This is a genomic window from Pseudomonas sp. Z4-7 (genome assembly GCF_051131965.1).
Lineage (GTDB): Bacteria > Pseudomonadota > Gammaproteobacteria > Pseudomonadales > Pseudomonadaceae > Aquipseudomonas.
The window spans coordinates 5,490,001-5,547,671 of record NZ_CP071642.1; the positions used below are offsets into that span (position 1 = coordinate 5,490,001).

The following is a 57,671-nucleotide window of genomic DNA, read 5'->3' on the forward strand; positions in this document are numbered from 1 at the left end:
TAGCAGTCTGACTCCACAAGCACCCACACGAATTGCTTGATTCAGTTGTTAAAGAGCGGTGGGTTGAGCCTTTCGTCTCAACCGAGGCGCGCATTCTACAGCGCCCTGTGTATCTGTCAAGCGGTTATTTTAAGAAGTTTTCAAAGTTTCGCTTGGAAATCCTTAACAACTTCAACCACTTGCGCTTCCGATCTCTCGTTAGCGGGAGGCGAATTCTACAGCGTTAGTCGCTGCTGTCAACACCTCTTTTTTACCGCTTTCGACCGAGAGGATCGAACCGTCGGCAGAACCCATCAAACCGGCCTACCCACTCCTTCCGTGCTTCGACGATCTGAAGCCGCGCACTTTCGAAACCTACTTAACTCGTTGAAACTCAAGGAGTTTTCCGTTTCGACTGCGCCGGAAGTGGGGCGAATTATAGACATCCAGAATTTGCCGTCAACCGTTATTTTCAGCTTTATTCGGATTTGAGCGTAATACGTGCGAAAGCTTTCTTGCCGGCCTGACACACATGAGTGGAGCCCAGCTTATATATGAAGGTGCGATCCACGACCTCACCATCTATACGCACGCCGCCCGAACCCAAGAGGTCTCGCGCCACCGCAGCGTTCTTGACCAAGCCCGCCTTATTCAGAACCGCCGCAATCGGCATATCCTCGGCAGCAGTCAATTCGATCTCCGGCAGGTCATCCGGCAGCTCGCCATCCTTCATGCGATTACCCGCCGCGCGATGAGCGTTGGCCGCAGCCTCTTCCCCGTGGAAACGAGCAACGATCTCTTCGGCCAGCTTGATCTTGATGTCACGCGGATTTGCGCCCGCCTCCACATCGGCTCGGAAAGCATTGATCTCATCCATGGAGCGGAAGCTCAACAACTCGAAATAACGCCACATCAGCACATCAGGAATGGAAACCAACTTGCCGTACATGACGCCCGGCGCCTCCTGGATCCCGACGTAATTGCCCAGCGACTTGGACATCTTCTTCACGCCATCCAGACCTTCCAACAATGGCATGGTCAGGATGCACTGAGCTTCTTGCCCATAGCCGCGCTGCAGCTCGCGCCCCATCAGCAGGTTGAACTTCTGATCGGTACCGCCAAGCTCGACGTCCGCCCGCAATGCGACCGAGTCATAACCCTGCACAAGCGGGTAGAGGAACTCATGGATGGCGATTGGCTGATTGGTTGTATAACGCTTGTCGAAATCGTCGCGCTCGAGCATGCGAGCTACGGTGTATTGGGAAGTCAGGCGTATGAAATCCGCTGGCCCCATCTGATCCATCCAAGTGGAGTTGAAAGCCACTTCGGTCTTGGCCGGGTCAAGAATCTTGAAGACCTGAGTCTTGTAGGTCTCGGCGTTGTCGAGAACCTGCTCACGGGTCAGCGGAGGACGCGTGGCACTTTTGCCGCTCGGGTCACCGATCATGCCGGTGAAGTCGCCTATAAGGAAGATAACCTGATGCCCCAGGTCCTGGAACTGACGCAGCTTATTAATAAGCACGGTATGCCCCAGGTGCAGATCGGGCGCCGTCGGATCGAAACCGGCCTTGATACGCAGCGGCTGCCCGCGCTTGAGCTTTTCGATCAGCTCGGACTCGACCAACAGTTCTTCCGCACCACGTTTGATCAGCGCTAGCTGCTCTTCAACCGACTTCATAACAGACCCGCAAGGCTCAGATTCAAAGGGCCCCAACCATACAAGATCGCGCACCAAATACAAGGTTTGCCAGGTGCACGAACGCCAATCCCATAGACAGAGCGTCCGCGGGCTTGCTTCGCAGGGGTTTTGGTTATATTTTATACAGTTATTTCATCTTCATCATGTCATTCATCTTTTCCAATTCATCTTTTCAAAAGTCAAATTACCTATGACCACCGAACCGTCTAAAGCGCCGCCGCTTTACCCAAAGACCCACCTGCTCGCCGCAAGTGGTATCGCCGCCCTCCTTAGCCTGGCGCTCCTGGTATTTCCTTCCAGCGATGTCGAAGCCAAAAAGACGACTCTGAGTCTTGAACTGGAAAGTCCCGCTGAACAACTGACACAAGAACAAGACGCCGCCGAAGCCGTTCAAGCCACAAACGAACCGGCCGCTTCGCCTTTTGCGCAGATTGAAGAAAGCGCGAAAGACACTGCAAACACCACTGCACAGGTAGAAGCTCCTGTTGCAGAAGAGAAGAAAGGACCGGACCACCGTGAAGTGATTGTTGCCAAGGGCGACACACTCTCCACCCTCTTCGAAAAGGTGGGCCTGCCCTCAACCTCAGTCCATGAAATCCTGGCCAGCGACAAGCAAGCCAAACAGTTCACTCAACTGCAACGCGGCCAGAAACTCGAATTCGAACTTAATCCAGACGGGCAGCTGACCAACCTGCACACCAAGCTGAGCGATCTGGAAAGCATCACCCTGACCAAAAACGAAAAGGGTTATGTATTCAACCGCGTCACCACCAAACCTACCGTGCGCTCCGCCTATGTTCACGGCGTCATCAATAGTTCGCTATCCCAGTCGGCCGCCCGCGCCGGCCTTTCCCACAGCCTGACCATGGACATGGCCAGCGTGTTTGGTTATGACATCGACTTCGCGCAGGATATTCGCCAGGGCGACGAGTTCGACGTCATCTACGAACAGAAAGTGGTCAATGGGAAAAGCGTCGGCAACGGACCGATCCTTTCCGCGCGCTTCACCAACCGCGGCAAGACCTATACGGCGGTGCGCTACACCAACAAGCAGGGCAACAGCAGCTACTACACCGCTGACGGCAACAGCATGCGCAAGGCGTTTATCCGTACTCCAGTCGACTTCGCCCGCATCAGTTCCAGGTTTTCCGCAGGCCGCAAGCATCCTATCCTGAACAAGATCCGCGCCCACAAAGGCGTCGACTACGCAGCTCCGCGCGGCACGCCCATCAAGGCTGCCGGCGATGGAAAGGTACTGCTGGCCGGCTGTCGTGGCGGTTATGGCAATACCGTGATCATCCAGCACGGCAACACCTACCGCACGCTGTACGGCCACATGCAAGGTTTCGCCAAGGGCGTGAAGACCGGTGGCTCCGTCAAGCAAGGCCAGGTTATTGGCTACATCGGCACGACTGGCCTGTCCACCGGCCCGCACTTGCACTATGAATTCCAGGTCAACGGCGTTCACGTTGATCCGCTCGGCCAGAAACTGCCGATGGCCGATCCGATTGCGAAATCCGAGCGCACCCGCTTCCTGGCTCAGAGCCAGCCTCTGATGGCTCGCATGGATCAAGAGAAAGCCACCCTGCTGGCTTCGAGCAAGCGCTAAGCCATGGCGCTCTATATCGGTGTGATGTCCGGGACCAGCCTGGATGGCCTGGATATCGCGCTGATCGAACTGGCCCCGGCGATCAAATTGATCGCCACGCATTACATACCCATGCCCACGCCCCTGCGCACCGAGTTGCTTGCACTGTGCAGCAGTGGGCCCGATGAGATCGCCCGCTCCGCCATCGCCCAGCAGAACTGGGTAAAGCTGGCCGCGCAGGGCATCCATACCTTACTCGACGAACAGAGGCTCAAGCCTGAAGACGTCACCGCGGTTGGCAGCCACGGCCAAACCATTCGCCATGAACCGGCCCGCGGATTTACCGTGCAGATCGGTAACCCGGCGCTCTTGAGCGAATTGACCGGCATCACCGTTGTCAGCGATTTCCGCAGCCGTGATGTCGCCGCCGGAGGACAGGGGGCGCCTCTGGTTCCGGCATTTCACGAAGCGCTGTTCGAAGAACGAGTCGGTCCTCGTGCAGTGCTGAATGTCGGCGGCTTCAGCAATCTCAGCCTGATAGAGCTGGCAAAACCCGTATCAGGTTTCGATTGTGGCCCAGGCAACGTATTGCTCGATGCCTGGATACACCAGGAGCGAGGCGAGCCTTTTGATCGTGACGGCCAATGGGCAACCAGCGGAAAAGTACAGCCGACTTTGCTCAAGACGTTGCTTGGAGACCCCTTCTTTGTAACCAAGGGCCCGAAAAGTACCGGACGAGAAGTATTCAACCTGTCCTGGCTGACCCGTCATCTATCGCAATTGCCAGTCTTCGCCCCTGAAGATGTGCAGGCGACACTACTTGAACTGACTGCCCTGACCATCGTCGAATCACTCCAGCATGCCCAGCCGAACACGCAGGAGTTGCTGGTCTGCGGCGGTGGCGCACACAACCAGACACTCATGAAGCGCCTGGCTGACTTGCTACCAGCTACCAGAGTCAGCAGTACGGCAGCGTACGGCGTGGACCCGGATTGGGTTGAAGCCATGGCCTTTGCCTGGCTCGCCCATTGCTGTCTTGAGGGTGTTCCAGGCAACCGTCCAAGTGTCACTGGTGCCCTTGGCCCGCGCGTACTCGGCGCTATTTATCCGGCCTGAGATCAATAATCGCGGACAAAAAAAGCCGCAGGGCCGTAAGGCTCTGCGGCGTTTTTATTGAAGCGATCAGATCGAAAACGAAGAACCGCACCCACAAGTTGTGGTGGCGTTAGGATTCTTGATCACGAAGCGCGATCCTTCCAGGCCTTCCTGATAATCCACCTCGGCACCCGCCAGGTACTGGAAGCTCATCGGATCGACCACCAGGCTGACGCCTTCGCGCTCGACGATGGTGTCATCCTCGGCCACTTCCTCATCGAAAGTGAAGCCGTACTGAAAACCTGAACAACCGCCGCCCGTCACGAACACGCGCAGCTTCAAACGATCATTGCCCTCTTCATCGACCAGGCTCTTCACCTTGTGCGCGGCACCGTGGGTGAATTGCAAAGCCGTGGGAGTGAAGGTTTCGACGCTCATGCTGAATATCTCCCGGCGCTTACGCCGCCATAATGCGTGATGGCGGGCATTATCCGCTTCTCCGACAAAATTGGTCAACTATTTGCACAGCAGCTGTAACCCGCAAGCTATAAGCCACGGGCTCATAGCTTATTAAGGCAGCATCCCCGCGTGGGACAGGCCCAGCCGCTCATCCAGCCCAAAGAGGATGTTGAGGTTCTGTACCGCCTGGCCGGAAGCGCCCTTGACCAAGTTGTCGATTACGGACAGGACCACGACCAGGTCGCCATCCTGGGGGCGATGCACAGCGATCCGGCATACGTTCGCGCCGCGGACACTGCGGGTTTCCGGATGGCTGCCAGCCGGCATCACGTCGACAAACGGCTCATCGGCATAACGCTTCTCGAACAGCGCCTGCAGATCCACGGAGCGATCGGTCACGGTGGCGTAGAGGGTGGAATGGATACCACGGATCATGGGCGTCAGATGCGGCACGAAAGTCAGGCCGACGTCCTTACCTGCCGCGCGACGCAACCCTTGGCGAATCTCCGGCAAATGACGATGCCCCTTGACCGCGTAGGCCTTCATGCTCTCCGATGTTTCGGAGTACAACGAGCCAACGCTGGCACCTCGACCGGCGCCGCTGACGCCCGACTTGCAGTCGGCGATCAAGCGCGACGCATCGGCGAGACCGGCCTCCAGCAAAGGCAGAAATCCCAACTGCGTCGCGGTCGGGTAGCAACCCGGCACCGCGATCAGCCGTGCCTGCCTGATTTTTTCACGATTGACTTCCGGCAAGCCGTAGACCGCCTCGTCCAGCAGTTCCGGTGCGCCATGGGGCTGACCGTACCACTTGGCCCATTCGTCTGCGTCCTGCAGACGGAAGTCTGCCGACAGGTCAATGACCTTGGTACCCGCGGCCAGCAGCTCACCCGCCAAAGCGTGGGCGACACCATGGGGGGTGGCGAAAAACACCACATCGCAGGCCCCGAGGGTCTTGACGTCTGGGACGCTGAACGCCAGGCCATCGTAATGGCCACGCAAGTTCGGATACATGTCGGCCACGGCCAGGCCGGCCTCGGATCGGGAGGTAATGACCACCACCTCAGCTTGCGGATGCTGCGCCAACAGACGCAGCAGTTCGACACCGGTGTAACCCGTGCCGCCGACGATACCGACCTTGACCATGAACCTGCCCTCAACGAACCACTGGAAAGCCGTCGATGATAGGGCGCCCGCAGCGCTGCGACAACCGCCAAGGTGACGTGTGGCCGCGCTAACCTCTACTATCGAGGCTACCGTGAACCTGGGAATATTCAAAAATGCTCTATCTATGGCTCAAAGCGCTTCACATTGTCAGCATGGTCTGCTGGTTTGCCGGCCTGTTCTACCTGCCTAGACTGTTCGTCTACCACGCTCAAAGCGAAGACAGCGTCAGCAAGGAACGCTTCTCCATCATGGAACGCAAGTTGTATCGCGGCATCATGGGCCCGGCGATGATCGCCACGCTGGTGTTCGGCATCGGCTTGCTCAGCCTCAATGCCAGCGCCTATTTCACCCAAGGCGGCTGGATGCACGCAAAGCTGACTCTGGTCGTCTTGCTGATCGGCTATCACCATATGTGCGGTGCCCAGGTTAAGCGCTTCGCCCGTGGCGAAAACACCCGCAGTCATGTCTTTTATCGCTGGTTCAACGAAGTGCCGGTCGTGATATTGCTGGCTATTGTAATTCTGGTCGTGGTCCGGCCGTTCTAACTCCAACCGCATCCACTGATCAGAGGGACCTCCAATGTCGCTGCCCGCTCTGCTTGAACAACGTCTGCGGCTGCCTGTCGTGGTCGCACCGATGTTCCTCATTTCCAATCCGCAGCTGGTACTGGCCTGCTGCCGCAACGGTGTCGTCGGGAGTTTCCCGGCGTTGAACCAACGTGAAAGCAGCGGCTTCAAGGCGTGGCTGGAGGAAATCGAAGCGGGCTTGGCGACCCTGGAAAAGCCGGCGCCCTACGCAGTCAATCTGATCGTCCATCACAGCAACCCGCGACTCCAGGCCGACCTGGCAATCTGTATCGAGCACAAGGTGCCGATCGTCATCACCAGCCTGGGGGCGGTGAAGGAATTGGTGGACGCGGTTCATGGCTATGGCGGCCTGGTATTTCACGACGTGACCACTCGCCGCCATGCCGAAAAAGCCGCCGAAGCGGGCGTCGACGGTTTGATTGCCGTTGCGGCCGGTGCGGGGGGGCACGCAGGAACCTGGAGCCCATTCGCACTGATTGCTGAAATCCGGCAGTTCTTCGATAAAACCCTGTTGCTTGCAGGATGCCTTAACCACGGCCATCAGATTCTGGCTGCGCAATTGCTTGGCGCGGATCTGGCCTACTTCGGAACGCGTTTTATCGGCACCACGGAAAGTCACGCGTCCGACGCTTATAAAGAGATGTTGCTCACATCCAGAGCTGCGGACATCGTGCATACTCCCGCAGTGTCCGGGGTGCCGGCCAGTTTCATGCGTCAGAGCCTGGAAAGTGCCGGCTTCGACCTGGCGGCTCTGCAAGGCAAGGGCGTGGCGGATGCGGGGGCGAAACTCAAACCGCTCAATGATGAAGCCAAGGCCTGGAAGACCGTATGGTCCGCCGGCCAGGGTGTAGGTGACATCAATGATTTGCCCGGTGTCGATCAATTGATCGCACGCCTGGATGAAGAATACCGGCAGGCGCAAGCCCTAGCGACACAACTTGGCGGCCATTGGCCGCGCTGAACCCACAATAAACCAACCAGAAAGACAAGGATGCCAGGCATGAGCGAAAACCGTTTCAACATCGTATTCGACGGGGCCCTGCTGCCAGGCGTAGATACCACTACCGCCAAGCTCAACCTCGCCGAACTGTTCAAAAGTGATGTGAGCGCCATTGAACGACTGTTCAGCGGTCGCAAGGTGTCCCTCAAGAACAACCTGTCCCAGAATGAAGCGCAACAGTACCTGGACGCGCTTCATAAAAGCGGCATCGATGCACGAATCGAAGCCGAACCGTCCATCCAGCTCAATCTCGGCGAAATCCAGGAACAGCCGGGCGGCCGCCAGCCGGACTCCGTGATCGATCCTGTTTCTCCTTATGCGCCTCCACGGGCAGCAGTGGGTGAAACGTTCGCCGAGTACGGCACGCTCAAACCCTTCAGCTTCGACGGACGTATCGGACGCCTGCGCTACCTGGCCTGGACCATGGTCCTGACCCTGGCCATGCTGCCGTTGGTAGGCCTGGGCTTCTGGGTCGCCACGAACTGGCTGCTCGCTTCCGACTCGATAGCAGGGTTGGTCGTCGGTGGTCTGATCGCTGTAGTCGTCGTGCTTGCCTTCGCGTTCGTGAGCATCCAGTTCAACGTCCAGCGTCTGCATGATCTCGGCTGGTCGGGGTGGTTGTGGCTGATCAACCTCGTGCCATTCGTGGGCAGCATCTTCCCGTTCATTCTCATCATCGCCCCAGGCAATACCGGCGCCAACCAGTACGGCCCACCACCGCCGCGCAATACCACGGCGGTCAAGCTGCTGGCGTCGCTTTGGCTGGTGATGATCGTCCTGATTTTCGTGGCCACCTTCGCCGGCATCTTCGGTGCTCTCCAGGAGGACTTCGATAGCGGTGCCTCGAGCAGCTACGAAAGCAGCGAATACAGTGACCAGACCAGCGAAGAACCGGCCGTTGATGCAGCCGAGCCCGCCTCGCCTTCTGTAGACTACGAAGAAGAAGAGGAACAATAGGCCCGCTTCATGCCAGTGACAGCCCAGTCCACTGGCGGCGGGCTGTTGCGATGGAGAACTGCATGGCCCGTTACGCCCTGATCACTGGCGCTTCCAGCGGAATCGGCCTGGCCCTGGCTGAAGCACTGGCCCGGCGCGGGCGCAACCTGATACTCGTGGCGCGACAGCGCGATCGACTGGAAAGTATTGCGATCGAACTGACCCAGCGATTTGGCGTGGAAGTATTGTTCCGGGCTTGCGACCTGAGCGAGCCCTTGCGGCTTTCAGGTTTCCTGCTGGAACTGGAAGAAGGCGAACGCCAGATCGACCTGCTGGTCAACTGCGCCGGCATCGGCACCTTCGGCCCGTTCCTGGGCCAGGACTGGATGACCGAGCAGGACCTCATCGAAGTGAATATCCTGGCCCTGACCCGCCTCTGTCACGCCGTAGGCAACAGCATGGCGCTGCATGGAGGCGGCCAGATCCTGAACGTCGCGTCGATTGCCGCGTTCCAGCCGGGCCCCTGGATGAGCACCTACCACGCCAGCAAGGCGTACGTATTGCATTTTTCCGAAGCCCTGCGAATCGAGCTGAAGAAATGTGCGATCAAAGTCTCGGTACTTTGCCCTGGCCCGACCCGCACCGGTTTTTTCGCCGAGTGGCAACGGGACGAGAAGCCCAGCGACGATAAGAAGCTGATGAGCCCTGAAGAGGTTGCGCTGTACGCTGTCCGCGCGCTGGACAGGGACCGGGCCATTATCATTCCCGGACGCCGCAATCGCTGGATCGCCGCCCTGCCCCGACTCGGGCCGCGCTGGCTGGTGCGAATTCTCAGCGGCATGTCCAATAAAGCCTACTGTCCACGCTAGATTTGCGGATGGTTAACCCGGGCTTGCCAACCGAGCCTTTAATACACTCGACCTCAAACAACCCAACGGAGCAGCAGCCGTGGACACTCTGTTTACCAAGATCATCAACCGGGAAATTCCGGCCAAGATCATTTATGAAGACGATCAGGTTCTGGCTTTTCACGACATCGCCCCCCAGGCTCCAGTGCATTTCCTGGTGATTCCGAAAAAACCGATCCGCACCCTCAATGACCTGACCGAGGAAGACAAAGGGTTGGCCGGACATATCCTGTTTACCGCCCAGCGCCTGGCGCTTGAACTGGGCTGTGAGGAAGGCTTCCGCGTGGTGATGAACTGCAATGAACTTGGCGGGCAAACCGTCTATCACATTCATATGCACGTGCTGGGGCAGCGCCAGATGAACTGGCCACCGGGTTGATACCGCTGACCCAGCGCAAATCTTCAGCGGCCGATTGGGTTAAACTGGCTGCCGTGATTTTTTCCGGAGGTAAGCATGACTACCCAACGTCACTACTCGCCCATTGACCGCCTGCTGCTGCAAGCCGATACCGCGATGCGCACGCTGCTGCCCTTCAGCGGCCAGCCGTACCGTCCGTCGCCGGCAATCGTGCAGCCGGACGTACAGATGAGTGACGAAGAGACTCGCCATGTCGCGGGCCTGATGCGCATCAACCATACCGGTGAGGTTTGCGCCCAGGCTCTGTACCAGGGCCAGGCGCTGACGGCGAGATTGCCGCAGGTACGCGAGGCGATGGAGCATGCCGCCGAAGAAGAAGTCGACCACCTGGTCTGGTGCGAGCAGCGCATTCGCCAATTGGGTAGCCATACCAGCGTCCTGAATCCGTTGTTCTATGGGATGTCATTCGGCATCGGCGCGGTGGCCGGACTGATCAGCGACAAGGTCAGCCTGGGCTTCGTCGCGGCAACCGAACATCAAGTCTGCAAGCATCTGAATGAGCACCTGGAGCAGTTGCCGGCCGAAGATGAAAAGTCCCGGGCGATTCTTGAACAGATGCGCAAGGATGAAGAACAGCATGCCGAAAGCGCTCTCGATGCGGGGGGGTTTCGTTTCCCGGCTCCGGTGAAATTCGGCATGAGCCTGTTGGCGAAGGTCATGACCAAGAGCACCTATCGGATCTGACCGCGATACGGAGCCTGTCCCACAGACATATCGGGTTTCCCAAAACTGAAAAAGGCGACTACCGCACAGGTAGTCGCCTTTTTTTTGTAGCCTTGACCTTCAGCGCGGCATGTTGCGCGCGTAGAAAATCTCCAGCATCTCGTGCTTCACACGCTCTTCCACCTGGCCACGCTGCTCAACGGACAGGTTGCTGGTGGCATCACCGAACAGGTAGTTGTCCAGCTCGAAGTCCTTGAGCAGCATCTTGGTGTGGAACAGGTTTTCCTGGTACACGTTCACGTCGGTCATCTGGTACGCGTCGCGCGTGTCTTCGGAGAGATAGTTCTGGATCGAATTGATCTCGTGATCAATGAAGTGCTTGTGGCCCTCCACATCCCGTGTGAAGCCACGCACACGGTAATCCACGGTCACGATGTCGGAATCGAATTGATGAATCAGGAAATTGAGCGCCTTGAGCGGTGAAATGACGCCACAGGTCGACACATCGATGTCCACTCGGAACGTTGCGATACCGTCCACCGGATGGATCTCCGGATAGGTATGTACCGTGATGTGGCTCTTGTCGAGGTGGGCCAGGATAATTTCAGGCAACGGGCCCGGGGACTCTTCGATCTGGCTTTCGGTCGGTGTCACCGGCTCTTCCGAGATCAGAATGGTCACGCTGGCGCCTTGGGGTTCATAGTCCTGACTGGCGATGTTCAGGATGTTGGCACCAATGATATCGACAACTTCCGTGAGGATCTGCGTGAGGCGCTTGGCGTTGTACTCTTTATTGATGTACTCGACGTAGGCCTGCTGGTCTTGCGGGGTTTCCGCATAGCAGATGTCATAGATGTTGAAGCTCAAGGTCTTTGTCAGGTTATTGAACCCATGGAGCTTGAGTTTGCTTTTCACCGTTTGAAAACTCTCTGTGTATTGCGGCCCGGCCGCGTGATCAAGCATGCCCGTCAGATGCGAACGACGCACCTGCGTAGGACGGTTAACACCTCTTCGCGATGGCGATTTTGGTTGTCTGTCCAGGCAATGGATCAGCCCGCGAGCCGATCATTGCCCTGAAAAAAGTGGCGCATTATGCAGATGTCGGCTTCTGACCGCCAGAGCTTGCACTGCATTTGTGATGGTTGGATGTCGATTCAAGCCAACTCGATGATTTCATAATCGTGAGTGATTTCAACACCGGCGGCACCGAGCATGATCGAGGCCGAGCAGTATTTCTCGGCGGACAGCTCAATGGCGCGCTTGACCTGGGCTTCCTTCAGTCCACGGCCTTTGACCACGAAGTGCATGTGGATCCTGGTAAACACTTTCGGATCCTCTGTCGCGCGCTCGGCTTCAAGAAACGCTTCGCAACTTTCGACGGCCTGGCGTGACTTCTTGAGAATGCTGACCACATCGAAGTTGCTGCAGCCGCCGACACCGAGCAAGAGCATTTCCATTGGCCGGACACCCAGGTTACGACCGCCGGCATCCGGTGGGCCGTCCATGACGACCACATGACCACTGCCTGATTCACCGAGGAACATGGCTTCGCCAGCCCATTGGATGCGTGCCTTCATCGCCAAGACTCCACTGTTCAAAAAAAGGGGGCGCCAGCTTAGCACAGCGCCCGTTGATGGCAGCGGGATGCCTGATGCCTCTTACGCCAGCGCCTGTAGGTAAATTCTCGAATCTATTACGAATGCCTCTGTTAAGCTGCGCCATCTCGCTGGCGTATGGCCAGCTTTTGGCGATAACCATTCGCCCTCACCCAAAAAACCAAACCACCACACCGCGCAGTCTTTCGGGATACAACCATGGTTGCCATTACTCCCACGTCCAAGATCAAGAACCTCGACAAACTCTTGATGCATTGCCAGCGTCGCCGCTACCCCGCCAAGCACAACATCATTTGCGCAGGCGACCGCTCCGATACGCTGTTTTTCATCATCAAGGGCTCCGTCACTATCCTGATCGAGGACGATGACGGCCGGGAAATGATCATCGCCTACCTCAACTCCGGGGATTTTTTCGGCGAACTGGGATTGTTCGAGCAGGCGGGCAAGGAGCAGGAGCGCAGCGCCTGGGTGCGAGCCAAGGTCGAATGTGAAGTGGCGGAAATCAGCTATGGCAAATTCCGAGAGCTGTCGCAGCAGGATCCAGACATTCTTTATGCCCTCAGCGGACAAATCGCGCAGCGTCTACGCAATACCACCCGCAAAGTCGGTGACCTGGCGTTCTTCGACGTGACCGGTCGCGTCGCCCGCTGCCTGCTGGAACTGTGCAAGCAGCCCGACGCCATGACCCATCCGGATGGTATGCAGATCAAAGTGACCCGTCAGGAAATCGGCCGCATCGTTGGCTGCTCCCGAGAGATGGTCGGACGCGTGCTCAAGGACTTGGAAGAGCGCAATCTGGTCAGCGTCAAAGGCAAGACCATGGTCGTGTTCGGGACGCGCTAGAAGTTGCTCAACAGTTCCTGGTAAAGCGCCCCGAGCCGTTCCAGCGCATGAGGCGCCGGGAATTTCTCATGCAGGGCAATGTGGCTCTCGGCACGCACTCGCTGCTCCAGGCCACACGCCTCGTTGAACCGATTGACCGCCGCAACCATGGACTCGCGCTCGTCATCCAGCAATAGGGCGCCATGCACCAGGCCCACCGGCCTCTGGCCGCCCTTGCTTTGCCGCCAGCGCTGGGCGGTACCGACCATTTTGCGGCCGTCCAGATTGACGTTGAAGCGCCCGTCGCAAAACGCGCCCTCCACTTCACCGAGGGAAGCCACCCCGCCCAGCTCATCGAGCAACTGGCAGATCGGATTGCATAGACGCCGATAAGCAGTCTCGATCCGGCCATGGTCACCTTCACTTCGCGGTGGCGCATAGACCAGCGCGATATTGACCGTAGCGCCCGACTGAGGCACTGGCTCGCCACCGGTTTCACGCAGCAGCACCGGCCAGCCGCCTGCAGCCGATACCTCACAGGCAAGTTCAAAACCTGGCAGGCGACTCAAGCGACGCGGCATGACCAGGGCACGATCGCTGGGTTGCCAGAACAGCAAGCCCGATTCAGCGTCACCGGCGCAAACGCTGGCCAGCAGGTCCTGTTCGGCCTGCAGGCCGCTTTGAACAGTTAAGGCAATGGCTGGAGGCATCGATTCAGTCCAGCGTCGAGCCGGTTACCGGAACGCCGCGCTCGGGGAAAAACAAGCGCTGCAGTTCTGTACCCGGGCTTTCGGCCCGCATGAAAGCCTCGCCAACCAGGAACGAATACACATCGCTGACTTCCATCAACTCGACATCGGCTCGGTTGAGGATGCCGCTCTCGGTGATGACCAGGCGATCGCGTGGAATTCGCGGCAACAGGTCAAGAGTGGTTTCCAGGCTGACTTCAAACGTATGCAGGTTGCGGTTATTCACGCCGACCAGCTTGGTATCCAGAGTTTTCAGGGCGCGCTCTAGCTCGTCGCCGTCGTGGACTTCCACCAGTACATCCAGGCCCACACCTTTAGCAACTGCGGCCAGCTCGGCCATTTTTACATCATCCAGGGCGGAAACGATCAACAGCACGCAATCGGCACCCAAGGCCCGCGCCTCGACGATCTGGTACGGATCGATCATGAAATCCTTGCGGATCACCGGCAGCTTGCACGCCGCCCGCGCCTGTTTTAGATAGTCATCGGCGCCTTGGAAAAAATCGACGTCAGTGAGCACCGAAAGGCAGGTCGCACCGCCCTTCTCGTAGCTCCTGGCGATGTCGGCGGGGACGAAGTCCTCACGGATCACACCTTTGCTGGGAGACGCCTTCTTGATTTCGGCGATGACCGCAGGCTGCTTTTTCTTCGCCTGATCGATCAGCGCCTGGGCAAAGCCGCGAGGCGCGTCTGCTGAACGTGCGAGACCTTCCAGCTCGGCGAGGCTGACCCGGGCCCGGCGCTCGGCCACTTCTTCAGCCTTGCGAGCCAGAATGTTTTCCAGAACCGTTGGCACGCTCATCCTTCATTCTCCACTTTGAATACGGCGGTAAACGCGCCCAATTCTTCCAGTTTTTCCCGGGCCAGGCCGGTGTGCAACGCATCATGCGCGAGCTCGACACCTTGCTTGAGGCTGCTGGCGTGATCGGCGGCATACAACGCGGCGCCCGCATTGAGCATGATCATTTCCGCAGCCTTCTGGCCATTCTCGGTTTTACGCCGCCCCAAGGCATCGCGGATCAACTCAAGTGACTGGGCTGGCCCATCCACCGCCAGTCCATGCAGGCTCTGGCTCTTCATGCCGAGGTCTTCAGGTTCGACCCAATATTCGGTGATCTGATCATTTTTTAGCTCGGCCACGAAAGTGGGCGCCGCCAGGCTGAATTCATCCAGGCCGTCCTTTGAATGGACGACCAGCACGTGCTTGCTACCTAAACGTTGCAGGACCTCCGCCAATGGCCGGCACAGCGCCTGGCTGAACACGCCGACCACTTGATGCTTCACACCGGCCGGATTCGTAAGCGGGCCGAGCATGTTGAACAGCGTGCGCAAGCCCAGCTCGCGACGCGGCGCCGCGGCATATTTCATGGCGCTGTGGTGGGTCTGGGCAAACATGAAGCCGATGCCGACGCTATCGATACAACGAGCCACCTGGACCGACGTCAGGTTGAGGTAGATACCGGCGGCTTCCAGCAGATCGGCGCTGCCGCTCTTGCCCGACACCGCACGATTGCCATGCTTGGCGACGGTGCAGCCGGCCGCCGCAACGACAAATGCCGACGCGGTGGAAACGTTGAAGATATTGGCTCCGTCACCACCGGTCCCGACGACATCCACCACACCATCGAGGGTCTTGAGTTCGACCTTGTCCGCCAACTCGCGCATGGTCGTGACCGCACCGACTATCTCGTCGATGCTCTCGCTCTTCATGCGCATGGCCATCATGAACGCGCCAATCTGCGCGTCCGTGCACTGGCCAGTCATGATCTCCCGCATCACGTCGCGCATCTCGTCGGTGCTCAGGTCGAGCTGGCCGACGATACGGTTCAGGGCTGTCTTGATGTCCATGGAGAGTCCTTAGCGCGTGCCGCCGGTTTGTTTGAGGAAGTTGGCGAACAGTTCGTGGCCCTGCTCGGTGAGGATAGACTCGGGATGAAATTGCACACCCTCGATGTTCAACGTCTTGTGACGCAAACCCATGATTTCGTCCACCGAGCCGTCTTCGAGCTGGGTCCAGGCAGTCAGCTCAAGGCAGTCGGGCAGGGTTTCGCGCTTGACGATCAACGAGTGGTAGCGGGTGACGGTAAGCGGGCGATTCAAGCCTTCGAACACGCCCTTGTCTTCATGAAATACCGGGCTGGTCTTGCCGTGCATTACCTGGCGGGCCCGCACGACATCGCCACCGAACGCCTGGCCGATCGACTGGTGCCCCAGGCAGACACCGAGGATCGGCAGCTTGCCGGCAAAATATTTGATGGCTTCGATGGAGATGCCCGCTTCGGTCGGCGTGCAAGGGCCGGGCGAGACGACGATGCGCTCGGGCTTGAGGGCCTCGATTTCGGCAATGGTCAGCTCATCGTTGCGCACAACCTTGACCTCGGAGCCGAGCTCGCCGAGGTATTGCACAACGTTGTAAGTAAAAGAGTCGTAGTTATCGATCATCAGCAACATGGCGTAAACAACCTATTGAATACACTGACTTGGGATACAGCCTTCGAAGAGTGACCCGCACGGCGCTGCGCTGGACAGGCGAATGATGCGCCTGCGAAGCGGTTTCCAAACGGGTGAAGAAGGCAAATCGGTACAGGTCCGGCGACGCCGGCATGGAACGTTCAGGCGCGCCAACGCCAACGGGCGTGAGCCTTGATCAATTGATTCAGAAGTTTGCTGACAATCGACACGGGGGAAGTCTCGTTCATACGTTCCGGCACAGTAACTTAGCTGGGCGGAGCACGCAATAAGACGGACCCGAAGGGCTTGCAAACAATCGCGATGTTCCCAGATGGGTGGCAGACCGTCGGAAGTTTTTGGTACTGTCGTTTCGTTTTCCCATAAAAATAAGATTGAAAAGGACCTTCTCATGATCAAACAGACCTTGTTTGTACCGATCACCGGCTGCCTGCTGGCCATGGCTTGCGCTTCGGCAAATGCCGCCCCCAACCCCTACTCCAACTTCATCGTGTTCGGTGACAGCCTCAGTGACGCCGGCCAGTTCACCGATCCGGGCGGCCCGCCCGGGTCAACCTTGCGGGCTACCAACCGAACCGGTCCGATTTATCTGGATGGCAGCGGCGAAGCCTATTCTGCCAACGCCACCCAACTGCTCGGGGGACGATTGGGCTTTTCCGACGACGAGACCGCGGCCTCCACCTCGGCTGCCCGTGCCCGCGAGGGGCTGGCGGACGGCAACAACTGGGCCGTGGGCGGTTATCGTACCGACCAGATACTCGACTCGATCACCAATATCTCCGACACGGGCGAGCGCAGTCGTGCCGGTTATCTGCCAGCCAATGGCCTACGCGCTGATCCGAACGCACTGTATTACCTGTCCGGCGGCGGTAACGACTTCCTTCAGGGCCGAGTGCTCAACATTGCCCAGGCGAACGCCGCCGCGGACCGCCTGGCCGACAGTGTCCAGGTGCTGCAGACCGCCGGCGCCCGCTACGCGATGGTTTGGCTGCTGCCTGATCTGGGCCTGACGCCGGCCCTCAATGGCACCCCGTTTCAAGAAGCGGTCTCCCTGCTCAGTAATCAGTTCAACCAGCAACTGATCACACGTTTGCAAGGCATCGATGCCGAGATCATTCCGCTGAACGTTCCGCTATTGCTGCAGGAAACCTTTGCCGATCCTGGACGATTCGGCCTTGCCACCGGCGAGAACCTCACCGCCACTTGCTTCAGCGGCAACAGCTGTACGGAAAACCCTACCTACGGCATCAACAGCGCCACGCCTGATCCGAGCAAGCTGATCTATAACGATGCGGTTCACCCCACCGAAACCGGGCAGAAGCTGATTGCCGACTACGCCTATTCCCTGCTCGCAGCGCCGTGGGAACTGACCTTGCTGCCGGAAATGGCCCACTCGACCTTGCGCGCCCACCAGGATGAATTGCGCAGCCAATGGCAATCGGACTGGGAAGATTGGCAGGCGGTAGGTCAATGGCGGGCGATTGTTGCCGGCGGCGGCCAGCATCTGGACATTGATAGCCAAGGCAGCGGTGCAAGCGCCGACGGCAGTGGCTACAACCTGAACATCGGCGGCAGTTACCGTCTCAACGAAGCCTGGCGCATCGGCGTGGCCGCCGGTCTGTACCGCCAGGACATGGACGCAGGCCGCAACGATTCGAACTACAAGCTCAACAGCTACCTCGCCACCGCGTTCGCCCAGTTCCAGCAGAACCGCTGGTGGGCCGACGCCGCGCTGACCGGCGGCAAGCTCGACTACGAGAACCTGGAGCGCAAATTCGACCTGGGCGTCAGCCAGGCGCAGGAAAAAGGCGATACCGACGGTCATCTCTGGGCATTCAGCACACGCGTAGGCTACGACATTGCCCAGCCGGGCAGCCAATGGCACCTGTCACCGTTTGTCAGCGCCGATTATGCGAAGGTCGAGGTCGATGGTTACTCGGAACAGGGCAGCCGCTCCACGGCGCTGACTTTCGACGACCAGACCCGCGATTCAAAACGCCTGGGCATCGGCTTGCAGGGCAAATACAACTTTACCCGCCAGACCCAGGTGTACGGGGAGTATGCCCACGAGCGCGAGTATGAGGACGATACGCAAAAGGTGAACATCGCCCTCAACAGCTTGCCGGCCAATGACTTCACGCTGGAGGGCTACACCCCACAAAGCCACCTCAATCGCCTGAACCTGGGGATCAGCCACAAGTTGACCAGCGATCTCGCGCTGCGGGGCGGTTATACGTTGCGCAAGGATGATGATTTTACCCAGCAAGGGGTGAGCCTGGGGGTCAGCCTGGATTTTTGACGCGGCCTCTGTGGGAGCGAGCTTGCTCGCGATGGCGGACTGTCAGTCAACCTATTGGTTGAGCCTAGGGCCTCATCGCGAGCAAGCTCGCTCCCACATGGACCCAGTTGCCCTCGCCACAGTTGTTCGGCAAACGCCTTCAGTCGTTCGAAGTCTGCTCGGCCAGGGCCACGGCACGGAACATTGCCCGACGCTTGTTCAGGGTTTCCTCCCATTCCAGCGCGGGCACCGAGTCGGCGACGATGCCGCCGCCGGCCTGCACGTGCAGCTCACCGTTCTTGATCACGGCGGTGCGGATGGCGATGGCCGTGTCCATGTTGCCGTTCCAGGCGAAGTAGCCGACGGCTCCGCCGTACACACCGCGTTTGACCGGCTCCAGCTCGTCGATGATTTCCATGGCGCGGATCTTCGGCGCGCCAGACAAAGTGCCCGCCGGCAGGATCGCTCGCAAGGCGTCCATCGCCGTCAACCCTGCCTTCAACTCCCCGGTGACGTTGGACACGATGTGCATCACGTTGGAGTAGCGCTCGATGACCATTTTCTCGGTGAGTTTCACCGAGCCCACTTCGGAAACCCGGCCAGTGTCGTTGCGTCCCAGATCGATCAGCATCAGGTGCTCGGCGATCTCCTTGGCATCTGACAACAGGTCCTCTTCCAGCGCCCGGTCCGCTTCCTCCGTGGCGCCGCGTGGCCGTGTGCCGGCGATCGGCCGCACGGTGATCAGGTTTTCCTCGACCCGCACCAGCACCTCGGGCGAACTGCCCACGACATGGAAGTCACCGAAGTTGAAGAAGTACATGTAAGGCGTCGGGTTGAAACAGCGCAGCGCCCGGTACAGATCGATCGGCGCGGCCTTGAAGTCGATCGACATCCGTTGCGACGGCACGACCTGCATGCAGTCGCCCGCCAGGATGTATTCCTTGATGGTGTCGACGGCTTTTTCGTAGTCACCCTGGGTGAAACTGGAACGGAACACCGGGTCGGCTGCCGACTGCTTGCTGAAGTCCAGGCCGGGACGCGGGGTGATCGGCTGGCGGAGTTTTTCCAGTAAAGTCTGAAGGCTTTGTTGACCTTGCTCGTAGGCGTCTTCACGGGACGGATCGGCCAGGACGATGGCGTGCATCTTGCCGGCGAGATTGTCGAAGACCACCACCGCATCGGAGACCATCAGCAGAATGTCCGGCACACCCAGCGGATCGGGGTTCGGACAGGTGCCCAGGCGTTTTTCCACATAGCGCACGCAGTCGTAGCCGAAATAACCCACCAGGCCGCCGTTGAAACGTGGCAGGCCGGGGATGGTCGGGACGTTGTAGCGGGCCTTGAAGGATTCAACGAACGCGAGCGGATCCTCGACTTCGTGGCTTTCGATTTCGACGCCATCGTAGGTCACGCTGATGCGATGGTCATGGACTCGCAGCACGGTGCGGCACGGCAGGCCGATCATGGAATAGCGACCCCATTTTTCCCCACCTTGCACCGATTCGAGCAAGTAGGAATTGGGTTGGTCGGCCAACTTGAGGTAGATCGACAGCGGCGTGTCGAAGTCGGCCAGGGTTTCGCAGGCAAGCGGGATGCGGTTGTAGCCGGCAGCGGCTAGACGCAGAAATTCTTCGCGGATCATGGGGTGCCTCGTGGCAAGAGGAGCTGACAGTCAGGTATGCAAACGCGCCGGATAACCGGCCAGGATCACGTCAGGCGCGCCAACGCCAGCGGGCCAGGGCCTTCATGACTTTCATCCAGAGTTTGCGAGTGACCACCACGATGGCGTTTCCAGAAGAGGATTGAACAGCGTCGGGCAACGTTATCTCAGCGGCCGGGTCCAGGCAACCGGGAATTAGCAGGCGCAGATCATCAATTACCAATGTCGGAAATTCCTCGGCAATCGGTCGGCCATGATTGTAGCCGTAGCTCAGGGCAACACATTTGACCCCCGCGGCTTTCGCCGCCAGCACGTCGCTGCGCGAGTCGCCGACAAACAACGATTGGGACGCCGGGATGTTGGCCATTTTCATGACGAAGAACAGCGCGGCCGGGTCGGGCTTTTTCTGTGGCAAGGTGTCGCCGCCGATGATCCAGCGGAAATAACGGCCGATCTTCATCTGATCCAGCAGCGGCGCGACAAAACGCTCCGGCTTGTTGGTGATCAGCGCCATTTCCACGCCCTGCTTGTGCAACCATTTGAGGGTGGAGCGCACGCCCGGATAAACCACGGTCAGTTCGTGGTTGCCTTCATAGGCTTCGTTGAACAGCTCCAGTGCCCGCTCGGCCTCGGCCTCATCAACGCCCTGGGCATCAATGTGATTGGCCAGGGCCCGGCGCACCAGCATCGGCGCGCCGTTGCCGACCCACTGGCGCACCGCGTCGATGCCGGCAGGCGGACGCCCGAGCTGGAGCAGCATATTGTCCACGGCGGCCGCCAGGTCCGGGACCGAATCGACGAGCGTGCCGTCGAGATCGAACATCACCAGACGCGGCAGGCTGCCGGGAAACAGCTGCTCGAAGCCGCTCATGGACGTGCCAGGGCCAGTTCGGCGCGCATCTTCTCGATCACTACCTGGTAGTCCGGTGCGTTGAAGATCGCCGAACCGGCGACAAAGGTGTCGGCACCGGCCGCGGCGATTTCGCGGATGTTGTTCACGTTCACGCCGCCGTCGATTTCCAGGCGGATATCCCGGCCCGAGGCATCGATCAGGGCGCGGGCTTCGCGCAGCTTGTCGAGCGTGCCCGGAATGAACTTCTGGCCGCCGAAACCCGGGTTGACGCTCATCAGCAGAACCATGTCGACCTTGTCCATCACGTACTTGAGTACGTCCAGGGGCGTGGCCGGGTTGAACACCAGGCCGGCCTTGCAGCCGCCTTCGCGGATCAATTGCAGGGAGCGGTCGACGTGCAGCGTGGCTTCAGGGTGGAAAGTGATGTAGGTGGCACCGGCCTCGATGAAATCACCGACGATACGATCCACCGGACTGACCATCAGGTGCGCATCGATTGGCGCAGTGATGCCATATTTGCGCAACGCCGCGCAGACCATCGGGCCGATCGTCAGGTTGGGTACGTAGTGGTTGTCCATGACATCGAAGTGGACGATGTCGGCCCCGGCGGCCAGAACGTTATCCACTTCCTCGCCCAGGCGGGCGAAGTCGGCGGAGAGAATCGACGGAGCAATAGCGAAGGGCTGCATGACGCACCTGTTTTGAGCGAAATCACGATGGCGCGCATTGTATACCTCAAGATTTGGCGCGCCCACCGTGACGCACGATCAATACGCCGCTCGGTAGATCTTCTCGATATCGCCGGCGCTCAGTTTGCGCGGGTTGTTGCGCATCAGCCGCTCTATGCCCGCCGCCTCCGCCGCCATGGACGGAATCACTTCCTCGGTGACGCCCAGACCACTCAGGCCCTTGGGGATTTCCACCGCGGCACACAACGCCGCCATGGCTTCCACGGCCTCATCCGCGGCTTCGATATCACTCAAATGAGCCGTCTTGATGCCCATGGCTTCGGCAATATCGCGCATGCGCTCGACGCAGGCCATCTTGTTCCAGTGCATGACATACGGCAGCAACAAGGCATTGGCGACGCCATGAGAGACATGGAAACGCCCGCCAAGCGGATAGGCCAGCGCATGCACGGCGCCGACCCCGGCATTGCCGAACGCCATGCCGGCCATCAGGCTGGCGGTAGCCATGTCTTCACGGGCCTGCAAGTGGGACGGGTTGGCGTAGGCCTTGGGCAACGCGCGGGTGATCAGCTTGATCGCGCCGATGGCCAGGGCATCGGTGATCGGCGAGGCGTTGAGTGACAGGTACGACTCGATGGCGTGCACCAACGCATCAACGCCGCTGGCGGCGGTCACGCTGCGCGGACACGTCAAGGTCATCTGCGGGCTGACCAGCGCCACGTCCGGCAGCAGGTAGTCACTGACGATGCCCTTTTTCAGCTGTGCGGCCTTGTCAGAGAGGATCGCCACGTTGGTGACTTCCGAACCGGTACCGGCGGTGGTGGGAATGGCAATCATGGGCGGACCTTTGCGCGGCACCTGATCGACACCGAACATATCCTGCAACTCACCGTGGTAACCGGCATAGACGCCCACGCACTTGGCAATGTCGATGGCGCTGCCGCCACCCAGGCCGATCAGGCCGTCATGCCCGCCGTCGCGGTAGGCTTGCATGCAATCTTCGACGATGGCGATTTCCGGGTCGGGCATGACCCGGTCGAAAATCTCGTAGTCGCGCCCGCCCAGATGCTGCAGCGCCAACTCCACGGTGCCCGATTTGACCAGCGCCGCGTCCGTGACGATCAACGGGTTATCGACATCCAGCCGTGTCAGCTCCGCCGCCAGTTGCTCGATGGCAGCGGCGCCGGTGATCAGTTTGTGGGCGATCTTGAATGAGGAAAGACTCATGTGCGCGGCCTCTTGTTCGAGTGGGGGCTGGCACAAGGATAGCTCGGTATTGGGGGGTGGTCTGTCATTCAGCTTATGAATGCACAAAGGAATCTGTGGGTGAACCCTTGTGGGAGCGAGCTTGCTCGCGATAGCGGTATGTCAGTCAACATCGATGCCAGATGTTCCGGCGCTATCGCGAGCAAGCTCGCTCCCACATTGGTTTGGCACTGGCCTCAGACTTGGGTCGTACGCAGCTTCTCGCTACGCCCACGCAGCCATTCCAGCGTCAGCAGCAGGATCACCGAGAAGGCGATCAACAACGTAGCCGCGGCGGCGATGGTCGGGCTCAGGTTCTCGCGAATACCGCTGAACATCTGCCGTGGCAGGGTCGCTTGCTCCGGGCCGGCCAGGAACAGGGTCACCACCACTTCATCAAACGAAGTCGCGAAGGCGAACAACGCACCAGAGATGACGCCCGGCGCGATCAACGGCAAGGTCACGCGACGGAACGCGGTCAATGGCGAAGCCCCGAGGCTGGCAGCAGCGCGAACCAGGTTGTGGTTGAACCCTTGCAAGGTCGCCGAGACGGTGATGATGACGAACGGCACACCGAGCACCGCGTGGACGATGATCAGCGAGAAGAAGCTGTTGCCCATCCCCAGTGGCGCGAAAAACAGGTAGCTCGCGACGCCAATGATCACCACCGGCACCACCATGGGCGAAATCACCAGGGCCATCACCAGCGCCTTGCCCGGGAAATCACCACGAGTCAGGCCGATCGCCGCCAGCGTACCGAAGATCATCGCCAACAGCGTTGCCGCCGGGGCCACGATGATGCTGTTCTTCAACGCCCGCATCCACTCGGCCGAAGCGAAGAAATCGTGGTACCACTGCAACGAAAAGCCCTGCAGCGGATAAACCAGGAAGCTGCCAGAGTTGAACGACAACGGAATGATCACCAGCACCGGCAGGATCAGGAACAACAGGATCAGCCCGCAGAGTATGCGCAAGCTGTAGAACCACACCCGCTCGACGGGGGACATGTAAGGACTCAGCATTTCGATCTCCCCTTAGCTCAGGCGCAGGCGACTGGCGCCCACCAGCCAGCTGTAAATCAGATAAAGCACGATGGTCGCCAGCAACAGCAATCCGCCGAGCGCCGTGGCCATGCCCCAGTTGATACTGGTGTTGGTGTAGAACGCGACGAAGTAGCTGACCATCTGGTCGTTCGGGCTGCCCAGCAGTGCCGGGGTGATGTAGTAGCCGATGGCGAGGATGAACACCAACAGGCACCCGGCTCCTACGCCGGCGTAGGTCTGCGGGAAATACACCCGCCAGAAACTGGCGAACGGGTGGCAGCCCAGGGAGATCGCCGCCCGCATGTAGGTGGGCGAGATGCCCTTCATCACGCTGTAGATCGGCAGGATCATGAACGGCAGAAGGATGTGGACCATGGAGATGTAGACGCCGGTGCGGTTGAACACCAGCTCCAGCGGTTTATCGATGACGCCCATGGCCATCAGCGCGCTGTTGATCAATCCGCCCGACTGCAGTAGCACGATCCACGCCGCCACACGCACCAGGATCGAGGTCCAGAACGGCAGCAGCACGAGGATCATCAACAGGTTGCTCTGGCGTGACGGCAGGTTCGCCAGCAGATAGGCCAGCGGATAGGCGAGCACCAGACAGATGGCGGTAATCACCAGGCCCATCCAGAAAGTACGGGTGAAAATATCCAGGTAGATCGCCTGGTCGGGGGTGGCCGGGGCCAGTTCACCGAGATCGTCGATGCGGTGATCGACAGCCGCCAGCAGGTAGTACGGAGTCACATTACTGGTGTTGCGCCGGATTACCTGCCAGTACGCGGGGTCACCCCAGCGTTCGTCGAGGCTTTCCAGTGCTTCTTTATAAGAGGCCGGCTCGGTGGCGAACGGCAGCGCGCGAGCAGTCTTGGTCAGCAGGCTGCGGTAGCCGGCCAGTTCCATGTTCAGGCGCTTGGACAAGTCGCCCAAGGTCTGATTCTTGCGGGCTTCGGCCAGATCTTCACTGGCAGCCTTGTACACCGGCTCGCTTGGCAAACCGCGTCCGTCCCATGCTGCGACGGCAGCGACAGTGCGCGGCATCGCGCCCACCACTTCCGGGTTGCTGACGCTTTTGAACAGCAGCGCCACGATCGGCACCAGGAACACCAGCAGCAAAAACAGCACCAGCGGCGCGATCAAGGCCTGGGCCTTCCAGCGGTTGAGCCGCTCGGCGCGCTTTAGCCGCTGCTTGAGGGTGGGGCTGGTGCCTGCGTTCAGTGGAACGGCGATGGCCATGGCGAACTCCGCAAATCTCTTTGATCGTTACAGGGGCGGCGAGCCGCCTCTGTTCTTTTGAAACCGCAACCTGGTGGTACGCGTGGTCGTGGCGAGGGAGCTTGCTCCCGCTGGGCCGCTAAGCGGCCCCAAAATTTTGTCGGCAATGCCAATTTTGTGAGTGCTGCGCACTGGAGCGCCAGCCCGGTCAAGCGGGAGCAAGCTCCCTCGCCACAAAAGCCTCGCCTCACAGGATGACGTGGGTTACTTCGCCGCCCAGGAGTTGAAGCGCTGCTCCAGTTGCTCGCCGTTGTCAGCCCAGAAGCTGACGTCGATCTGCACCTGGTTGGCGATGTTTTCCGGGGTGGTCGGCATGTCTTTCAGCACATCCTTGGCCAGCAACGGCACGGCCTGGGTATTCGCTGGGCCGTAGGCGATGTTTTCCGAGTAAGTCTTCTGCTGCTGCGGCGCCACCGAGAACGCGATGAATTTTTTCGCAGCTTCGGCGCGGGTCTTGTCCAGGCCACGCGGGATGGCCCAGGCGTCGAAGTCGTAAATGCCGCCGTTCCACACCACTTTCAGGTTGCTTTCTTTCTGTACTGCGGCGATCCGGCCGTTGTACGCAGAGCTCATGACCACGTCACCGGAAGCAAGGTACTGCGGTGGCTGGGCACCGGCTTCCCACCACTGGATGTTCGGCTTGAGCTCATCGAGCTTCTTGAAGGCGCGATCCTGGCCGTCTTTGCCGGCCAGCACCTTGTAGACGTCCTTCGGCGCCACGCCGTCGGCCATCAAGGCGAATTCCAGGGTGTACTTGGCGCCTTTGCGCAGGCCGCGCTTGCCCGGGAATTGCTTGGTGTCCCAGAAGTCCGCCCAACTGGTCGGCGCGGTCTTCAGTTTGTCGGCGTTGTAGGCCAGCACGGTCGACCACACGAAGAAGCCCACGCCGCAAGGCTGGATGGCGCCTTTGACGTAGTCTTCGGCCTTGCCGAACAGGGCCGGATCGAGTTGCTCGAACATGTCTTCGTCGCAGCCACGGGACAATTCCGGCGACTCGACTTCCACCAGGTCCCACGAGACGCTCTTGGTGTCGACCATGGCCTTGACCTTGGCCATTTCGCCGTTGTATTCGCCAGCCACGATCTTGCCGTTGCCAGCCGCTTCCCACGGTGCGTAGAAGGCTTTGACCTGAGCCGCCTTGTTCGCCCCGCCGAAAGACACCACGGTCAGGTCCGGGCCCGCCGCCATCGCGCTTGCCGCACCCATCATGCCCAGTGTCAGGGCTGTGAACTTCAGGGATCTCAACATTTATTGTTCTCTCCACGTGCAGGGTTGGTGTTGGTACAGCAGGGGGGCGATCAATTCGCCTCTAGAAGCGGATCGAGCGCGCGTACGTGCTCGACCTGCCAGCCAAGCGGAACCACGTCCCCGACAGCAAGCCCGGGGTCGAGCTCGGCAATCGGTTGTTTCACGAAGAAGTCGTTCTTGCCGCAGACTTCGAGGCGAACCCGGACGTGGTCGCCCAGATAGATGAATTCCGCCACCCTCCCTGAGAAGCGGTTGATACATTGTTCGCTGGCGCCGTTGAGGCTCACCCGCTCCGGGCGGATCGACAAGGTGACGGGTTCGCCGGGCTTGCCGACATTGACCGCCAGGGCCTCGACCTTTTCGCCACGTCCCAGCTCCACCACGCAACGGTCACCGGTGTGACTGTGCAGGCGGCCGTTAAGGCGGTTGTTCTCGCCGATGAAGTTGGCGACGAAAGTGTTCTTCGGCTCCTCATAGAGTGTGCGCGGCGGGGCGATCTGCTGGATCTCGCCCTGGTGGAACACCGCCACGCGGTCGGACATGGTCAGGGCTTCCCCTTGGTCGTGCGTCACGTAGACCACGGTCACGCCCAGGCGCTGGTGCAGGTGTTTGATTTCCATCTGCATGTGTTCGCGCAATTGCTTGTCCAGTGCGCCGAGAGGCTCGTCCATCAGCACCAGTTGCGGCTCGAATACCAGCGCCCGGGCCAGGGCCACGCGCTGTTGCTGGCCGCCGGACAACTGCGCCGGATAACGTTGGGCGAAGGTGTCCAATTGGACCATGCTCAAGACACGCTTGACCCGATCGCCGACGTCGCTTTTGTTGAGGCCGCGGACGGTCAGCGGGAATGCCAGGTTTTCGGCGACGGTCATGTGCGGGAACAAGGCGTAGTTCTGGAACACCATGCCGATATCGCGCTTGTGCGGCGGCACGTTGTTGATGGAGCGCCCGGCCAGCTGGATCTCGCCGGCGGTCGGGGTCTCGAAGCCTGCGAGCATCATCAGGCTGGTGGTCTTGCCGGAGCCGGAAGGCCCGAGCAGGGTCAGGAATTCGCCTTTGCGAATGTCCAGGTTGAGGTCCTTGACGATCAGGTTCTCGCCGTCGTAGCTCTTTTGCACACCACGAAAGCTGACCAGCACATCACTGGCCCCCGCGCTTGAATCCACCTGGCTCATACCCGCACCTTTTGTATTGATGACTGCTTGTGAGTCAAGCCTAGTGGAGCCCGACACCCACGCAAATCGGGCCGCAGGAGAGAATCGCCTCAGCCGGATGGAAGCGTCGGGGTAGGGATTGCCCTACAAGGATGGCGGGATTGGATAAGTGCGGCGGTGAGTTTCAAGCGGCAAGCTGCAAGCAGGGGCAAACGCGCTGTTGGGGTGTGTCGCAAATGGATATGCCAACACGAGACACTGTGGGAGCGAGCCTGCTCGCGAATACGGTGCGGCATCCAGCATCGATGCTGAATGGTCCGACGCTTTCGCGAGCAGGCTCGCTCCCACCGGGGAATGGCGGGAGGCCTAGAGCAACTTGTGCTCCATCGCGTATTTCACCAGCTCGGCCAACGAGGTGATGTTGAGTTTCTGCATCAGCCGCGCCTTATGGGTGCTGATGGTCTTGCTGCTCAGGGCGAGTTGCTGGGCGATGTCGTTGACGTTGGCGCCTTGGGCCAGGCGTTCGAAAACCGAGAATTCACGCTCCGACAGCAACGAGTGCAGCGGTCGTGTGTCGGTCAGGCCCACTTCGAAGACCATGCGGTCGGCAAGGTCCGGGTCAATGTAGCGTCCGCCCGCCGCGACCTTGCGGATCGCCATGAGCAGCAAAGCGGGATCGCTGTCTTTGGTGGCGTAGCCAGCGGCGCCGACTTTCAAGGCCCGAGCGGCCATTTGCGCCTCGTCATGCATCGACAACACCAGGATGGCCGGCGGATTGTTCAGCGCACGGATCCGTGGGATTGCCTCAAGGCCGTTGACGCCCGGCATGGAAATATCCAGCAGTACCACTTCGCAAGGCACGTGTCGCAGGGTCTCGAGCAGCTGTTCGCCATTGCTCGCCTCCCCTGCCACCACCAGATCCTTGGCCAGGCCGATCAATTGCTTGATCCCTTCGCGCACGATGGTGTGGTCTTCAGCTACCAGTACACGGATCACGGCTCTTCTCCAGATTCAGAATCTCATGTGCGGGCAAGCTCGCGCCCACATTGATTGAGGCGTACACAAACCTTGTGGGAGCGAGCCTGCTCGCGATGGCGTCAGCCCAGGCAACAGAAAACCATCAGGCCTCATCCAAAGGCACCCGCACCGACAAGGTCGTCCCCTCCCCCGGCTCACTGTCCAGGGTCAATTGCCCGCCCATGATCAGCACCCGCTCACGCATGCCGACCAGGCCAAAGGACGTTGACCGGCCCGTATCGGCAATAAATCCTACACCGTCGTCGCTGACCGTCAGACATAAATCAGCGCCTTGTTGAGCCAACGTCAACTCCACAGTATGCGCCTGGGCATGGCGCATCACATTGGTCAGTGCTTCCTGGAGAATCCGGAACAGGCCGATGGCCTTGGCGTCGCTCAATGCCGGCAGGTTGTCCGGCACCTGCACCAGACACGGAATCTGCGTGCGCGCCTCGAAACGGCGGGCCTGCCATTCGATGGCCGAGGCAATACCGGCATCGAGGATCGGCGGGCGCAACGCCGTCGCCACGTCCCGCACCAACTGAAACAATTGGGCGATCAGGCGCTTCATGCTGTTGAGCCGCTCTTGTAGCCCTGGGTCAAGTTGCGCGTAGGCCAGTTCGCACATGGACGTCTCGAGTTTCAGCACCGTGAGCATTTGCCCCAGTTCGTCGTGGACTTCCCGAGCAATGCGCGCTTTCTCTTCTTCCCGTACGCTTTCCAGGTGCGCCGACAGTTCACGCAACTGCTCCCGGGAACTCGCCAATTCCAGCTCGACACGTTTGCTTTCGGTGATATCCCAGACAATGCCGTCCCAGACATAGGCGCCATCTTCGAGCCGACGCGTGATCGCCTTGATCTCGGCCCAGCGCTCCTGGCCTTCGCGAGTGAGGATACGGCCTTGCCAAGACCAATCGCTGTCGCTGTCCAGCGCCTGGTCCTGGGTGCGGTGGTAATCGGCCTTGTCCTGCGGGTGCACCAGGCTGCGCAGCCCGGTATCGCTGCGCGCCAGTACTGCGGGGGAGTAGCCCACCAGGCTTTCGCTGCCTTCGCTGATATAGGCGAAGTCGATCTGGCCGGTCACCGGTGCTCGCTCCAGGCGAAAGACCAGGCCCGGCACATTGGCTGCAATGCCCTGCAGCCGCGCCTCGCTTTCACGCAACGCAGCCAGCGCGCGACGACGCTCGGTCACGTCATTGAGGTAGACCACCAGGTATTCCGCGTCACGAAAACGCAGGAAACTCAAGGAAACATCCGCCGGCAGGATACTGCCATCGGCCCGCACGCATTCGGTTTCGAAACTCTGCGGCCCGTCTTCGCTGGCACGGGCGCGCTTCCACAGGTTAAGCCAGCGGTCCATGTGCAGGCCTGGCTCGAAGTCGATCAGCGGCCGATCGATGATCGCGCCTGGCGCATAACCCAGCATGGTTTCGGCGGCGCGATTGGCGTAGCGCACATGGCTGTCCCAATTCACCCAGAGGATCCCGACCGTGCTTTGATCGATGGAAAACTGTGTCAGGCGCAAGGCTTCTTCACTGGCCGCGCGCTGGGCGATGTCCTCGCGCGCCGAGCGCAGGCGACGTTCCAGCCCGCGTTGCTGACGGCGTTGCCAGAACACGATGGAGACACTGCTCAGCAGCAAGGCGAGCATCAGCAGGGTCAGGTTCTGCCAGAAGCCAGGCGTCTCGGTCAGGCGTGGGTATTTGGGCTTGATCCAACGGTTGTGCAGTTGCTCCAGCTCCTTGGCGGGAATCGCCTGCAAGCCCTTGTCGACGATTTCGGCCAACTGCGGCCAGTCCCGGCGCGTGGCGACCCTGAGCAGTTGCGGCAGGCCGATGTCACCCACCACCACCAATCCGGAAAACTCCGGCTCGACCATCAGGCGCCCCAACTGCGCCTCGTCGATCACGGCGTAGCGTGCCTGCTGGCTCAATAGAAGCTGCAGGGCCTGGCGCTCCATCGGCACGCCTTGCAGATTCAGCATCGGGTAGTTGCTGCGCAAGTAATCGGCCGTGACGCTGGGCATGCGTACCACCACCCGGGCCTGGGGGTCGAGCTTCTCCAACTCCACGCCTTCGGCGCCCTTCTGCTCGCCTACGATCAACTGCGGCACACGCATGTAAGGGTCGGAAAACTGCCAGAGCCGCAGGCCCGCCGGGGTCTGCGTCAAGCCCGGCGCGACATCCACTTCTCCGTTGCGCACCGCGGCTTCCAGTTGCGCGACATCTTGGAAGTTGCGCCAGGTCAGCTCGACGTTCAATGCCTTGGCCAGCCATTGCATCAATTCGACGTGAGTGCCGGACAGACGCTGCAAGCGCCGGTCGTACTGTGCGTAGGGCGCCTGCAGCACCAGGCCGACGCGCAACTGCGGATGCTCCGCCAGCCATTGGCGCTGACCCGCGCTCAACTGCACCGTCTGCGCCTGTGGCGCGGGTGCAGCCCACGCCATCAAGGGAAGCCATAGACAGCCGATAACCCACAGGCAAACACGCATCATCGAAATCTCACGCACTGACAAATACTGACCAACCCATTAGGCTGCCGGAAATACTTCTGGTCATGGAATATCCGATGTCCTTTGTTAACCGCCTGACACTGTCTGCATTGTGCCTGTCGCTGATCCTGCCGAGTGCATTTTCTGTACAGGCCGGTGAAACGACGCCCGCCGCGGCAGATCAACCCGCCGAGGCGAAACCGGCCGAGCGCCAGCCGTTGCTCGAGCGTAGCCAGGAAGAAGCGGCGGCGCTCGCGCGAAAAGTCCCAGCCCAGGAACAGCAACAGCTGCAAACCGGTAGCGATGCTTTCCTTGCCCTCTGGAAGCCGGCCAACACCAGCGAGCCCAAGGGCGTGGTCATCATCATCCCTGGCGCCGGCGAAACGGCTGACTGGCCGCAAGTCATCAGCCCGCTGCGCAAAAAACTGCCGGATGCCGAATGGAGCAGCCTGAGTATTACGCTGCCGGACATGCAGAGCGACGTTATCGCACCCCGCGCGGCGGAAACACCGCCGGAGACCAAGCCGGCCGACATCGCTGCTGCAGCCCCCGACGCGACCACCGCAGCCCCGATCGAGCAGGTCGCCGGCGGCGAGGCCGACGCGGCTGAGCCGGCCTCCGCCGAAACCGGCGAAGAATCCGATAAGGCCGACGCCGAACGGATTTTCGCCCGTATCGACGCGGCATTGGCCTACGCCGAGCAACAGAGCGCCCGCAGTATCGTCCTGCTGGGCCACGGCACCGGTGCCTATTGGGCGGCGCGCTATCTTGGCGAAAGACAACCCACGCAAATCCAGCGCTTCGTGATGGTCGCGGCCCAGACACCCGTCACCGCCAAGCCCGGCCTCGCCGAGCTGACACCGAACCTGAAGCTGGCAACGGCGGACATCTTTTATATGGACAAACCGACGGACCGCAACGCAGCCCTGGAGCGCCTGCAAGCCAGCAAACGACTGAAAGAGTCGAGCTTCAGCCAGGTTTCCCTCAAGGCGTTGCCCAACGCAACGGCGCAGCAGGAACAGCTGTTTCGACGGGTTCGGGGGTGGTTGAGTCCGCAAAGTCCGGAGCAGTGAGACCCTGCCACCTGCTTCTGTGGCGAGGGAGCTTGCTCCCGCTCGGCTGCGCAGCAGTCGTAATCCGCTTAGCATAATTATCTGGGAAGTGCGGCGCCTGGTTTGGGTCCGCTTCGCGCACCAGCGGGAGCGAGCTCCCTCGCCACGGGTGTACTAGCGAAAATCCCTGCGCTCGCGAATCACTCGATAGGCGTTGTGCAGCTCGCGGGTCTTGTCGGTCGCTTCGCGTACCTGCAAGGCTGTCGCCCCGCTGCCAGCGATCTTGTCCGGGTGATGACGACTGATCAGGCGGCGATAAGCGCGCTTGATTTGCGACGGTTCGCTGTTGGCCGAAACCCCCAAGAGCCGCAACGCCTCCTGATACGTCAAGCCACTGCTGGGCAGCCCCGGTTTCTGCGGCTCGTAGTCCATCGCCAAGGCCTGGACCTGCTGCGGCGTCCAACCCAGCCACTTGCCCCACTGAGCGAGCAACTCACGTTCGGCTACACCGGCACGGCCGTCGGCCCAGACCATCCGCCAGCAGGCCCGAAGCACGCCTTCAGCCGCATGCGGCTGGGCACTCAGGCGACGCAGGTAACCACGCAGCCGATCGTTTCCCGATTTGCCCCGATTAAAGGCCGCGATAGCTCGACGTTGCGCCGGTTCGCTCAGATCCAGCGCGCGCATTTCCAGACGCGCCTGCTGGATGTGACCATCGACCACGCGCCCGTCGATCTTCGCCAGGCGACCGAGCAACACGAACAACAGTTCATCGTTGCGCAACGCCGAGCGCCCGCCCAGGCGTTCGCGCACCTGGGCCCAGCCGTGCAGATTCAGACGCCGATCCAGCGCCTGCCCCAACAATGCGCCGAGCATGGCCCCCGGGATGCTGGCAATGGCAAAGCCCGCCCCCGCTCCAATCAGAGTCCCTGGCCACCACATATCAACAGCTCGCTTCTATCAGTTTTTCGACTTGCGACAAACGTTCGTGAGTACCCACATCGACCCAGCGTCCTTCCAGGCGCGAACCGCTGACCTGCCCTGCGGCCATGGCGCGGCGAAACAGCGGGGCCAGCTTGAATGCGCCATCGGCGCAGCCGGCAAACAGCTGTGGATCCAGCACGGCGATGCCGCTGTATGTCAGCTTATCGGCACCAGGTTCGCCGTCATTAACCTGGCCGCCAGCCAGAATGAAATCGCCCTCGGGGTGATGCTCCGGATTGTCCACCAGCACCAGGTGCGCCAACCCCGGAATCGGCCGACACAGGGCGCTGAAATCGTAATCGGTCCAGATGTCGCCGTTGACCACCAGGAACGCCTCGTTACCCAGCAGCGGCAGCGCGCGGAAAATTCCGCCGCCGGTTTCCAGCGGCTCACCCTCCGGCGAATAGCGGATCTGCACGCCAAACCGCGAACCGTCGCCGAGGTGATCTTCGATCTGCTGGCCGAGCCAGGCATTGTTGATCACGATTTCGGTGAACCCGGCCGCGGCCAATGCCCGCAGGTGGTACTCGATCAACGGGATGCCGCCGACGCGAATCAACGGTTTGGGGGTAGTGAGGGTCAGGGGCCGCATGCGCTCGCCTTTGCCCGCAGCCAGGATCATCGCCTTCATGCGCTCGCTCCATCCGCTTGACGCAGGCTGCGGAGCAACTCGTCCAAGGGTGCCAGTTCCGGACGACGGGCAATGACCGCTTCTATATAGGCAAAGAAACGCGGCACGTCAGCCAGGTAACGTGGCTTGCCATCGCGGTGGCAAATGCGCGCGAAGATGCCGATCACCTTGAGATGGCGTTGCACGCCCATCAGGTCGCTGGCACGCAGGAAATCCTCGAAATCCGGCTGGACCGGAATGCCGAGCGTGCCGGCCTGCCGCCAATAATCTTCCAGCCAGCCGCGCACGCGCGCTTGCGGCCAACTGAGGAAGGCGTCCTTGAACAGGCACGTCACGTCGTAGGTCACCGGGCCATAGACCGCGTCCTGGAAATCCAGCACGCCTGGGTTGGGTTCGCTGAGCATCAGGTTGCGCGGCATGTAGTCGCGGTGCACCAGTACTTTCGGTTGGGCCAGGGCACTGTTGATCAGCAGGTCGGATGCCTGCTGCCACAGTTGCTGCTGGGCCGTATCGAGCTCGACTCCCAGCTCACGCTTGACGTACCACTCGGGAAACAAGTCCAACTCGCGACGCAATAACGCGAGGTCGTAGCTGGGCAGCGGCGCGACCATCGGCAGTTGCTGAAAAGCCAACAAGGCTTGCAGGGCATCGCGGAATAGATCGTCGGCATTTTCGCCGTTGATCACGTCCAGATAGGTCTGGTTGCCCAGGTCATTGAGCAAAAGAAACCCGCGTTCGAGGTCTTCGGCATAAATTTTCGGCACGTTGATCCCGGATTTCGCCAGCAAAAAAGCAATATCCACGAACGGTTTGCAGTTTTCCTGGGGCGGTGGCGCGTCCATCACGATCAGGCTGCGGCCCTCCCCCTGCCAGCGGAAGTACCGCCGGAAACTCGCGTCACTGCTGGCCGCGGTCAATGTGGCCGGGGGTACGGCGCCCCAGCCTTGCTGGGTGAAGAGGATTGGTAGCTGCTCATCGAGCCAAACTTTCAGGTGTTGCAAGCGTACATCTTTGTCAGGCATTGCAAGGGTCTCCGACGGCGCTAGCCGTCAAGCGGGTCATGCTTTATTATCCAGCATCTTTTTCAGACCATCGAGAGGCGTGCGGCCCACACCGCGGGCAGATGGCACGCAGGAAGCCCGGACTAATAAGATGGCATTGAAATCCCCCGCGTTTCGTAAAAAATTTCCGTTGCTGGTCACCGGCAGTCTGCTGGCTCTGCAACCCCTGGCCTCTTCATTCGTCGTCGCGGCGCAGCAGTATGACTGTTCCGTCTCCGCTTCGGGTGCCTGGGACTGTTCACCCAAAGCGCCGGTCGCTGCATTGCCGCCGCGCCCGGTGCATGAAGGCAGTGCGGTTGCCGACAGCGGCAGCGCTCCGGCCGACAGCGATTCGGGCGAGGTAGCCGGCGATAAGCCGATGCTCGTTACCGAATCCAAGGGCCGCGGCCTGAAGTCGCGCAGTGCAGACTACAGTCACCTGGACTGGGTTCCGCGCGAGAACCTCACGCCTGCGCAACTGGCTGAAACCGGCCCGTACTGCGCGGGCGCGTACATCGAGCCGTCTCGCCCAGGCATGAACGACAAGACCGCCAAGAGTGACGCTCCGACGTTCCTCGGCGCCAAGGCTTCACGCTACGAGCAGGAACAGCAAGTGGCGACCCTGGCCGGTGACGTGGTCATGCGTCAGGGCAGCATGCAGGTCGAGGCCGACGAGGCCAGCCTGTACCAGGCCGAGAACCGCGGCGAGCTGAGCGGCAACGTGCGAGTCCGCGACAACGGTGCGCTGATTGTCGGCGACCACGCCGATGTGCAGCTGGACACCGGTGAAGCCAAGGTCGACAACGCCGAATACGTGATGCACAAATCGCGCATCCGCGGTAACGCGCTGTACGCCAAGCGCGCCGAGAACGCGATCATCCGCCTCAAGGACGGTACGTACACCACGTGCGAGCCGGGCAGCAACGCCTGGACCCTCAAGGGCAACAACATCACCCTGAACCCGGCCACCGGCTTCGGCACCGCTACCAACGTGACGCTGCGGGTCAAGGACTTCCCGGTCCTGTATACGCCGTACATCTACTTCCCGATCGACGACCGTCGCCAGTCCGGCTTCCTGCCACCGACCATCGGCAGCGGCAGCGACACCGGCTTCCTGCTGGTCACCCCGTACTACTTCAACCTGGCGCCGAACTACGACGCCACGTTGTACCCACGCTACATGAGCAAGCGCGGCCTGTTGATGGAAGGCGAGTTCCGCTACCTGACCAAGTCCAGCGAAGGCCAGTTCGGCGCGGCGTACCTCAACGACGAAGAAGACGAGCGCGCCAAGCAGACCGACTACAGCAAGACCCGCTACATGTACAACTGGCAGCACAAGGGTGGGCTGGACTCGCGTGTGCTGACGGAAGTCGACTACACGAAGATCAGCGATCCGTATTACTTCCAGGATCTGCAGACCGATCAGATCGGTGTTGAGTCCAGGGAGTACGTGAACCAGCAAGGTGCGGTCAGCTATCGCGGTGATACCTATACCGCGCGGTTGAATGCTCAGGCATTCCAGATGGCGACGATTTCGGACATCACGCCTTATAATCGCCTGCCGCAGATCACTTTCAGCGGTGCGCTGCCACAGCATCCGTATGGTCTTGACTTCGCTTACCAGACTGAATTGGTACGGTTCGATCGCAGTTTGAGGGATGGCAATTACATCGACGAAAATGGCGGACCAGTCACGAATGGCATTGCGGGTACTCCGTTTCTGGATACCAATGTCTGGGGGCTTGCCCGGGCCAATGGTAATCGCCTGAATGTGGCGCCGGTCGTCAGTCTCCCAATGAACGCCAGCTATGGCTATATCAGGCCATCGCTCAAGTACAAATACACTCAATACGATCTGGATCTGGACGGTGAAGGTAAAGGCGATATTGCCAGGCAGTCTTCCGAGCAGGACCGTCTGCTGGGTACTTACAGCAGCAGCCAGAACCGCGGGGTTCCGATTGCCAGCATCGACAGCGGCCTGTACTTCGACCGCGATACCCAATGGTTCGGCAAGAACTATCGCCAAACCCTGGAACCGCGCATGTTCTATCTCTATGTGCCGAAAGAAGACCAAAGCGACATTCCAGTATTTGATACCAGCGAATACACTTTCAACTACGCCTCACTTTTCCGAGACAACCGCTTCTCTGGCTCCGACCGCGTCGGTGACGAGAACAAGCTGTCCCTTGGCGTGACCAGCCGCTGGATCCAGGAAGACGGTTTCGAGCGCCAGCGCATCAGCGTCGGCCAGGCGTTCTACTTCAAAGACCGCGAAGTCCAACTGCCCGGTATCGATTTCAACGTTCGCGAAGACGCGCACTCCAGTGTTTCGCCTTATGCTCTGGAATATGAATACCGCTGGAATCGCGACTGGCGTACCACCGCCGACTACAACTGGGATCCGGACACTCACAGCCCTCGCTCCGGTAGCGCGATGTTCCACTATCAGCCGGAAGACAACCCGAACAAAGTCGTTAACGTCGGTTACCGCTATCGCAACGACCAGATCAGATATGACCAGACCACGGGCCAATGGCAAGTGGGCGGTGGCGACTACGGTCGGCCCGGCGACCCGAACTACGTGAAGGACTACTACAAGATCAAACAGCACGATTTCTCGGTCATCTGGCCGATCGTGCCGCAGTGGAACGCCATCAGCCGCTGGCAGTATGACTACAACCGCAACCGTACCCTGGAAGCCTTCGGTGGTTTCGAATACGACAACTGCTGCTGGAAACTGCGCCTGATCAACCGTTACTGGGTCGACTATGAAGAATTCAGTCAAGCCGCCCCGGAAAACGAAAAAGGCGACCACGGCGTCTTCCTCCAAATTGTTCTGAAGGGACTCGGCGGCCTCACCGGCGCCAAGGTAGAGAGCTTCCTCGACAAAGGCATTCAAGGTTATCGTGAACGTGAAGACCAAGCTTTCTGATTGTCTGCGCCCGCTGATGCTGGGCGCGCTGTTCCTGGGTACCGCGGCGAACGCCGCGGTACAGTCCATCGACAAGGTCGTGGCCATCGTCGATAACGACGTGGTCATGCAGAGCCAGTTGGACCAGCGGGTCCATGAAGTTCAGCAAACCATCGCCAAGCGTGGCGGTGGCTTGCCACCACCGGGTGTGCTGGACCAACAGGTGCTCGAGCGCCTGATCGTCGAAAACCTGCAGTTGCAGATTGGCGAGCGTTCCGGCATCCGCATCACCGATGAAGAACTGAACCAGGCCGTCGGCACCATTGCCCAGCGCAATAACATGACTGTCGACCAGTTTCGCGCTGCCCTGGCGCGCGATGGCCTGTCGTTTGACGACGCCCGCGACCAGATCCGTCGCGAGATGGTCATCAGCCGTGTGCGTCAGCGCCGCGTCGCCGAACGCATCCAGGTTTCCGAGCAGGAAGTGAAGAACTTCCTCGCCTCCGACTTGGGCAAGATGCAGCTTTCGGAAGAACTGCACCTGGCAAACATCCTGATTCCTACGCCGGAAAGCGCCAATTCGGAAGCGATCCAGAGCGCTTATCGCCAGGCAATGGACATTTACCAGCAGCTCAAGCAAGGCGCTGACTTCAGCCAGATGGCGGTAGCCCGTTCGGCCAGTGAAAACGCTCTGGAAGGCGGCGACATGGGCTGGCGCAAGGCCGCCCAGCTGCCGCCTCCGTTCGATCGCGAGCTGAGCACCATGGCCGTTGGCGACATCACCCAGCCAGCCCGCACGCCTGGCGGCTTCATTATCCTGAAGCTGCTGGAAAAACGCGGTGGCGGTACCCAGGTGCGTGACGAAGTACATGTTCGTCATATCCTGATCAAGCCAAGCGAGATCCGCAGCGAAGCCGAGACCAAGCGTCTGGCCGAGAAACTGTACGAACGCATCACCTCCGGCGAAGACTTCGCCGAGCTGGCGAAGAGCTTCTCGGAAGACCCGGGCTCGGCCCTGAACGGCGGCGACTTGAACTGGGTCGACCCGAACGCGCTGGTTCCCGAGTTCCGCCAGGTCATGGCCGAAACACCGCAAGGCCAACTGTCCAAGCCGTTCAAGAGCCCTTATGGCTGGCATGTCCTGGAAGTCCTTGGCCGTCGCGCCACCGACAGCACCACCCAGGCGCGCGAACAACAGGCGTTGACGGTATTGCGTAACCGCAAGTACGACGAAGAGCTGCAAACCTGGCTGCGCCAGATTCGCGACGAAGCCTACGTCGAGATCAAACTCCCTGGTGCAGACCAGGCAGCGCAGTGAAACCCAAGCGTTTCGCGCTGACTCCCGGCGAGCCTGCCGGCATCGGTCCCGACCTGTGCCTGCTGCTCGCCTCGCAAGTCCAACCACACCCCCTGATTGCCATCACCAGCCGCGACCTGCTCCTTGAGCGGGCCGCGCAGTTGGGGGTGGCCGTCGACCTGTTGCCGGTAACGCCGGACGCTTGGCCGGATGCCCCCGCTCCCGCCGGTAGCCTGTATGTATGGGATACACCACTGGGCGCACCTGTCACCGCAGGCCAGTTGGACAAGGCCAACGCAGCATTCGTGCTGCAGACCCTTACCCGCGCCGCCCAAGGCTGCCTGGATGGGGCTTTCGCCGGCATGATCACGGCGCCGGTACACAAGGGCGTGATCAATGAATCCGGCATTCATTTTTCCGGACACACCGAATTCCTGGCCGACCTGACCCATACCCCGCAAGTGGTGATGATGCTCGCCACCCGTGGCCTGCGCGTGGCTCTGGTCACCACTCACCTGCCCCTGCGAGACATCGCCGACGCCATTACCCCGGAACGCCTCGAACGCGTTACGCGGATATTGCACGCCGACCTCCAGGAAAAATTCAGCATCGCCCGGCCCCGCATCCTGGTGTGCGGGCTGAATCCGCATGCCGGCGAAGGCGGGCATCTGGGCCATGAAGAAATCGACATCATCGAACCCACACTGGAGCGCTTGCGCAGCGAGGGCATGGACCTGCGTGGCCCGCTGCCTGCCGACACTCTGTTTACCCCCAAATATCTGGAGCACTGCGACGCGGTGCTGGCGATGTACCACGACCAGGGCCTGCCCGTGCTGAAATACAAAGGTTTCGGTGCGGCGGTCAACGTGACCCTGGGCCTGCCGATCATCCGCACATCCGTGGATCACGGCACCGCCCTGGATTTGGCCGGCAGCGGCAGGATCGACACCGGGAGCCTGCAAGTCGCGCTGGAAACCGCCTACCAGATGGCCGAGACCCATTTATGACCGAGCAATACCAACACCGCGCGCGCAAGCGCTTCGGCCAGAACTTCCTGCATGACGCCGGCGTTATCGACCGTATCCTGCGCTCCATCAATGCCAAGCCTGATGACCGTATGCTCGAGATCGGGCCGGGCCAGGGCGCACTGACCGAAGGGTTGCTTGGCAGCGGCGCGCAACTGGACGTGGTGGAGCTGGACAAGGACCTGGTACCGATTCTTAACCAGCAGTTCGCCGGCAAGAGCAATTTCAACCTGCATCAGGGCGATGCGCTGAAATTCGACTTCAACAGCCTGAATGCCGCACCGGGCAGCCTTCGAGTCGTGGGCAACCTGCCGTACAACATCTCGACGCCGCTGATTTTTCACCTGCTGAACAATGCCGGCCTGATCCGCGACATGCACTTCATGCTGCAGAAAGAAGTGGTCGAGCGTCTTGCCGCCGGGCCTGGTGGAGGTGACTGGGGTCGTTTGTCGATCATGGTCCAATATCATTGCCGGGTTGATCACCTGTTCAATGTAGGCCCCGGTGCGTTCAACCCGCCGCCGAAAGTCGACTCCGCCATCGTCCGGCTTGTGCCCCATGCGGTCCTGCCGCATCCCGCCAAGGACCATCGCCTGCTGGAGCGTCTGGTACGCGAAGCGTTCAACCAGCGCCGTAAAACCCTGCGCAACACCCTGAAACTGTTGCTCAGCAGTGCCGAAATCGAAGCCGCCGGCGTCGATGGCAGCCTGCGTCCGGAGCAACTGGACCTCGCAGCCTTCGTCCGCCTGGCCGACAAGCTCAGCGAACAGGTCGCACCAAATACCGACGCCATCTGACGTTCAATGGTCGCTATCGGGCAGTACGCCAGTCTGGTCTACTACCCGATACTTGGCCTAGACTGATTCCCTCAGTTACGCCCGCGTCCCGCTTCCAAGGCCCTTTTGCATGTCCGATCCCCGTTACCAGGTCGACGTCAGCGTCGCCACCCGCTTTCTCGCTGAACAGTCACAACCCGAGCACAACCGCTTCGCCTTTGCCTACACCATCACTGTGCGCAACAACGGCTCGTTGCCAGCCCGACTGCTGTCACGGCACTGGATCATCACCGACGGCGACGGGCACGTCGAAGAAGTCCGTGGCGAGGGTGTGGTCGGTCAGCAACCGTTGATCGACGCAGGCCAAAGCCACAGCTACAGCAGCGGCACCGTGATGACGACCAAGGTCGGCACCATGCAGGGCACCTACCAGATGCTGGCCGAGGACGGCAAACGCTTCGACGCGGTCATCAAGCCCTTTCGCCTGGCGGTGCCAGGAGCGTTGCACTGATGGCCACGTACGCGGTCGGCGACCTGCAAGGCTGCCTCGACCCGCTCAAGTGCCTGCTGGAGCGGGTCGCCTTTGACCCACGCGAAGACACCCTGTGGCTCGTGGGCGACCTGGTCAACCGGGGGCCGCAATCGCTTGAAACCTTGCGCTTCCTCTACGGCATCCGCGATTCGCTGGTTTGCGTGCTGGGTAACCATGACCTGCACCTGCTGGCGGCCTGGCAGAACATCGAGCGCTTGAAGAAGTCCGATACCCTGAAGGAAATTCTAGACGCGCCTGATTGCGTCGAGCTGCTCGAATGGCTGCGCCAGCAGAAGCTCATGCACTACGACGAGGCGCGCAATCTGGCGCTGGTCCATGCCGGCATTCCGCCCCAATGGTCCTTGCGCAAGGCGCTCAAGTGCGCAGGCGAAGTGGAGCAGGCGTTGCGCGATGACAACCTGTTCGGCCCCTACCTGGATGGCATGTACGGCAACGAACCGGTGAAGTGGGACAACGACCTCACCGGCGCCGCCCGACTCAGGGTCATTACCAATTATTTCACCCGGATGCGCTTCTGCACCCGTGATGGCAAGCTTGATCTCAAGGGCAAGGAAGGCATCGAAACCGCTCCGCCCGGCTATGCGCCCTGGTTCAAGCACAAGGAGCGCAAGACCCGCAATCTGAAGATCATCTTCGGCCATTGGGCCGCGCTTGAAGGCCAAAGCGACGAGCCAGGCGTCTTTGCCCTCGATACCGGCTGTGTCTGGGGCAGCGCGCTGACACTGATGAACGTCGACAGCGGCGAGTTGCTGCGCTGCGATTGCGACGAGAAGGGGCATGCCAAACCCCATCAACCGACCACCGCATCATTGCCGGCCGGCACTGCCATTTGATCGGCTTTGCACTCAAGGCCACAGGAGTCCCGTATGACCGAATTCAAACGCATCTCTCCCGAACAAGCCCAGGCCCTGCGTGAACAGGGTGCCGTCGTCGTCGATGTGCGCGACCCAGCCACCTTTGCAGCTTTGCATATCAGCGGCTCCAAGCATCTGGACAACCATTCGCTGGCCGACTTCATCCGTGCCGCCGACCTCGATGCCCCTACCGTTGTGGTCTGCTACCACGGCAACTCCAGCCAGAGCGCAGCGGGTTACCTGGTCAGCCAGGGCTTCAGCAATGTCTACAGCCTGGACGGCGGCTTTGAGCTGTGGCGCACGACTTATCCTGACGAAACAGCGCAAAGCACTCACGAATAATTTTTTATGACAGCCAAGCCCACGAGAACCGCGGGCTTGGGCGATGGCAGACGAACGGTCTGCCATAACTAATTACGTATTCCACCTTTACCTCTCGGATTCCGAACTATCCTTAGCCTCAGGCCATCCAAAACAGGGGAGAGCCGGTACACCGGCGCGCGGGTCATCGGGAGTCAGCTTTCAGGAGCCAGTGTTCTTGAGAGCATTCTGGGGGGTAAACGGCAACTGGGTTCCCAGCGGCTGTCCAGCATCGACTGATTGATCCGACACCGGCTCCACGTATCGAGCGAGGTGACGTCATGAGTATTTTTAGCCACTTCCAGCAACGTTTCGAGTCCACGCGGCAGGAGGAGTACTCGCTGCAGGAATACCTCGAACTCTGCAAGCAGGACCGTAGTGCCTACGCATCGGCCGCGGAGCGTCTGTTGCTGGCAATCGGAGAACCGGAACTGCTGGATACCTCGACCAACTCGAGGCTCTCGCGGATCTTTTCCAACAAGGTGATTCGCCGCTATCCGGCCTTTGCGGACTTCCACGGGATGGAAGAATGCATCGAACAGATCGTTTCCTATTTCCGCCATGCCGCCCAAGGCCTGGAGGAGAAAAAACAAATCCTCTATCTGCTCGGCCCCGTCGGTGGCGGTAAATCGTCCCTGGCCGAGAAGCTCAAGCAACTGATCGAAAAAGTGCCCTTCTATGCCATCAAGGGTTCGCCGGTGTTCGAGTCCCCACTGGGGCTGTTCAACGCTACCGAAGACGGCGCGATTCTCGAGGAAGACTTTGGTATTCCCCGGCGCTATCTCAATACCATCATGTCGCCATGGGCTACCAAGCGCCTGGCCGAGTTCGGCGGCGACATCAGCCAGTTCCGGGTGGTCAAGCTCTACCCCTCGATACTTAACCAGATCGCCGTGGCCAAGACCGAGCCCGGGGATGAGAACAACCAGGATATCTCTGCCCTGGTGGGTAAGGTCGATATTCGCAAACTGGAGGAATTCCCTCAGAACGACGCCGACGCCTATAGCTATTCGGGCGCGCTGTGCCGGGCCAACCAGGGCCTGATGGAATTCGTCGAGATGTTCAAGGCGCCCATCAAGGTGCTGCACCCACTCCTGACTGCCACCCAGGAAGGCAACTACAACAGTACCGAAGGGCTGGGGGCGATTCCGTTCAGCGGCATCCTGCTGGCCCACTCCAACGAGTCGGAATGGCATACCTTCCGCAACAACAAGAACAACGAAGCCTTCATCGACCGGATCTACATCGTCAAGGTGCCGTACTGCCTGCGGGTGACCGATGAGATCAAAATCTACGACAAGCTGTTGTTCAACAGTTCGCTGTCCAAGGCCCATTGCGCCCCCGATACGCTGAAGATGCTGGCCCAGTTCACCGTGCTGTCGCGTCTCAAGGAGCCGGAAAACTCCAACATCTATTCGAAAATGCGCGTCTACGACGGTGAAAACCTCAAGGACACCGATCCGAAGGCCAAGTCGATCCAGGAATACCGCGACAATGCGGGCGTGGACGAAGGCATGAATGGTCTTTCCACGCGGTTCGCATTCAAGATCCTGTCCAAGGTCTTCAACTTCGACCCTCACGAAATTGCCGCCAACCCGGTCCATCTGCTTTATGTACTTGAACAGCAGATCGAGCAGGAACAGTTCCAGGCTGAAACCCGTGAGCGGTACCTGCGCTTCCTCAAGGAATACCTGGCTCCACGTTATATCGAGTTCATCGGCAAGGAGATCCAGACGGCCTACCTGGAGTCCTACAGCGAGTACGGTCAGAACATCTTCGATCGTTATGTGCTGTATGCGGATTTCTGGATCCAGGACCAGGAATACCGCGACCCGGAAACCGGCGAAATCCTCAATCGCGTGGCACTGAACGAGGAACTGGAAAAAATCGAAAAACCGGCGGGCATCAGCAATCCGAAGGATTTCCGCAACGAAATCGTCAACTTCGTGCTGCGCGCCCGGGCCAACAACAACGGCAAGAACCCGACCTGGCTCAGCTACGAGAAGCTGCGGGTGGTTATCGAGAAAAAAATGTTCTCCAACACCGAAGACCTGCTGCCAGTCATCAGCTTCAATGCCAAGGCCAGCAAGGAGGACCAGCAAAAACACAACGACTTCGTTACACGCATGGTCGAACGTGGCTACACCGACAAACAGGTACGCCTGCTTTCCGAGTGGTACCTGCGGGTCCGTAAATCACAGTAGCGCAGCTACAAGCCGCAAGCGACGAGCTGCAAGACAGAATCGCCTGAACTCCGGGTCCGGGCGACCGCTTCTACTTGCAGCTCGTAGCTCACCACTTGAAGCTGCCCAGAGGGTCACCTATGAGCTATGTGATCGACCGACGCCTGAATGGCAAGAACAAGAGCACGGTGAACCGCCAGCGTTTCTTGCGGCGGTACCGTGACCACATCAAGAAAGCCGTCGAAGAGGCGGTCAGCCGTCGTTCCATTACGGACATGGAGCATGGCGAGCAGATCAGCATCCCTGGCCGCGACATCGACGAGCCGGTGCTTCACCACGGCCGTGGTGGCAAGCAGACCGTCGTGCACCCGGGGAACAAGGAATTCACCACTGGCGAGCACATCCCGCGTCCACAGGGGGGAGGCGGCGGCAAGGGGCCCGGCAAGGCCGGCAATTCCGGCGAAGGCATGGACGAGTTCGTATTCCAGATCACCCAGGAGGAATTCCTCGAATTCATGTTCGAGGACCTGGAACTGCCGAACCTGGTCAAGCGCAACCTGACCGGTACCGACACCTTCAAGACCGTGCGCGCCGGCATAAGCAACGAGGGTAATCCGTCACGCATCAATATCATTCGCACCCTGCGTTCGGCCCATGCCCGACGCATCGCGCTGTCAGGCAGCAGCCGGGCAAAACTGCGCGAAGCCAAGGAAGAGCTGGCTCGCCTGAAACGTGAAGAGCCCGACAATTTTGGCGATATCCAGGACCTGGAAGCGGAAATCGAGAAACTCAGCGCGCGTATCCATCGTGTGCCGTTCCTTGACACGTTCGACCTCAAATACAACCTCCTGGTGAAACAACCGAATCCCAGTTCGAAGGCCGTGATGTTCTGCCTGATGGACGTTTCCGGCTCCATGACCCAAGCCACCAAGGACATCGCCAAGCGTTTCTTTATCCTGCTGTACCTGTTCCTGAAGAGGAACTACGACAAGATCGATGTGGTGTTCATCCGTCACCACACCAGCGCCAGGGAAGTCGACGAGGAAGAGTTTTTCTATTCCAGGGAAACTGGCGGCACGATCGTGTCCAGCGCGCTGAAACTGATGCAGGAAATCATGGCCGAACGTTACCCCGCCAATGAATGGAACATCTATGCGGCCCAGGCGTCCGACGGCGATAACTGGAACGACGACTCGCCAATCTGTCGTGACATCCTGATCAACCAGATCATGCCGTTCGTCCAGTACTACACCTACGTGGAAATTACTCCACGCGAACACCAGGCCCTGTGGTACGAATACGAACGCATCGCCGAAGCTTTCTCCGACACATTTGCCCAACAGCAACTGGTCTCGGCCGGGGATATCTACCCGGTCTTCCGTGAACTCTTCCAGCGCAGGTTAGTGACATGACCGCCAAAAAAGAGCAGAAGCGCCAGCCCATTTCCACCGGTTCCGAATGGACATTCGAGCTGATCCAGGCCTACGACCGCGAAATCAGCCGTATCGCGGACCGTTACGCCCTGGACACGTACCCCAACCAGATCGAAGTGATCACCGCCGAGCAGATGATGGACGCGTATGCATCCGTAGGGATGCCCCTGGGCTACCACCATTGGTCCTACGGCAAGCATTTCCTCAGTACGGAGAAATCCTACAGCCGCGGCCAGATGGGGCTGGCCTATGAGATCGTGATCAACTCCGATCCCTGCATCGCCTACCTGATGGAAGAAAACACCATCTGCATGCAGGCGCTGGTGGTGGCGCATGCCTGCTATGGCCACAACAGTTTCTTCAAGGGCAACTATCTCTTCCGCACCTGGACCGACGCCAGCTCGATCATCGATTACCTGGTGTTCGCCAAGCAGTACATCATGCAGTGCGAGGAACGCCACGGCATTGATGCGGTGGAGGACCTGCTGGATTCCTGCCACGCCCTGATGAACTATGGTGTGGACCGCTACAAGCGGCCGTATCCGATTTCCGCGGAGGAAGAGCGCCGGCGCCAGAAGGACCGTGAAGAACACCTGCAAAAGCAGATCAACGATCTTTGGCGGACCATTCCCAAAGGCGCGGACAAGTACAGCGAGAAAGACAACGCGCGGTTCCCTGCCGAGCCCCAGGAGAACATCCTTTATTTCATCGAGAAACACGCGCCGCTGCTGGAACCCTGGCAGCGTGAAATCGTACGCATCGTGCGCAAGATCGCCCAGTATTTCTACCCTCAGCGCCAGACCCAGGTGATGAACGAGGGCTGGGCAACATTCTGGCACTACACGTTGATGAACGACCTGTACGACGAGGGCCTGGTCACCGATGGCTTCATGATGGAGTTCCTGACCTCCCATACCAGCGTGGTATTCCAGCCAGGGTTCGATAGTCCCTACTACAGCGGTATCAACCCATATGCCCTGGGCTTTGCCATGTACCGCGACATTCGCCGCATGTGTGAAGACCCTACCGAAGAGGATCGCCGCTGGTTTCCGGAAATCGCCGGCTCGGACTGGCTTTCCACGATCAAATTCGCCATGAGCAGCTTCAAGGACGAAAGTTTCATCCTGCAGTACCTTTCGCCCAAGGTGATCCGCGACCTCAAGCTGTTCAGCATCATGGACGATGATCAGAAGGATGACCTGCTGGTGCCCGCCATCCACGACGAGAGCGGTTACCGGGTCATCCGTGAAACCCTGGCAGCGCAATACAATCTCGGTAATCGCGAGCCCAACGTGCAGATCTACAGCATCGACCGTCGGGGTGATCGTTCCCTGACCCTGCGTCACCAGCAGCACAACCGCAAACCGCTGGGCGATTCCACCGACGAGGTCCTCAAGCACCTGCATCGGCTTTGGGGGTTCGACATCCACCTGGAAACCCTGCAGGGCGACCAGGTGATGAAAACCCACCATGTGCCGCCGCGCGGCGAACAAGGCGAAGGAGATTACGGGCGCCTGGACTTGGCCGTCATTCATCTTTGATAGCGTTTTCGCCTCCGAAGGGCCGGCTTAAAGGTTTATCCTGTCGGCCCAACGGAGGTTTTTTATGCAGATCTACAAAGTCGGCGGCGCTGTTCGTGATCGCCTGCTCGGCATCCCCGTCACCGACATCGACCGGGTGGTCGTGGGCGCCACCGCCGAGGAAATGCTGGCCAAGGGATTCCGTCCCGTGGGGGCTGATTTTCCGGTATTCCTTGACCCGAAGACTGGCGAGGAATACGCCCTCGCCCGCACCGAACGCAAGAGCGGCAGGGGTTACGGTGGCTTCGTATTCCATGCCAGCCCCGAGGTGACGCTCGAAGAAGACCTCATCCGCAGGGACCTGACAATCAACGCCATGGCCGAAGACGACCATGGCAACCTCACCGATCCCTACCACGGGCAGCGCGATCTCGAAGATCGCCTGCTGCGGCACGTTTCCCCGGCGTTTGCCGAGGATCCACTGCGGGTTCTGCGAGTTGCCCGCTTTGCCGCACGTTATGCCCCGCTGGGTTTCAAGGTGGCGGACGAAACCCTCGCGTTGATGCGCAAGCTGAGTGAATCTGGCGAGCTGGAAGCTTTGACTGCCGAACGCAGCTGGAAAGAGATCTCCCGCGCCCTGATGGAAGATCAGCCACAAGTGTTTATCCAGGTACTGCGCGACTGCGATGCCCTCAAGGTATTGATGCCCGAGGTCAATGCGCTGTTCGGGGTCCCGCAGCCTGAAGCTCATCACCCGGAAATCGACAGCGGCGTCCATACCTTGAGCGTGCTGGAACAGTCGGCGCTGCACAAACAGCCACTGACGGTCCGCTGGGCTTGCCTGTTGCATGACCTCGGCAAAGGTCTGACACCCGAGCATGAATGGCCAAGGCACATCGCCCATGAGCACAAGGGCCTGAGGCTGATCAAAGCAGTCAATGAACGCTTCAAGGCGCCCCGTGACTGCCAGGAACTGGCACTTCTGGTGGGTCAATACCACACCCATGGACATCGCGCGCTGGAGCTCAGGGCAACCACTTTGCTTGAGCTGCTGCAGAGCTTTGATGTGTACCGGCGCCCCCAGCGTTTCGAGGAGTTCATTGCCGCATGCGAGATGGATGCGCGAGGGCGCAAGGGGCTTGAGGAACGAAGTTACCCACAGGCTGATTACCTGCGGGGCGCTGCGTCAGCGGCCCGCGGCGTGGCGGTGCAACCTTTGCTGGAGAAGGGTTTCAAGGGGCCGGAACTGGGTGAAGCGATCAAGCGAGAGCGCCTCAGGGCGTTGAAGGCTTACAAGGAGGCGGCGAGCTGACAGTAATTTTTCCGGTCAGCTTACATCTTTGGCGGTTGTACCTCCGCCATCGCGAGCAAGCTCGCTCCCACATTGGTATCTCAGCAGGCACATATTTTGTGTTCAGCCCAGATCACTGTGGGAGCGAGCTCGCTCGCGATGACGGCAGGCGCGTCACAGCAGATCTGATGGCGTAAGCGACTGACCTCGCCACTCAAAAGCCACCGGCGCCAGCACCTGATCAATCTGTGCTTCTTTCCACAACGTGGAAAAGCTCTTGCCCACGCCTGGATGAATCCGGTCCGGCGCCATCAACGATAAAGGCCACAAGACAAAAGCATTCTTGAGAATTTCCGCGCGCGGCAGGATCAACCCATCGAAGTTGCCGACCTGCTCGCCATACAGCAGCACGTCGATATCCAGTGGCAAACCCTTGCGGTCCGGCGCGTAGCGGCCATTATCGGCCTCGATGAACTTGAGGCGGCGGTCCAGTTCCATCAGTGGAAGATCGGTGAACGCCGACACGACGAAATTGAAGAACGGCCCGCTCTTTATACCCACCGGCTGACTTTCGAACACGGCCGAACAGCGCATATCCACCAGGAAACCGGCCAGAGCCTCAAGCCCCGCGCACAAATGGATTTCGCGCTCGATATTGCTGCCGAGCCCGAGAAAAACCTGAGTCAGCGACATCCGCGCTCGATCTCCACGCCAACGCCGGTAGCGGCCGGCACGGCCCCGGGCTTGGTCACTTTCAGGCGCAGCCAGGTGATCCTGAACTCATCCATGAGCTCTTGGGCCAGTCGCTCGGCAAAGGTTTCGACCAATTGGAACTGCGCCTGCTCGGCAAATGCCTGGATTCGGGCCGATACGCTGGCGTAGTCGAGAGCCAGGCTCAGGTCGTCGCCCGCAGCCGCCGGACGATTATCCCAGGCAAAACTCAGATCAAGCCGCAGGCACTGTCGGATGCCTCGCTCCCAGTCGTAGGCACCAATCACCGTGTCGACTTCCAGGCCTTCGATAAACACTCTGTCCAAGCTCTCTTCTCCGCAGCACGACAAGGGCGCGTTGCGCCGTTAGAATCAGGGGCTTCCTCGCCCGGAATAGCTAGCATGTTTTGGTCATTGGCGATCCTCGCCTACCTGCTCGGCTCACTGTCCTTTGCCATTTTGCTCAGCCGCCTGACCGGTCGCCCGGATCCGCGAATGAGTGGCTCAGGCAATGCCGGCGCCACCAACATGCTGCGCCTGGCCGGACGCAAGCTTGCCGTCCTGACCCTGCTTGGCGACCTCTGCAAAGGCCTCGTGCCGGTTCTGCTCGCCAGCCTCGCAGGGCTTTCGTTGCAGCAACAGGCCTGGGTCGGCGTCTGCGCGGTCATCGGCCATCTGTTCCCGCTGTACTTCCGCTTTCGCGGCGGCAAGGGTGTCGCCACCGCCGCCGGCATGCTGCTGGGCCTGTATCCGCCTGCCGCCCTGCTTGCCGTGTGCGCCTGGCTGCTGACCTTCTACCTGACCCGCACCAGCTCCCTGGCCGCATTGATCGCCACGCCACTGACCCTGCCTTTGCTGGCCTGGCAGGAACCGGCGGCGTTGCTGCCGATGACGACACTCGTTGCGCTGATCGTCTGGCGCCACCGGGGCAATCTACGCGACCTGTTCGCCGGGCGCGAACGGCATTTCTGATAACGCCTCACAGCGGTGAAAGTTGCTCCATGGGCCAGCGCGCCTGCACGCTGATCGCCAGGCTTTCCTGCTGCCCCGCTTGCAGGCGCTGGCAACCGGCAAAAGCAATCATCGCGCCGTTATCTGTACAGAACTCCGGCCGAGCGTAGTAAACATCGCCCTTCATATCGCCGAGCATTTTCTCCAGGGATACCCGCAAGGCCTTGTTCGCGCTCACCCCGCCGGCAATCACCAGGCGCTTGAGCCCAGCCTGTTTCAGCGCGCGCTTGCATTTGATCGTCAAAGTCTCCACCACGGCCTGCTGGAACGCCAGGGAGATGTCGCAACGGGCTTGCTCACTGTCGTCCCCGGCATTGACGCATTGTTGCCAGGTATTCAGCGCGAAGGTTTTCAGGCCACTGAAGCTGAAATCCAGTCCAGGCCGGTCGCACATCGGACGCGGAAATAGGAAACGCCCTTCAATGCCTTGAGCGGCAAGTCGTGCGATTTCCGGTCCGCCAGGATAATTGAGCCCCATCATCTTGGCGGTTTTATCAAAAGCCTCGCCCGCGGCGTCGTCGAGCGACTCGCCCATGAGTTGGTATTGGCCGATTCCATCGACCCGCACGAGCTGCGTATGGCCTCCGGATACCAACAAAGCGACGAACGGAAACTCCGGCGGCTGCGGCTCCAGCATCGGCGCCAGCAGGTGGCCTTCCATGTGGTGCACGCCCAAGGCCGGAATGCCCCAGGCAAAGGCCAGCGCCTGGGCACAGGAGGCACCGACCAACAGTGCGCCCACCAGACCCGGCCCGGCCGTGTAGGCGATTGCGTCGATCTCGGTCGGCACGCAGCCGCCTTCGGCCAGGACCTGGCGGATCAAGGGCAGCATGCGCTTGACGTGATCGCGTGACGCAAGCTCCGGCACCACGCCGCCGTACGCGCGGTGCAGGTCGATCTGGCTGAACAGCGCGTCGGCCAGCAGGCCACGTTCACTGTCGTAGAGGGCGACGCCGGTTTCGTCGCAGGACGTTTCTAATCCCAGTACTAGCATGGGTTGCGCCTTGTAGAGGCTGAATTCGAAGGCGCGCATAATAGTCGTCGCGTTGTGCCCCGACCAGCGGTTTTCGATCAGAGGCTTTGCATTCCGAGCGTTGAGGGGTTAACATCCGCAACCCTTAAAAACCGACGTCTTCAAGTGCTCTTTTGCCGCGAGGATGTTGACCCCGGTAATGAATGAAGGTAGCTCTGGATGCCAGCCGTCAAAGTAAAAGAGAACGAACCCTTCGACGTAGCTCTGCGTCGTTTCAAGCGCTCCTGCGAAAAAGCCGGTGTTCTGGCTGAAGTTCGTAGCCGCGAATTCTACGAGAAGCCGACTTCCGAGCGTAAGCGCAAAGCAGCAGCCGCTGTTAAGCGTCACGCCAAGAAAGTTCAGCGCGAACAGCGCCGCGCCGTACGTCTGTACTAATACACAGACGCCCGTCGCAAGCTTCTTGCCAAGCCCGGCCTCCAAGCCGGGCTTATGGCATTTGCGGAACAATGCTTGATGCTTCACCGTCAAAGTCGCAGACGCGACCAAGACGATCTGCTTTATCGCGTCAGACCTGGCTCTTTTGCCAGCGGTGCACGTCTCTTCTGACGAGCCTTCCAAGGCTACTGACGAGCACACCCTGATTCCTCTAACGACGATCAGCCCAAGGCACCGCTGCGTGCCCGCTTCATGAGCTATCCGAGGCCTGACCGGCCGTTACCGGACTCAGCGCAACACATTTCGTACAGTCGAATACTGATAGCCATTAACGTCAGTGGATAATCGGCAGATACACTTCCCGACAGCAATGATGCAGACGACCCGGTCGAGCCACCATTTTCCGTGCCTCAGGACCAGGAACCGACTCCGCAGCTGATTTTGGGCTCCTATTTCGCGCAGTGATGATGAGAACGCCATGGCCGGGCTAATTCCCCAGAGCTTTATTGACGACCTCCTGAACCGCACCGACATCGTCGACGTGGTCAGCTCTCGCCTGCAAATGAAGAAAGCGGGCAAGAACTACACAGCCTGCTGCCCGTTTCACAAAGAAAAAACCCCCTCCTTCAGCGTCAGCCCCGACAAGCAGTTCTACTATTGCTTCGGCTGCGGCGCTGGCGGCAATGCCCTCGGCTTCATCATGGACCACGACAACCTGGATTTCCCCCAGGCCGTCGAGGAACTGGCCAAAGCCGCCGGCATGGAAATTCCTCGCGAGGAGAGCGGACGACAACACAAGCCTCGCCAACCCACCGATTCGCCGCTGTACCCGCTACTCACGGCAGCAGCCGACTTTTATCGCCAGGCACTTAAAAGCCATCCGGCCCGCAAGGCGGCGGTGGATTATCTCAAGGGCCGCGGCCTGACCGGTGAGATTGCTCGCGACTTCGGCCTCGGCTTCGCCCCGCCGGGCTGGGACAACCTGTACAAACATCTGAGCAGCGATACGCTGCAACAACGCGCCATGATCGACGCCGGCCTGCTGATCGAGAACGCCGAGACGGGCAAGCGCTACGACCGCTTCCGTGACCGGGTGATGTTCCCGATCCGCGATACCCGCGGGCGGATCATCGCCTTTGGCGGCCGGGTGCTGGGGGACGACAAGCCCAAGTACCTGAACTCCCCGGAGACCCCGGTTTTCCATAAGGGCCAGGAACTCTACGGCCTGTACGAGGCGCGCAAGAACAATCGCAACCTCGATGAAATCATCGTTGTCGAAGGCTACATGGACGTCATCGCCCTGGCCCAGCAAGGCTTGCGCAACGCTGTTGCGACCCTGGGCACGGCCACCAGCGAAGAACACATGAAGCGCCTGTTTCGCGTCGTGCCGAGCGTGCTGTTCTGCTTCGACGGCGACCAGGCCGGACGCAACGCCGCCTGGCGCGCGCTTGAAGCGACGCTGCCCTGCCTGCAGGACGGGCGGCGCGCACGTTTTCTGTTCCTGCCCGAGGGCGAGGACCCGGACACCCTGGTGCGCTCCGAGGGCACCGATGCGTTCCGTGCGCGGATCAACCAGCACGCACAGCCGCTGGCCGACTACTTTTTCCAGCAATTGACCGAAGAAGCCGATCCACGCTCCCTCGAAGGCAAGGCCCATATGGCCACGCTCGCGGCACCGCTGATCGACAAGGTGCCCGGCGCCAACCTGCGGACCTTGATGCGTCAACGCCTGACGGAAATTACCGGGCTGAACAGCGAAGCGGTCAGCCAGCTGGCCCACAGTGCCCCCCAGGAGGCACCGCCGGCTTATGACCCGGGCATCGACTACGACGCGATACCGGACTTCGCCGACTATCATCAAACCCAGCAGGACTACGCGCCGCAGCAGGAATGGACACCGAAGAAACCCGGTGCCGGCGGCAAGAAATGGGACAAGAAACCCTGGGACAAGAACGGCAAGCGCGGCGATCGCGACCAACCACGTGCCCCGCGCGTGCCGGCCGCCGTCGAACCACCAACACTGGCTGCCCTGCGCACCCTGCTGCACCACCCGCAATTGGCTGAAAAGGTAGAGGATGCCGGGCACTTCGCCGCCGAGGACCACAGCAATACACAATTGCTGGTCGCGCTCCTTGAAGCTGTGCAGAAGAACCCCAAGCTAAACTCATTCCAGTTGATCGCGCGGTGGCACGGCACCGAGCAGGGGCGCCTTTTGAAGGCATTGGCCGAGAAGGAATGGCTGATAGAGGGAGATAACCTTGAACAACAGTTTTTCGACACCATTACTAGCTTGTCCGCCCGCCAACGCGAGCGAAACCTGGAACAACTTCTGCGCAAAGCTCGCCAGAGCGAGTTGACCAGCGAAGAGAAAAATCAATTGCGTGACTTACTCAGCCGCAATGTTTGCGCATCAAACCCGACCTCAACTGGCGCGTGAGGTCACAGCTCAGGTATAATCCTCGGCTTGTTTTTTGCCCGCCAAGACCTTCAGTGGATAGGGTGTTATGTCCGGAAAAGCGCAACAGCAGTCTCGTATCAAAGAGTTGATCCTATTGGGTCGTGAGCAGGGCTACCTGACTTACGCGGAGGTCAACGACCACCTGCCGGAGGATATTTCAGATCCGGAACAGGTGGAAGACATCATCCGCATGATCAACGACATGGGGATCAACGTATTCGAGGTTGCTCCAGATAAGGATGCCCTTATGCTGGCCGACGCCGATACCGACGAGGCGGCCGCTGAAGAAGCGGCCGCAGCGTTGGCAGCGGTCGAGACCGACATTGGTCGCACCACCGACCCCGTGCGCATGTACATGCGTGAGATGGGTACGGTAGAGCTCCTCACGCGTGAAGGCGAAATTGAAATCGCCAAGCGTATTGAAGAAGGCATCCGTGAAGTGATGGGCGCAATTGCGCACTTCCCTGGCACGGTCGACCATATTCTCTCCGAATACACCCGCGTCACCACCGAAGGTGGGCGCCTGTCTGACGTCCTGAGCGGTTACATCGACCCGGACGACGGCATCGCGCCGCCTGCCGCCGAGGTGCCGCCGCTGGTCGACCCGAAAGCCGTCAAGGCCGACGATGAGACCGACGATGACGACGCCGAAGCCAGCGACGACGAAGAAGAAGCCGAAAGCGGTCCGGACCCGGTCATCGCCGCCCAGCGTTTTGGCGCCGTGGCCGACCAGATGGAGATCACCCGCAAGGCGCTGAAAAAGCATGGTCGCAACAACAAGCAGGCAATTGCCGAACTGTTGGCGCTGGCTGAGCTGTTCATGCCGATCAAGCTGGTGCCCAAGCAGTTCGAAGGCCTGGTCGAGCGTGTTCGCAGTGCCCTGGATCGTCTGCGTCAGCAAGAGCGCGCGATCATGCAACTGTGTGTGCGTGACGCCCGCATGCCGCGCGCAGATTTCCTGCGCCAGTTCCCTGGCCATGAAGTCGACGAAAGCTGGACCGATGCACTGGCCAAAGGCAAGAGCAAATACGCCGAAGCGATTGCCCGCCTGCAACCGGACATCATTCGTTGCCAGCAGAAGCTGAGCGCGCTGGAGGCCGAGACTGGCCTGAGCATCGCTGAAATCAAGGACATCAACCGTCGCATGTCGATCGGCGAGGCCAAGGCCCGTCGCGCGAAGAAAGAGATGGTCGAAGCGAACTTGCGTCTGGTGATCTCGATTGCCAAGAAGTACACCAACCGTGGCCTGCAATTCCTCGACCTGATCCAGGAAGGCAACATCGGCCTGATGAAGGCGGTGGACAAGTTCGAATACCGTCGCGGCTACAAGTTCTCGACTTATGCCACCTGGTGGATTCGTCAGGCGATCACTCGCTCGATCGCCGACCAGGCCCGCACCATCCGTATCCCGGTGCACATGATCGAGACGATCAACAAGCTCAACCGTATTTCCCGGCAGATGTTGCAGGAAATGGGTCGCGAACCGACGCCGGAAGAGCTGGGCGAACGCATGGAAATGCCTGAGGACAAGATCCGCAAGGTATTAAAGATCGCCAAAGAGCCGATCTCCATGGAAACCCCGATCGGTGATGACGAAGACTCTCATCTGGGTGACTTCATCGAAGACTCCACCATGCAGTCGCCGATTGATGTCGCCACCGTTGAGAGCCTCAAGGAAGCGACTCGCGAAGTCCTTTCCGGCCTCACTGCCCGTGAAGCCAAGGTACTGCGGATGCGCTTCGGCATCGACATGAACACCGACCACACCCTCGAGGAAGTCGGTAAACAGTTCGATGTGACTCGTGAGCGGATTCGTCAGATCGAAGCCAAGGCGTTGCGCAAACTGCGCCACCCGACGCGAAGCGAGCACCTGCGTTCGTTCCTCGACGAGTGACCTTCAAACCCCCGGCCCTGCCGGGGGTTTTGTTATGTGCAGATAACTCTTCCTTCTTGCTCCCCCGCCCTGTTGTCCGTCTACACTCGATTCATCCTTTCCCAGCCATGACGAGACCGTGATGCCCAGACTGACGGCCGTGCTTTTGCTGTCACTGATGACCTGGACCGCAACGGCCGGCGCGTTGACGCTCACGGAGGAAGAACGCCGCTGGCTCAAGGACCACCCCGACCTGCGCCTGGGTGTCGATGCGTCATGGCCGCCGTTCGAATTTCGCGACGACAACGGCCTCTACCAAGGCCTGGCCGCCGACTATGTCGACATCATCCGCGAGAAACTGGCCGTCACGCTCACCCCCATCGAACCCGTCAGTTGGACGGAGGTGCTGGAACAGGTCGTGCAGGGCAAGATCGACCTTCTACCGGGCATCATGTCCACCCCCGAACGCCAGAACTACCTGTCGTTCACCCGCCCCTACCTCGATTTTCCAATTGTGATCCTGGCCCATAAAGGCGGGCCCCGCCCCCATAAGCTCGAAGACCTTTACGGGCTGAAAATCGCCGTGGTGGAGAACTATGCCCCCCACGAACTGCTGCGCAACCACCACCCCGACCTAAACCTGGTCGCGCTGCCCAACGTCAGTTCGGCGCTGCAGGCCTTGGCGACTGATGAAGTCGATGCGGTGGTGGGCGATCTTGCTTCCAGCGTGTGGAGCTTGCGCCAGCTCAAGCTTGACGGGCTCTACGTCAGCGGAGAAACGCCCTACCGCTACCAGTTGGCGATGGCCGTCCCACGGGAAAACAAGATATTGGTGGGCATCCTCGACAAGGTCCTGGCGGACATGACGCCGATGGAGATCAGCGAAATCCAGGAAAAATGGGTTGGCAACGTGCGGGACCATCGCCAGCTCTGGTCAGACCTGCTGCTTTACGGCCTGCCCGGGCTGCTGCTGTTGATCGCCATCCTGGCGGTGGTGATTCGCATCAACCGTCGCCTGAGTTCGGAAATAGCCCGACGCGTCGACCTGGAACAGGAGTTGCGCAGCAGCGAATACCATTATCGCGGGCTGGTAGAGAGCCTTTCGGCGATTGCCTGGGAGGCCAGGGTCAGCGACTTTACCTACAGCTATGTATCGCCTCACGCCGAAGAATTGCTCGGCTACCCCC

52 protein-coding genes (1 of these 52 running past the window's edge) are annotated in these 57,671 nt (G+C 60.1%); 27 read left to right on the plus strand and 25 right to left on the minus strand.

Annotation, left to right across the window (positions count from 1 at the left end):
* Positions 1-457: 457 nt before the first annotated feature.
* Positions 458-1,657: a tyrosine--tRNA ligase gene (gene tyrS / locus J3P91_RS24725; protein ID WP_305498438.1), complete on the minus strand. Its 1,200-nt coding sequence runs from the start codon at positions 1,655-1,657 to the stop codon at positions 458-460.
* Between the two features lie 211 nt (positions 1,658-1,868).
* On the opposite strand from tyrS, the gene J3P91_RS24730 reads away from it, so the two are divergent.
* Positions 1,869-3,287 carry a peptidoglycan DD-metalloendopeptidase family protein gene (locus J3P91_RS24730; protein ID WP_434605217.1) on the plus strand — a complete coding sequence of 473 codons (1,419 nt, stop codon included), beginning with the start codon at positions 1,869-1,871 and terminating at the stop codon, positions 3,285-3,287.
* Between the two features lie 3 nt (positions 3,288-3,290).
* Positions 3,291-4,382 carry an anhydro-N-acetylmuramic acid kinase gene (locus J3P91_RS24735; protein ID WP_434601993.1) on the plus strand — a complete coding sequence of 364 codons (1,092 nt, stop codon included), beginning with the start codon at positions 3,291-3,293 and terminating at the stop codon, positions 4,380-4,382.
* A gap of 66 nt (positions 4,383-4,448) precedes the next feature.
* Here the strand turns inward: J3P91_RS24735 and erpA are convergent, their stop codons facing one another.
* Together erpA and argC are read right to left on the minus strand one after the other, a co-directional pair.
* Complete coding sequence (gene erpA / locus J3P91_RS24740; protein WP_003177727.1) at positions 4,449-4,799, minus strand: iron-sulfur cluster insertion protein ErpA; 351 nt, start codon at positions 4,797-4,799, stop codon at positions 4,449-4,451.
* 132 nt (positions 4,800-4,931) lie between these two features.
* Complete coding sequence (gene argC / locus J3P91_RS24745; protein WP_305498436.1) at positions 4,932-5,966, minus strand: N-acetyl-gamma-glutamyl-phosphate reductase; 1,035 nt, start codon at positions 5,964-5,966, stop codon at positions 4,932-4,934.
* A gap of 134 nt (positions 5,967-6,100) precedes the next feature.
* Here argC and hemJ point away from each other — a divergent pair, with 134 nt between their 5' ends.
* The 6 genes from hemJ to coq7 all read left to right on the plus strand — a co-directional run bounded on the left by hemJ (position 6,101) and on the right by coq7 (position 10,520).
* Positions 6,101-6,532 (plus strand): protoporphyrinogen oxidase HemJ, encoded by a 432-nt coding sequence (hemJ, locus tag J3P91_RS24750; RefSeq protein WP_305498435.1) that lies wholly within the window; start codon positions 6,101-6,103, stop codon positions 6,530-6,532.
* 34 nt (positions 6,533-6,566) lie between these two features.
* Complete coding sequence (locus J3P91_RS24755; RefSeq protein ID WP_434571456.1) at positions 6,567-7,535, plus strand: NAD(P)H-dependent flavin oxidoreductase; 969 nt, start codon at positions 6,567-6,569, stop codon at positions 7,533-7,535.
* A 39-nt stretch (positions 7,536-7,574) separates the two neighbouring features.
* Positions 7,575-8,531, plus strand: coding sequence for a DUF805 domain-containing protein (locus J3P91_RS24760; protein ID WP_434601994.1), 957 nt, complete (start codon positions 7,575-7,577; stop codon positions 8,529-8,531).
* A gap of 62 nt (positions 8,532-8,593) precedes the next feature.
* Positions 8,594-9,379, plus strand: a complete 786-nt coding sequence (locus J3P91_RS24765) for an SDR family NAD(P)-dependent oxidoreductase (RefSeq protein WP_434601996.1) — start codon at positions 8,594-8,596, stop codon at positions 9,377-9,379.
* A 79-nt stretch (positions 9,380-9,458) separates the two neighbouring features.
* The gene (locus J3P91_RS24770; RefSeq protein ID WP_003316306.1) at positions 9,459-9,797 is read left to right on the plus strand and encodes a histidine triad nucleotide-binding protein; all 339 of its coding nucleotides are present in this window, start codon (positions 9,459-9,461) and stop codon (positions 9,795-9,797) included.
* Between the two features lie 75 nt (positions 9,798-9,872).
* A complete protein-coding gene (coq7, locus tag J3P91_RS24775) occupies positions 9,873-10,520 on the plus strand; it encodes a 2-polyprenyl-3-methyl-6-methoxy-1,4-benzoquinone monooxygenase (protein WP_305498429.1) in 648 nt (215 codons plus the stop codon).
* Positions 10,521-10,619: 99 nt separating this feature from the next.
* Here coq7 and speD read toward each other — a convergent pair whose 3' ends face one another.
* Together speD and J3P91_RS24785 are read right to left on the minus strand one after the other, a co-directional pair.
* Entirely contained in the window at positions 10,620-11,414 is a 795-nt protein-coding gene (gene speD, locus J3P91_RS24780; protein WP_434571448.1) for an adenosylmethionine decarboxylase, read from the minus strand.
* A gap of 239 nt (positions 11,415-11,653) precedes the next feature.
* Positions 11,654-12,076, minus strand: a complete 423-nt coding sequence (locus tag J3P91_RS24785) for an OsmC family protein (RefSeq protein ID WP_434601999.1) — start codon at positions 12,074-12,076, stop codon at positions 11,654-11,656.
* A 237-nt stretch (positions 12,077-12,313) separates the two neighbouring features.
* On the opposite strand from J3P91_RS24785, the gene crp reads away from it, so the two are divergent.
* A complete protein-coding gene (gene crp, locus J3P91_RS24790) occupies positions 12,314-12,958 on the plus strand; it encodes a cAMP-activated global transcriptional regulator CRP (RefSeq protein ID WP_305498426.1) in 645 nt (214 codons plus the stop codon).
* On the opposite strand, the gene J3P91_RS24795 is transcribed toward crp, so the two are convergent.
* The 4 genes from J3P91_RS24795 to J3P91_RS24810 are packed head-to-tail and all read right to left on the minus strand — an operon-like array spanning position 12,955 to position 16,137.
* Positions 12,955-13,647 carry a lipoate--protein ligase family protein gene (locus tag J3P91_RS24795; protein WP_434602001.1) on the minus strand — a complete coding sequence of 231 codons (693 nt, stop codon included), beginning with the start codon at positions 13,645-13,647 and terminating at the stop codon, positions 12,955-12,957. The genes crp and J3P91_RS24795 overlap by 4 nt on opposite strands.
* 4 nt (positions 13,648-13,651) lie before the next feature.
* Entirely contained in the window at positions 13,652-14,488 is an 837-nt protein-coding gene (trpC, locus tag J3P91_RS24800) for an indole-3-glycerol phosphate synthase TrpC (RefSeq protein ID WP_434602003.1), read from the minus strand.
* Positions 14,485-15,534, minus strand: a complete 1,050-nt coding sequence (gene trpD / locus J3P91_RS24805) for an anthranilate phosphoribosyltransferase (RefSeq protein ID WP_434571441.1) — start codon at positions 15,532-15,534, stop codon at positions 14,485-14,487. Before trpD ends, trpC begins: the two co-directional genes overlap by 4 nt.
* A gap of 9 nt (positions 15,535-15,543) precedes the next feature.
* On the minus strand, positions 15,544-16,137 hold the full coding sequence (locus J3P91_RS24810) for an aminodeoxychorismate/anthranilate synthase component II (RefSeq protein WP_018928869.1): 594 nt from the start codon (positions 16,135-16,137) through the stop codon (positions 15,544-15,546).
* Between the two features lie 409 nt (positions 16,138-16,546).
* On the opposite strand from J3P91_RS24810, the gene estP reads away from it, so the two are divergent.
* On the plus strand, positions 16,547-18,454 hold the full coding sequence (gene estP / locus J3P91_RS24815) for an esterase EstP (RefSeq protein ID WP_434602005.1): 1,908 nt from the start codon (positions 16,547-16,549) through the stop codon (positions 18,452-18,454).
* A 139-nt stretch (positions 18,455-18,593) separates the two neighbouring features.
* Here the strand turns inward: estP and trpE are convergent, their stop codons facing one another.
* The 10 genes from trpE to J3P91_RS24865 form a co-directional block, all read right to left on the minus strand.
* A complete protein-coding gene (gene trpE / locus J3P91_RS24820) occupies positions 18,594-20,075 on the minus strand; it encodes an anthranilate synthase component I (protein WP_434571437.1) in 1,482 nt (493 codons plus the stop codon).
* Between the two features lie 70 nt (positions 20,076-20,145).
* Positions 20,146-20,964, minus strand: coding sequence for a phosphoglycolate phosphatase (locus tag J3P91_RS24825; RefSeq protein ID WP_434571435.1), 819 nt, complete (start codon positions 20,962-20,964; stop codon positions 20,146-20,148).
* Positions 20,961-21,635 (minus strand): ribulose-phosphate 3-epimerase, encoded by a 675-nt coding sequence (rpe, locus tag J3P91_RS24830; protein WP_434602007.1) that lies wholly within the window; start codon positions 21,633-21,635, stop codon positions 20,961-20,963. Before rpe ends, J3P91_RS24825 begins: the two co-directional genes overlap by 4 nt.
* A gap of 78 nt (positions 21,636-21,713) precedes the next feature.
* Positions 21,714-22,862 carry an iron-containing alcohol dehydrogenase gene (locus J3P91_RS24835; RefSeq protein WP_305498416.1) on the minus strand — a complete coding sequence of 383 codons (1,149 nt, stop codon included), beginning with the start codon at positions 22,860-22,862 and terminating at the stop codon, positions 21,714-21,716.
* Between the two features lie 215 nt (positions 22,863-23,077).
* Positions 23,078-23,902, minus strand: a complete 825-nt coding sequence (locus J3P91_RS24840; protein WP_305498415.1) for an ABC transporter permease — start codon at positions 23,900-23,902, stop codon at positions 23,078-23,080.
* 12 nt (positions 23,903-23,914) lie between these two features.
* Positions 23,915-25,162, minus strand: a complete 1,248-nt coding sequence (locus J3P91_RS24845) for an ABC transporter permease (RefSeq protein ID WP_434571431.1) — start codon at positions 25,160-25,162, stop codon at positions 23,915-23,917.
* 243 nt (positions 25,163-25,405) lie between these two features.
* Positions 25,406-26,449 (minus strand): ABC transporter substrate-binding protein, encoded by a 1,044-nt coding sequence (locus tag J3P91_RS24850; RefSeq protein ID WP_003206153.1) that lies wholly within the window; start codon positions 26,447-26,449, stop codon positions 25,406-25,408.
* 50 nt (positions 26,450-26,499) lie between these two features.
* Positions 26,500-27,624 (minus strand): ABC transporter ATP-binding protein, encoded by a 1,125-nt coding sequence (locus tag J3P91_RS24855; protein WP_305498413.1) that lies wholly within the window; start codon positions 27,622-27,624, stop codon positions 26,500-26,502.
* A gap of 345 nt (positions 27,625-27,969) precedes the next feature.
* Complete coding sequence (locus tag J3P91_RS24860) at positions 27,970-28,599, minus strand: response regulator (protein WP_047702279.1); 630 nt, start codon at positions 28,597-28,599, stop codon at positions 27,970-27,972.
* A 124-nt stretch (positions 28,600-28,723) separates the two neighbouring features.
* On the minus strand, positions 28,724-31,117 hold the full coding sequence (locus J3P91_RS24865) for a PAS domain-containing sensor histidine kinase (RefSeq protein ID WP_434602008.1): 2,394 nt from the start codon (positions 31,115-31,117) through the stop codon (positions 28,724-28,726).
* Between the two features lie 74 nt (positions 31,118-31,191).
* On the opposite strand from J3P91_RS24865, the gene J3P91_RS24870 reads away from it, so the two are divergent.
* Positions 31,192-32,187 carry an alpha/beta hydrolase family protein gene (locus J3P91_RS24870; RefSeq protein WP_434602009.1) on the plus strand — a complete coding sequence of 332 codons (996 nt, stop codon included), beginning with the start codon at positions 31,192-31,194 and terminating at the stop codon, positions 32,185-32,187.
* Positions 32,188-32,340: 153 nt separating this feature from the next.
* Here J3P91_RS24870 and J3P91_RS24875 read toward each other — a convergent pair whose 3' ends face one another.
* The 3 genes from J3P91_RS24875 to J3P91_RS24885 are packed head-to-tail and all read right to left on the minus strand — an operon-like array spanning position 32,341 to position 34,803.
* Entirely contained in the window at positions 32,341-33,108 is a 768-nt protein-coding gene (locus J3P91_RS24875) for a DnaJ domain-containing protein (protein ID WP_434602010.1), read from the minus strand.
* Position 33,109: 1 nt separating this feature from the next.
* Positions 33,110-33,781: an N-acetylmuramate alpha-1-phosphate uridylyltransferase MurU gene (gene murU, locus J3P91_RS24880; RefSeq protein ID WP_434602011.1), complete on the minus strand. Its 672-nt coding sequence runs from the start codon at positions 33,779-33,781 to the stop codon at positions 33,110-33,112.
* On the minus strand, positions 33,778-34,803 hold the full coding sequence (locus tag J3P91_RS24885) for an aminoglycoside phosphotransferase family protein (protein WP_434602012.1): 1,026 nt from the start codon (positions 34,801-34,803) through the stop codon (positions 33,778-33,780). Before J3P91_RS24885 ends, murU begins: the two co-directional genes overlap by 4 nt.
* A 130-nt stretch (positions 34,804-34,933) precedes the next feature.
* Between J3P91_RS24885 and J3P91_RS24890 the strand changes: the two genes are divergently transcribed.
* The 11 genes from J3P91_RS24890 (at position 34,934) to J3P91_RS24940 (ending at position 49,045) form a co-directional block, all read left to right on the plus strand.
* Complete coding sequence (locus tag J3P91_RS24890) at positions 34,934-37,753, plus strand: LPS-assembly protein LptD (RefSeq protein ID WP_434602013.1); 2,820 nt, start codon at positions 34,934-34,936, stop codon at positions 37,751-37,753.
* A complete protein-coding gene (gene surA / locus J3P91_RS24895; protein WP_305498405.1) occupies positions 37,734-39,050 on the plus strand; it encodes a peptidylprolyl isomerase SurA in 1,317 nt (438 codons plus the stop codon). The genes J3P91_RS24890 and surA overlap by 20 nt, the downstream gene beginning before the upstream one ends.
* Positions 39,047-40,036, plus strand: coding sequence for a 4-hydroxythreonine-4-phosphate dehydrogenase PdxA (pdxA, locus tag J3P91_RS24900; protein ID WP_434602014.1), 990 nt, complete (start codon positions 39,047-39,049; stop codon positions 40,034-40,036). The genes surA and pdxA overlap by 4 nt, the downstream gene beginning before the upstream one ends.
* Complete coding sequence (gene rsmA, locus J3P91_RS24905; RefSeq protein WP_434571410.1) at positions 40,033-40,851, plus strand: 16S rRNA (adenine(1518)-N(6)/adenine(1519)-N(6))-dimethyltransferase RsmA; 819 nt, start codon at positions 40,033-40,035, stop codon at positions 40,849-40,851. The genes pdxA and rsmA overlap by 4 nt, the downstream gene beginning before the upstream one ends.
* Before the next feature lie 109 nt (positions 40,852-40,960).
* Complete coding sequence (apaG, locus tag J3P91_RS24910) at positions 40,961-41,341, plus strand: Co2+/Mg2+ efflux protein ApaG (RefSeq protein ID WP_305498400.1); 381 nt, start codon at positions 40,961-40,963, stop codon at positions 41,339-41,341.
* On the plus strand, positions 41,341-42,216 hold the full coding sequence (locus J3P91_RS24915) for a symmetrical bis(5'-nucleosyl)-tetraphosphatase (RefSeq protein WP_434571408.1): 876 nt from the start codon (positions 41,341-41,343) through the stop codon (positions 42,214-42,216). Before apaG ends, J3P91_RS24915 begins: the two co-directional genes overlap by 1 nt.
* A gap of 33 nt (positions 42,217-42,249) precedes the next feature.
* Positions 42,250-42,579 carry a thiosulfate sulfurtransferase GlpE gene (gene glpE, locus J3P91_RS24920; RefSeq protein ID WP_434571406.1) on the plus strand — a complete coding sequence of 110 codons (330 nt, stop codon included), beginning with the start codon at positions 42,250-42,252 and terminating at the stop codon, positions 42,577-42,579.
* Between the two features lie 299 nt (positions 42,580-42,878).
* Positions 42,879-44,801, plus strand: coding sequence for a PrkA family serine protein kinase (locus J3P91_RS24925; RefSeq protein ID WP_305498395.1), 1,923 nt, complete (start codon positions 42,879-42,881; stop codon positions 44,799-44,801).
* Positions 44,802-44,920: 119 nt separating this feature from the next.
* On the plus strand, positions 44,921-46,192 hold the full coding sequence (locus J3P91_RS24930; RefSeq protein ID WP_305498393.1) for a YeaH/YhbH family protein: 1,272 nt from the start codon (positions 44,921-44,923) through the stop codon (positions 46,190-46,192).
* Entirely contained in the window at positions 46,189-47,754 is a 1,566-nt protein-coding gene (locus J3P91_RS24935; RefSeq protein WP_305498391.1) for a SpoVR family protein, read from the plus strand. Before J3P91_RS24930 ends, J3P91_RS24935 begins: the two co-directional genes overlap by 4 nt.
* Positions 47,755-47,818: 64 nt before the next feature.
* The gene (locus J3P91_RS24940) at positions 47,819-49,045 is read left to right on the plus strand and encodes a multifunctional CCA addition/repair protein (protein WP_434602015.1); all 1,227 of its coding nucleotides are present in this window, start codon (positions 47,819-47,821) and stop codon (positions 49,043-49,045) included.
* 153 nt (positions 49,046-49,198) lie between these two features.
* Here the strand turns inward: J3P91_RS24940 and folK are convergent, their stop codons facing one another.
* The gene (gene folK / locus J3P91_RS24945; protein ID WP_434602016.1) at positions 49,199-49,717 is read right to left on the minus strand and encodes a 2-amino-4-hydroxy-6-hydroxymethyldihydropteridine diphosphokinase; all 519 of its coding nucleotides are present in this window, start codon (positions 49,715-49,717) and stop codon (positions 49,199-49,201) included.
* Positions 49,708-50,061 carry a dihydroneopterin aldolase gene (folB, locus tag J3P91_RS24950; RefSeq protein WP_434602017.1) on the minus strand — a complete coding sequence of 118 codons (354 nt, stop codon included), beginning with the start codon at positions 50,059-50,061 and terminating at the stop codon, positions 49,708-49,710. Before folB ends, folK begins: the two co-directional genes overlap by 10 nt.
* A 75-nt stretch (positions 50,062-50,136) precedes the next feature.
* On the opposite strand from folB, the gene plsY reads away from it, so the two are divergent.
* Positions 50,137-50,706, plus strand: a complete 570-nt coding sequence (plsY, locus tag J3P91_RS24955; protein WP_305498384.1) for a glycerol-3-phosphate 1-O-acyltransferase PlsY — start codon at positions 50,137-50,139, stop codon at positions 50,704-50,706.
* Positions 50,707-50,713: 7 nt separating this feature from the next.
* On the opposite strand, the gene tsaD is transcribed toward plsY, so the two are convergent.
* On the minus strand, positions 50,714-51,739 hold the full coding sequence (gene tsaD, locus J3P91_RS24960; RefSeq protein ID WP_434574078.1) for a tRNA (adenosine(37)-N6)-threonylcarbamoyltransferase complex transferase subunit TsaD: 1,026 nt from the start codon (positions 51,737-51,739) through the stop codon (positions 50,714-50,716).
* Between the two features lie 198 nt (positions 51,740-51,937).
* Here tsaD and rpsU point away from each other — a divergent pair, with 198 nt between their 5' ends.
* The 4 genes from rpsU to J3P91_RS24980 form a co-directional block, all read left to right on the plus strand.
* Positions 51,938-52,153 carry a 30S ribosomal protein S21 gene (gene rpsU, locus J3P91_RS24965; protein WP_002551877.1) on the plus strand — a complete coding sequence of 72 codons (216 nt, stop codon included), beginning with the start codon at positions 51,938-51,940 and terminating at the stop codon, positions 52,151-52,153.
* Positions 52,154-52,631: 478 nt separating this feature from the next.
* Positions 52,632-54,590 (plus strand): DNA primase, encoded by a 1,959-nt coding sequence (gene dnaG / locus J3P91_RS24970; RefSeq protein ID WP_434602018.1) that lies wholly within the window; start codon positions 52,632-52,634, stop codon positions 54,588-54,590.
* A 67-nt stretch (positions 54,591-54,657) separates the two neighbouring features.
* A complete protein-coding gene (gene rpoD / locus J3P91_RS24975) occupies positions 54,658-56,505 on the plus strand; it encodes an RNA polymerase sigma factor RpoD (RefSeq protein WP_305498382.1) in 1,848 nt (615 codons plus the stop codon).
* Between the two features lie 121 nt (positions 56,506-56,626).
* A protein-coding gene (locus J3P91_RS24980) for a bifunctional diguanylate cyclase/phosphodiesterase (RefSeq protein ID WP_434602019.1) crosses the window boundary here: on the plus strand, positions 56,627-57,671 show its start. The gene runs 2,699 nt beyond the window's last position; only the first 1,045 of its 3,744 coding nucleotides appear in the window; the start codon lies at positions 56,627-56,629; its stop codon lies beyond the right edge, outside the window.

Excerpts from the sequence above, each read along its gene's own strand:
- tyrS (WP_305498438.1), bottom strand. The coding sequence starts at position 1,657 with ATGAAGTCGGTTGAAGAGCAGCTAGCGCTGATCAAACGTGGTGCGGAA.
- J3P91_RS24730 (WP_434605217.1), top strand. The coding sequence starts at position 1,869 with ATGACCACCGAACCGTCTAAAGCGCCGCCGCTTTACCCAAAGACCCAC.
- J3P91_RS24735 (WP_434601993.1), top strand. The coding sequence starts at position 3,291 with ATGGCGCTCTATATCGGTGTGATGTCCGGGACCAGCCTGGATGGCCTG.
- erpA (WP_003177727.1), bottom strand. The coding sequence starts at position 4,799 with ATGAGCGTCGAAACCTTCACTCCCACGGCTTTGCAATTCACCCACGGT.
- argC (WP_305498436.1), bottom strand. The coding sequence starts at position 5,966 with ATGGTCAAGGTCGGTATCGTCGGCGGCACGGGTTACACCGGTGTCGAA.
- hemJ (WP_305498435.1), top strand. The coding sequence starts at position 6,101 with ATGCTCTATCTATGGCTCAAAGCGCTTCACATTGTCAGCATGGTCTGC.
- J3P91_RS24755 (WP_434571456.1), top strand. The coding sequence starts at position 6,567 with ATGTCGCTGCCCGCTCTGCTTGAACAACGTCTGCGGCTGCCTGTCGTG.
- J3P91_RS24760 (WP_434601994.1), top strand. The coding sequence starts at position 7,575 with ATGAGCGAAAACCGTTTCAACATCGTATTCGACGGGGCCCTGCTGCCA.
- J3P91_RS24765 (WP_434601996.1), top strand. The coding sequence starts at position 8,594 with ATGGCCCGTTACGCCCTGATCACTGGCGCTTCCAGCGGAATCGGCCTG.
- coq7 (WP_305498429.1), top strand. The coding sequence starts at position 9,873 with ATGACTACCCAACGTCACTACTCGCCCATTGACCGCCTGCTGCTGCAA.
- J3P91_RS24785 (WP_434601999.1), bottom strand. The coding sequence starts at position 12,076 with ATGAAGGCACGCATCCAATGGGCTGGCGAAGCCATGTTCCTCGGTGAA.
- crp (WP_305498426.1), top strand. The coding sequence starts at position 12,314 with ATGGTTGCCATTACTCCCACGTCCAAGATCAAGAACCTCGACAAACTC.
- J3P91_RS24795 (WP_434602001.1), bottom strand. The coding sequence starts at position 13,647 with ATGCCTCCAGCCATTGCCTTAACTGTTCAAAGCGGCCTGCAGGCCGAA.
- trpC (WP_434602003.1), bottom strand. The coding sequence starts at position 14,488 with ATGAGCGTGCCAACGGTTCTGGAAAACATTCTGGCTCGCAAGGCTGAA.
- trpD (WP_434571441.1), bottom strand. The coding sequence starts at position 15,534 with ATGGACATCAAGACAGCCCTGAACCGTATCGTCGGCCAGCTCGACCTG.
- J3P91_RS24810 (WP_018928869.1), bottom strand. The coding sequence starts at position 16,137 with ATGTTGCTGATGATCGATAACTACGACTCTTTTACTTACAACGTTGTG.
- estP (WP_434602005.1), top strand. The coding sequence starts at position 16,547 with ATGATCAAACAGACCTTGTTTGTACCGATCACCGGCTGCCTGCTGGCC.
- trpE (WP_434571437.1), bottom strand. The coding sequence starts at position 20,075 with ATGATCCGCGAAGAATTTCTGCGTCTAGCCGCTGCCGGCTACAACCGC.
- J3P91_RS24825 (WP_434571435.1), bottom strand. The coding sequence starts at position 20,964 with ATGAGCGGCTTCGAGCAGCTGTTTCCCGGCAGCCTGCCGCGTCTGGTG.
- rpe (WP_434602007.1), bottom strand. The coding sequence starts at position 21,635 with ATGCAGCCCTTCGCTATTGCTCCGTCGATTCTCTCCGCCGACTTCGCC.
- J3P91_RS24835 (WP_305498416.1), bottom strand. The coding sequence starts at position 22,862 with ATGAGTCTTTCCTCATTCAAGATCGCCCACAAACTGATCACCGGCGCC.
- J3P91_RS24840 (WP_305498415.1), bottom strand. The coding sequence starts at position 23,902 with ATGCTGAGTCCTTACATGTCCCCCGTCGAGCGGGTGTGGTTCTACAGC.
- J3P91_RS24845 (WP_434571431.1), bottom strand. The coding sequence starts at position 25,162 with ATGGCCATCGCCGTTCCACTGAACGCAGGCACCAGCCCCACCCTCAAG.
- J3P91_RS24850 (WP_003206153.1), bottom strand. The coding sequence starts at position 26,449 with ATGTTGAGATCCCTGAAGTTCACAGCCCTGACACTGGGCATGATGGGT.
- J3P91_RS24855 (WP_305498413.1), bottom strand. The coding sequence starts at position 27,624 with ATGAGCCAGGTGGATTCAAGCGCGGGGGCCAGTGATGTGCTGGTCAGC.
- J3P91_RS24865 (WP_434602008.1), bottom strand. The coding sequence starts at position 31,117 with ATGATGCGTGTTTGCCTGTGGGTTATCGGCTGTCTATGGCTTCCCTTG.
- J3P91_RS24870 (WP_434602009.1), top strand. The coding sequence starts at position 31,192 with ATGTCCTTTGTTAACCGCCTGACACTGTCTGCATTGTGCCTGTCGCTG.
- J3P91_RS24875 (WP_434602010.1), bottom strand. The coding sequence starts at position 33,108 with ATGTGGTGGCCAGGGACTCTGATTGGAGCGGGGGCGGGCTTTGCCATT.
- murU (WP_434602011.1), bottom strand. The coding sequence starts at position 33,781 with ATGAAGGCGATGATCCTGGCTGCGGGCAAAGGCGAGCGCATGCGGCCC.
- J3P91_RS24885 (WP_434602012.1), bottom strand. The coding sequence starts at position 34,803 with ATGCCTGACAAAGATGTACGCTTGCAACACCTGAAAGTTTGGCTCGAT.
- J3P91_RS24890 (WP_434602013.1), top strand. The coding sequence starts at position 34,934 with ATGGCATTGAAATCCCCCGCGTTTCGTAAAAAATTTCCGTTGCTGGTC.
- rsmA (WP_434571410.1), top strand. The coding sequence starts at position 40,033 with ATGACCGAGCAATACCAACACCGCGCGCGCAAGCGCTTCGGCCAGAAC.
- apaG (WP_305498400.1), top strand. The coding sequence starts at position 40,961 with ATGTCCGATCCCCGTTACCAGGTCGACGTCAGCGTCGCCACCCGCTTT.
- J3P91_RS24915 (WP_434571408.1), top strand. The coding sequence starts at position 41,341 with ATGGCCACGTACGCGGTCGGCGACCTGCAAGGCTGCCTCGACCCGCTC.
- glpE (WP_434571406.1), top strand. The coding sequence starts at position 42,250 with ATGACCGAATTCAAACGCATCTCTCCCGAACAAGCCCAGGCCCTGCGT.
- J3P91_RS24925 (WP_305498395.1), top strand. The coding sequence starts at position 42,879 with ATGAGTATTTTTAGCCACTTCCAGCAACGTTTCGAGTCCACGCGGCAG.
- J3P91_RS24930 (WP_305498393.1), top strand. The coding sequence starts at position 44,921 with ATGAGCTATGTGATCGACCGACGCCTGAATGGCAAGAACAAGAGCACG.
- J3P91_RS24935 (WP_305498391.1), top strand. The coding sequence starts at position 46,189 with ATGACCGCCAAAAAAGAGCAGAAGCGCCAGCCCATTTCCACCGGTTCC.
- J3P91_RS24940 (WP_434602015.1), top strand. The coding sequence starts at position 47,819 with ATGCAGATCTACAAAGTCGGCGGCGCTGTTCGTGATCGCCTGCTCGGC.
- folK (WP_434602016.1), bottom strand. The coding sequence starts at position 49,717 with ATGTCGCTGACTCAGGTTTTTCTCGGGCTCGGCAGCAATATCGAGCGC.
- plsY (WP_305498384.1), top strand. The coding sequence starts at position 50,137 with ATGTTTTGGTCATTGGCGATCCTCGCCTACCTGCTCGGCTCACTGTCC.
- tsaD (WP_434574078.1), bottom strand. The coding sequence starts at position 51,739 with ATGCTAGTACTGGGATTAGAAACGTCCTGCGACGAAACCGGCGTCGCC.
- rpsU (WP_002551877.1), top strand. The coding sequence starts at position 51,938 with ATGCCAGCCGTCAAAGTAAAAGAGAACGAACCCTTCGACGTAGCTCTG.
- dnaG (WP_434602018.1), top strand. The coding sequence starts at position 52,632 with ATGGCCGGGCTAATTCCCCAGAGCTTTATTGACGACCTCCTGAACCGC.
- rpoD (WP_305498382.1), top strand. The coding sequence starts at position 54,658 with ATGTCCGGAAAAGCGCAACAGCAGTCTCGTATCAAAGAGTTGATCCTA.